General features: G+C 37.9%; 52 protein-coding genes, 1 pseudogene and 3 other annotated features. Of the genes and pseudogenes, 39 read left to right on the top strand and 14 right to left on the bottom strand.

What is annotated here, in order from left to right; all coding sequences use genetic code 11:
• Window positions 1-192 precede the first annotated feature (192 nt).
• Window positions 193-393, top strand: a binding site (T-box leader).
• Window positions 394-496: 103 nt separating this feature from the next.
• Genes AB8S09_RS13365 through AB8S09_RS13355 form a run of 3 tightly spaced genes read left to right on the top strand, consistent with a single transcriptional unit; the run spans window position 497 to window position 3,700 of the window.
• Window positions 497-1,297, top strand: coding sequence for an electron transfer flavoprotein subunit beta/FixA family protein (locus AB8S09_RS13365; protein WP_294184053.1), 801 nt, complete (start codon window positions 497-499; stop codon window positions 1,295-1,297).
• A 4-nt stretch (window positions 1,298-1,301) separates the two neighbouring features.
• On the top strand, window positions 1,302-2,288 hold the full coding sequence (locus tag AB8S09_RS13360) for an electron transfer flavoprotein subunit alpha/FixB family protein (RefSeq protein ID WP_369869300.1): 987 nt from the start codon (window positions 1,302-1,304) through the stop codon (window positions 2,286-2,288).
• Between the two features lie 26 nt (window positions 2,289-2,314).
• On the top strand, window positions 2,315-3,700 hold the full coding sequence (locus tag AB8S09_RS13355; protein WP_294184049.1) for an FAD-binding oxidoreductase: 1,386 nt from the start codon (window positions 2,315-2,317) through the stop codon (window positions 3,698-3,700).
• Window positions 3,701-3,746: 46 nt separating this feature from the next.
• On the opposite strand, the gene AB8S09_RS13350 is transcribed toward AB8S09_RS13355, so the two are convergent.
• Together AB8S09_RS13350 and AB8S09_RS13345 are read right to left on the bottom strand one after the other, a co-directional pair.
• Window positions 3,747-5,168, bottom strand: a complete 1,422-nt coding sequence (locus AB8S09_RS13350; protein WP_369869299.1) for a sodium:solute symporter family protein — start codon at window positions 5,166-5,168, stop codon at window positions 3,747-3,749.
• Between the two features lie 145 nt (window positions 5,169-5,313).
• Window positions 5,314-5,528: a binding site (T-box leader), on the bottom strand.
• Between the two features lie 160 nt (window positions 5,529-5,688).
• On the bottom strand, window positions 5,689-6,978 hold the full coding sequence (locus AB8S09_RS13345; protein WP_294184045.1) for a cell wall-binding repeat-containing protein: 1,290 nt from the start codon (window positions 6,976-6,978) through the stop codon (window positions 5,689-5,691).
• A 144-nt stretch (window positions 6,979-7,122) separates the two neighbouring features.
• On the opposite strand from AB8S09_RS13345, the gene AB8S09_RS13340 reads away from it, so the two are divergent.
• Genes AB8S09_RS13340 through AB8S09_RS13330 form a run of 3 tightly spaced genes read left to right on the top strand, consistent with a single transcriptional unit; the run spans window position 7,123 to window position 9,845 of the window.
• Window positions 7,123-7,620 carry a prolyl-tRNA synthetase associated domain-containing protein gene (locus tag AB8S09_RS13340; RefSeq protein WP_294184042.1) on the top strand — a complete coding sequence of 166 codons (498 nt, stop codon included), beginning with the start codon at window positions 7,123-7,125 and terminating at the stop codon, window positions 7,618-7,620.
• A gap of 19 nt (window positions 7,621-7,639) precedes the next feature.
• Entirely contained in the window at window positions 7,640-8,503 is an 864-nt protein-coding gene (locus tag AB8S09_RS13335; protein ID WP_369869298.1) for a DMT family transporter, read from the top strand.
• Between the two features lie 22 nt (window positions 8,504-8,525).
• Entirely contained in the window at window positions 8,526-9,845 is a 1,320-nt protein-coding gene (locus tag AB8S09_RS13330; protein WP_294184039.1) for a replication-associated recombination protein A, read from the top strand.
• 8 nt (window positions 9,846-9,853) lie between these two features.
• On the opposite strand, the gene AB8S09_RS13325 is transcribed toward AB8S09_RS13330, so the two are convergent.
• Window positions 9,854-10,498: a superoxide dismutase gene (locus AB8S09_RS13325; protein ID WP_294184036.1), complete on the bottom strand. Its 645-nt coding sequence runs from the start codon at window positions 10,496-10,498 to the stop codon at window positions 9,854-9,856.
• A gap of 132 nt (window positions 10,499-10,630) precedes the next feature.
• Between AB8S09_RS13325 and AB8S09_RS13320 the strand changes: the two genes are divergently transcribed.
• Both AB8S09_RS13320 and AB8S09_RS13315 read left to right on the top strand, forming a co-directional pair.
• Window positions 10,631-11,086 carry a flavodoxin family protein gene (locus AB8S09_RS13320; protein WP_294184035.1) on the top strand — a complete coding sequence of 152 codons (456 nt, stop codon included), beginning with the start codon at window positions 10,631-10,633 and terminating at the stop codon, window positions 11,084-11,086.
• 165 nt (window positions 11,087-11,251) lie between these two features.
• The gene (locus tag AB8S09_RS13315) at window positions 11,252-11,776 is read left to right on the top strand and encodes a DUF4489 domain-containing protein (RefSeq protein WP_369869297.1); all 525 of its coding nucleotides are present in this window, start codon (window positions 11,252-11,254) and stop codon (window positions 11,774-11,776) included.
• A gap of 59 nt (window positions 11,777-11,835) precedes the next feature.
• Here the strand turns inward: AB8S09_RS13315 and AB8S09_RS13310 are convergent, their stop codons facing one another.
• From AB8S09_RS13310 to AB8S09_RS13300, 3 genes are read right to left on the bottom strand one after another with little or no spacing between them, the layout of a single operon-like run.
• Window positions 11,836-14,076 carry an ABC transporter permease gene (locus AB8S09_RS13310; protein WP_369869296.1) on the bottom strand — a complete coding sequence of 747 codons (2,241 nt, stop codon included), beginning with the start codon at window positions 14,074-14,076 and terminating at the stop codon, window positions 11,836-11,838.
• On the bottom strand, window positions 14,076-14,774 hold the full coding sequence (locus AB8S09_RS13305; protein ID WP_294183557.1) for an ABC transporter ATP-binding protein: 699 nt from the start codon (window positions 14,772-14,774) through the stop codon (window positions 14,076-14,078). Before AB8S09_RS13305 ends, AB8S09_RS13310 begins: the two co-directional genes overlap by 1 nt.
• Entirely contained in the window at window positions 14,759-15,418 is a 660-nt protein-coding gene (locus AB8S09_RS13300) for a TetR/AcrR family transcriptional regulator (RefSeq protein ID WP_294183553.1), read from the bottom strand. Before AB8S09_RS13300 ends, AB8S09_RS13305 begins: the two co-directional genes overlap by 16 nt.
• Window positions 15,419-15,631: 213 nt before the next feature.
• Between AB8S09_RS13300 and AB8S09_RS13295 the strand changes: the two genes are divergently transcribed.
• Together AB8S09_RS13295 and AB8S09_RS13290 are read left to right on the top strand one after the other, a co-directional pair.
• A complete protein-coding gene (locus AB8S09_RS13295) occupies window positions 15,632-16,828 on the top strand; it encodes a DUF362 domain-containing protein (protein ID WP_294183551.1) in 1,197 nt (398 codons plus the stop codon).
• A gap of 31 nt (window positions 16,829-16,859) precedes the next feature.
• Window positions 16,860-17,660: a hypothetical protein gene (locus tag AB8S09_RS13290; protein ID WP_294183549.1), complete on the top strand. Its 801-nt coding sequence runs from the start codon at window positions 16,860-16,862 to the stop codon at window positions 17,658-17,660.
• Window positions 17,661-17,724: 64 nt separating this feature from the next.
• Here the strand turns inward: AB8S09_RS13290 and proB are convergent, their stop codons facing one another.
• Window positions 17,725-18,522: a glutamate 5-kinase gene (gene proB, locus AB8S09_RS13285; RefSeq protein ID WP_294183547.1), complete on the bottom strand. Its 798-nt coding sequence runs from the start codon at window positions 18,520-18,522 to the stop codon at window positions 17,725-17,727.
• A 134-nt stretch (window positions 18,523-18,656) separates the two neighbouring features.
• Window positions 18,657-18,895 (bottom strand) — a binding site (T-box leader).
• Window positions 18,896-19,063: 168 nt separating this feature from the next.
• On the opposite strand from proB, the gene AB8S09_RS13280 reads away from it, so the two are divergent.
• From AB8S09_RS13280 to AB8S09_RS13240, 9 genes are all read left to right on the top strand, one after another.
• A complete protein-coding gene (locus tag AB8S09_RS13280; protein WP_294183544.1) occupies window positions 19,064-19,750 on the top strand; it encodes an ABC transporter ATP-binding protein in 687 nt (228 codons plus the stop codon).
• 20 nt (window positions 19,751-19,770) lie between these two features.
• Window positions 19,771-22,323 carry an ABC transporter permease gene (locus AB8S09_RS13275; RefSeq protein WP_294183542.1) on the top strand — a complete coding sequence of 851 codons (2,553 nt, stop codon included), beginning with the start codon at window positions 19,771-19,773 and terminating at the stop codon, window positions 22,321-22,323.
• A gap of 163 nt (window positions 22,324-22,486) precedes the next feature.
• Entirely contained in the window at window positions 22,487-22,645 is a 159-nt protein-coding gene (locus tag AB8S09_RS13270; protein WP_294183540.1) for a VanZ family protein, read from the top strand.
• An 11-nt stretch (window positions 22,646-22,656) separates the two neighbouring features.
• On the top strand, window positions 22,657-23,181 hold the full coding sequence (locus AB8S09_RS13265) for an RNA polymerase sigma factor (RefSeq protein ID WP_294183538.1): 525 nt from the start codon (window positions 22,657-22,659) through the stop codon (window positions 23,179-23,181).
• On the top strand, window positions 23,174-23,953 hold the full coding sequence (locus AB8S09_RS13260; protein ID WP_369869295.1) for a hypothetical protein: 780 nt from the start codon (window positions 23,174-23,176) through the stop codon (window positions 23,951-23,953). Before AB8S09_RS13265 ends, AB8S09_RS13260 begins: the two co-directional genes overlap by 8 nt.
• 30 nt (window positions 23,954-23,983) lie before the next feature.
• Entirely contained in the window at window positions 23,984-24,871 is an 888-nt protein-coding gene (locus tag AB8S09_RS13255) for an ABC transporter ATP-binding protein (protein WP_294183533.1), read from the top strand.
• A 1-nt stretch (window position 24,872) separates the two neighbouring features.
• Entirely contained in the window at window positions 24,873-26,102 is a 1,230-nt protein-coding gene (locus AB8S09_RS13250) for an ABC transporter permease subunit (RefSeq protein WP_369869294.1), read from the top strand.
• Window positions 26,103-26,150: 48 nt separating this feature from the next.
• Window positions 26,151-26,846, top strand: a complete 696-nt coding sequence (locus tag AB8S09_RS13245) for a response regulator transcription factor (RefSeq protein WP_294183529.1) — start codon at window positions 26,151-26,153, stop codon at window positions 26,844-26,846.
• Between the two features lie 5 nt (window positions 26,847-26,851).
• On the top strand, window positions 26,852-28,093 hold the full coding sequence (locus tag AB8S09_RS13240; protein WP_294183526.1) for a HAMP domain-containing sensor histidine kinase: 1,242 nt from the start codon (window positions 26,852-26,854) through the stop codon (window positions 28,091-28,093).
• A 61-nt stretch (window positions 28,094-28,154) separates the two neighbouring features.
• Here the strand turns inward: AB8S09_RS13240 and AB8S09_RS13235 are convergent, their stop codons facing one another.
• Window positions 28,155-28,763, bottom strand: coding sequence for a TetR/AcrR family transcriptional regulator (locus AB8S09_RS13235; RefSeq protein ID WP_294183524.1), 609 nt, complete (start codon window positions 28,761-28,763; stop codon window positions 28,155-28,157).
• A gap of 325 nt (window positions 28,764-29,088) precedes the next feature.
• Between AB8S09_RS13235 and AB8S09_RS13230 the strand changes: the two genes are divergently transcribed.
• From AB8S09_RS13230 to AB8S09_RS13215, 4 genes are all read left to right on the top strand, one after another.
• The gene (locus AB8S09_RS13230) at window positions 29,089-29,253 is read left to right on the top strand and encodes a hypothetical protein (RefSeq protein WP_294183521.1); all 165 of its coding nucleotides are present in this window, start codon (window positions 29,089-29,091) and stop codon (window positions 29,251-29,253) included.
• A gap of 121 nt (window positions 29,254-29,374) precedes the next feature.
• Window positions 29,375-30,829: an MDR family MFS transporter gene (locus tag AB8S09_RS13225; RefSeq protein WP_294183519.1), complete on the top strand. Its 1,455-nt coding sequence runs from the start codon at window positions 29,375-29,377 to the stop codon at window positions 30,827-30,829.
• A 38-nt stretch (window positions 30,830-30,867) separates the two neighbouring features.
• Window positions 30,868-31,788: an ABC transporter ATP-binding protein gene (locus tag AB8S09_RS13220; RefSeq protein ID WP_369869293.1), complete on the top strand. Its 921-nt coding sequence runs from the start codon at window positions 30,868-30,870 to the stop codon at window positions 31,786-31,788.
• A complete protein-coding gene (locus AB8S09_RS13215; RefSeq protein WP_369869292.1) occupies window positions 31,785-32,609 on the top strand; it encodes an ABC transporter permease in 825 nt (274 codons plus the stop codon). Before AB8S09_RS13220 ends, AB8S09_RS13215 begins: the two co-directional genes overlap by 4 nt.
• Before the next feature lie 36 nt (window positions 32,610-32,645).
• Here AB8S09_RS13215 and AB8S09_RS13210 read toward each other — a convergent pair whose 3' ends face one another.
• Both AB8S09_RS13210 and AB8S09_RS13205 read right to left on the bottom strand, forming a co-directional pair.
• On the bottom strand, window positions 32,646-34,562 hold the full coding sequence (locus tag AB8S09_RS13210) for an ABC-F family ATP-binding cassette domain-containing protein (protein WP_369869291.1): 1,917 nt from the start codon (window positions 34,560-34,562) through the stop codon (window positions 32,646-32,648).
• Between the two features lie 51 nt (window positions 34,563-34,613).
• On the bottom strand, window positions 34,614-35,114 hold the full coding sequence (locus AB8S09_RS13205) for an amidase domain-containing protein (RefSeq protein ID WP_294183510.1): 501 nt from the start codon (window positions 35,112-35,114) through the stop codon (window positions 34,614-34,616).
• A gap of 62 nt (window positions 35,115-35,176) precedes the next feature.
• On the opposite strand from AB8S09_RS13205, the gene AB8S09_RS13200 reads away from it, so the two are divergent.
• The 4 genes from AB8S09_RS13200 to AB8S09_RS13185 all read left to right on the top strand — a co-directional run bounded on the left by AB8S09_RS13200 (window position 35,177) and on the right by AB8S09_RS13185 (window position 41,514).
• Window positions 35,177-38,422 carry a DEAD/DEAH box helicase gene (locus tag AB8S09_RS13200; protein WP_369869290.1) on the top strand — a complete coding sequence of 1,082 codons (3,246 nt, stop codon included), beginning with the start codon at window positions 35,177-35,179 and terminating at the stop codon, window positions 38,420-38,422.
• A 131-nt stretch (window positions 38,423-38,553) separates the two neighbouring features.
• Window positions 38,554-39,762: an S-methyl-5-thioribose kinase gene (gene mtnK, locus AB8S09_RS13195; RefSeq protein ID WP_369869289.1), complete on the top strand. Its 1,209-nt coding sequence runs from the start codon at window positions 38,554-38,556 to the stop codon at window positions 39,760-39,762.
• A 19-nt stretch (window positions 39,763-39,781) separates the two neighbouring features.
• A complete protein-coding gene (gene mtnA, locus AB8S09_RS13190; protein ID WP_294183500.1) occupies window positions 39,782-40,831 on the top strand; it encodes an S-methyl-5-thioribose-1-phosphate isomerase in 1,050 nt (349 codons plus the stop codon).
• A 32-nt stretch (window positions 40,832-40,863) separates the two neighbouring features.
• Window positions 40,864-41,514 (top strand): class II aldolase/adducin family protein, encoded by a 651-nt coding sequence (locus AB8S09_RS13185; RefSeq protein ID WP_294183498.1) that lies wholly within the window; start codon window positions 40,864-40,866, stop codon window positions 41,512-41,514.
• Window positions 41,515-41,635: 121 nt separating this feature from the next.
• On the opposite strand, the gene AB8S09_RS13180 is transcribed toward AB8S09_RS13185, so the two are convergent.
• The 4 genes from AB8S09_RS13180 to AB8S09_RS13165 all read right to left on the bottom strand — a co-directional run bounded on the left by AB8S09_RS13180 (window position 41,636) and on the right by AB8S09_RS13165 (window position 44,813).
• The gene (locus AB8S09_RS13180; RefSeq protein WP_369869288.1) at window positions 41,636-42,793 is read right to left on the bottom strand and encodes an aldo/keto reductase; all 1,158 of its coding nucleotides are present in this window, start codon (window positions 42,791-42,793) and stop codon (window positions 41,636-41,638) included.
• 132 nt (window positions 42,794-42,925) lie between these two features.
• A complete protein-coding gene (locus AB8S09_RS13175; RefSeq protein WP_294183492.1) occupies window positions 42,926-43,564 on the bottom strand; it encodes an ABC-2 transporter permease in 639 nt (212 codons plus the stop codon).
• On the bottom strand, window positions 43,564-44,424 hold the full coding sequence (locus AB8S09_RS13170; RefSeq protein WP_294183490.1) for an ABC transporter ATP-binding protein: 861 nt from the start codon (window positions 44,422-44,424) through the stop codon (window positions 43,564-43,566). Before AB8S09_RS13170 ends, AB8S09_RS13175 begins: the two co-directional genes overlap by 1 nt.
• A 14-nt stretch (window positions 44,425-44,438) precedes the next feature.
• A complete protein-coding gene (locus AB8S09_RS13165; RefSeq protein WP_294183488.1) occupies window positions 44,439-44,813 on the bottom strand; it encodes a GntR family transcriptional regulator in 375 nt (124 codons plus the stop codon).
• 255 nt (window positions 44,814-45,068) lie between these two features.
• On the opposite strand from AB8S09_RS13165, the gene AB8S09_RS13160 reads away from it, so the two are divergent.
• The 12 genes and pseudogenes from AB8S09_RS13160 (at window position 45,069) to AB8S09_RS13105 (ending at window position 55,077) form a co-directional block, all read left to right on the top strand.
• A complete protein-coding gene (locus AB8S09_RS13160; RefSeq protein ID WP_294183485.1) occupies window positions 45,069-45,545 on the top strand; it encodes a methylated-DNA--[protein]-cysteine S-methyltransferase in 477 nt (158 codons plus the stop codon).
• Between the two features lie 13 nt (window positions 45,546-45,558).
• A complete protein-coding gene (locus AB8S09_RS13155) occupies window positions 45,559-46,392 on the top strand; it encodes a deoxyribonuclease IV (RefSeq protein ID WP_294183483.1) in 834 nt (277 codons plus the stop codon).
• A gap of 127 nt (window positions 46,393-46,519) precedes the next feature.
• The gene (locus AB8S09_RS13150; RefSeq protein ID WP_294183481.1) at window positions 46,520-47,173 is read left to right on the top strand and encodes an HAD family hydrolase; all 654 of its coding nucleotides are present in this window, start codon (window positions 46,520-46,522) and stop codon (window positions 47,171-47,173) included.
• A gap of 17 nt (window positions 47,174-47,190) precedes the next feature.
• Complete coding sequence (locus tag AB8S09_RS13145) at window positions 47,191-47,769, top strand: class I SAM-dependent methyltransferase (protein WP_294183479.1); 579 nt, start codon at window positions 47,191-47,193, stop codon at window positions 47,767-47,769.
• Window positions 47,770-47,986: 217 nt separating this feature from the next.
• Window positions 47,987-48,673 carry a Crp/Fnr family transcriptional regulator gene (locus AB8S09_RS13140; protein ID WP_294183477.1) on the top strand — a complete coding sequence of 229 codons (687 nt, stop codon included), beginning with the start codon at window positions 47,987-47,989 and terminating at the stop codon, window positions 48,671-48,673.
• A 79-nt stretch (window positions 48,674-48,752) separates the two neighbouring features.
• Window positions 48,753-49,067, top strand: a complete 315-nt coding sequence (gene trxA, locus AB8S09_RS13135; RefSeq protein WP_294183568.1) for a thioredoxin — start codon at window positions 48,753-48,755, stop codon at window positions 49,065-49,067.
• A 363-nt stretch (window positions 49,068-49,430) separates the two neighbouring features.
• Window positions 49,431-50,779: pseudogene (locus tag AB8S09_RS13130) on the top strand (peptide MFS transporter).
• The gene (locus tag AB8S09_RS13125) at window positions 50,772-52,613 is read left to right on the top strand and encodes an aminopeptidase P family protein (RefSeq protein WP_369869287.1); all 1,842 of its coding nucleotides are present in this window, start codon (window positions 50,772-50,774) and stop codon (window positions 52,611-52,613) included. The pseudogene AB8S09_RS13130 and the gene AB8S09_RS13125 overlap by 8 nt, the downstream one beginning before the upstream one ends.
• 238 nt (window positions 52,614-52,851) lie before the next feature.
• Entirely contained in the window at window positions 52,852-53,028 is a 177-nt protein-coding gene (locus AB8S09_RS13120; protein ID WP_294183469.1) for a hypothetical protein, read from the top strand.
• 1 nt (window position 53,029) lies between these two features.
• Window positions 53,030-53,524 (top strand): siphovirus Gp157 family protein, encoded by a 495-nt coding sequence (locus tag AB8S09_RS13115; protein ID WP_294183466.1) that lies wholly within the window; start codon window positions 53,030-53,032, stop codon window positions 53,522-53,524.
• A gap of 15 nt (window positions 53,525-53,539) precedes the next feature.
• Window positions 53,540-54,331 carry an exodeoxyribonuclease X C-terminal domain-containing protein gene (locus tag AB8S09_RS13110; RefSeq protein WP_294183464.1) on the top strand — a complete coding sequence of 264 codons (792 nt, stop codon included), beginning with the start codon at window positions 53,540-53,542 and terminating at the stop codon, window positions 54,329-54,331.
• 119 nt (window positions 54,332-54,450) lie between these two features.
• Window positions 54,451-55,077, top strand: coding sequence for a FlxA-like family protein (locus AB8S09_RS13105; RefSeq protein ID WP_294183461.1), 627 nt, complete (start codon window positions 54,451-54,453; stop codon window positions 55,075-55,077).
• Window positions 55,078-55,211 lie beyond the last annotated feature (134 nt).

Here is a 55,211-nt window from a genome sequence, read left to right as displayed (position 1 = left end):
AGAGAGAGCGGGAGAAGGTGGAAGGACCGTAAATAATGCATGTTGAACTCGCCTTTGAGTTGCAGGCTGAAATAATAGTAGGCTGTGCCGGCAAATGCCGTTAGTGGATTGAGTACAAAATTGGGTGGTACCGCGAACAGATTTCTCGCCCCATAGAGAAATCTGTTTTTTTATATTAACTTATATAGATATTGACAAGCTGTGAAGGGAAGCAGTAGGTATAATTTCTATTTCAAAGAGAGCAGGGTTTTTGGTGAAAGCCTGTAAGTAGAGTTTGCTGAACTCGTCCTGGAGTTGGAAGCTGAAATTGCAAGTAGGCTTTACCGGTTAAAAGCCGTTATTTAGTTGAGTATAAAGTTGGGTGGTACCGCGAACAGACTTCTCGCCCCAAGGAGGAGCCTGTTTTTTTATATGCCAAATTTGAAAAATTTTCTAAATAATATACTGATAATGGTATAATACCATTATCAGTATAAAAAAGATGGAGGGTAATACATTGAACATAATAGTTTTAATTAAACAGGTACCGGATATGGAAAAAGTGAAATTCGACAGCGAAAGGGGAGTGGTGGATCGTAAATCTGCAGGTACAGAGATCAATCCTTTTGATTTAAACGCCCTGGAAGCGGCGGTACAGATTGGTGAAAAGGTTGATTCCACCACTATAACGGCTGTAAGTATGGGGCCGCCGAGTGCAAAAGATGCTTTAAGGGAATGTATCGCAAGGGGAGCTTCAAAAGGAGTGCTTGTAAGCGACATAAAATTTGGTGGATCGGATACCAGGGCGACATCCACTATATTGTCAGGTGCAATTAAAAAGATAGGGAAGTATGATCTTGTAATTGCCGGTGAAAAGACTGTGGACGGTGATACAGGACAAGTTGGACCTGAAATAGCGGAATTTTTAAATGTTCCTCATGGAAGTTATATAAGTAAAATTGAAGGGGTCGACGAAAATGAAATCAAAGTGCGTTCTGAAATATGGGCGGGGACTTATTTGAAAAGCATGAGACTGCCGGCCCTTATTACGGTGACAAAGGACATAAATGTTCCAAGACTTCCGTCTTTTAAAAACAAGATGAAAGCGAGAAAAGCTGAAATAGAAGTTATGACATTTAAGGATCTGGAGGGAAATCTTAGTGAAAACGAAATTGGTTTTAAAGGTTCTCCTACAAAGGTAAAAAAAATAGAAGTACCGCAGGCGGCAAAACGGGAAGGAAAAATTTACAGGGAAAATATTTCACAGGCAGTTGAGAGACTTGCTGGTATATTTAGAGAAAAAAAGGTGGTGGACTGATAATATGGAAAAGGAATATAACGGCGTACTGGTTTTTGCAGAACAGAAAAATGGAAATATACACAAGGTGAGCTATGAGCTCCTCGGAAAAGCCAGGGAGCTTGCAGATAAATTGGGTGTTCCGGTATACAGTGTACTTCTCGGCCCAAGGGGAATAAAAGCTGAGGAATTGATATACAGAGGTGCGGACAAGGTCTTTTACGTAGAAGATGATGTATTCGACGGACCTGAAGAATTAATATACAAGATGAATCTTGAGCAGGTCGTCAATAAAATTAAACCGGAGATCTTTCTTATAGGGGCTACCAGTCTTGGAAGATCACTGGCACCTAGACTGGCGGCAGCATTAAATACAGGTCTTACTGCAGATTGTACCGGACTTAAAATAGATGAAGACGAAAAACTGGTTCAGATAAGACCTGCCTTTAGTGAAAATATACTGGCCCATATAAAAACAGATACTTATCCACAGATGTCTACAGTCAGGTATAAAGAGTTTGACGAAGCAGAAAGAAATGAGCAAAATAGCGGAGAAATTGTGAAAATAAATGCGGTAAAGCTTCAAAAACCCAGGGTGAAAGTTATAGGTAAGTTGAAGGATCAGGAAGTCAATATCTCGGAGGCAAATGTGGTGGTGGCAGCAGGAAAGGGGTTGAAAAAGCCGGAGGATTTCAAAATGATTAAGGAGCTGGCGGATTTACTGGGAGGACTTGTTGGTGCAAGCAGAAGCGTTGTAGATGACGGATTTATTTCAAAGGACTTTCAAGTCGGGTACAGTGGCAACAGGGTGAAACCCAAATTGTATATAGCATGTGGAATTTCAGGTGCGCCGCAGCATCTGGCAGGGATGAAGGAATCGGAGTTCATAGTGGCAATAAATGAGGATCCCTCGGCTCCGATATTCAATGTGGCCGATTATGGCATAGTGGGGGACATGTATGAAATAATACCTAAATTGATAGATGAGATCAAAAATAAAACTGCAGTCTAATATTGATAGAAGGGGGTAAATGGATAATGAAAGATGAAATAATCAGAAATTTAAAACAAATTGTAGGGGAGAACTGGGTGCTGGATGATCTGTCCAAGATGCAAAGTTATCTCTATGATGAAACCGAACCACTTTTGAGACCCGAAGCGTCGGAGGATTCTGTAGTAGTTAAACCTGCTTCACCGGAAGAAATATCCCAAATATTGAAATATGCAAACAAAAACCTGATTCCGGTGACTACAAGAGGGGGCGGCACGGGAGTTGTAGGTGGTGCCATACCGATAAAACCAGGTATAGTTTTAACCCTTGAAAGGCTCAATAAGGTTGTCGAGCTGGATGAAAAAAATTTGATGATAACCGTTGAAGCTGGTGTGACTCTGGCAGATCTGCTGGAAGCACTGAAAAGTGAGGGCAAGTTATTTTTCCCCATACACCCGGGAGATGAGGGGGCACAGATAGGTGGTATGATTGCAACGAATGCGGGCGGGACGAAAGCTGTAAAGCATGGAATTATGAGAAACCACGTGAAAGCCGTGGAAGTGGTTTTACCGACGGGCGAAATAGTTACTCTTGGCGGAAAACTGATAAAGAACAATATGGGCTACGATCTGCTTCATATGATGATTGGGAGTGAAGGGACCCTGGGAATTATTACAAAGGCAACCTTGAAACTCTATGCAAAGAACAAATACACTGGAACTCTCATAGTTTCATTTAATACGAGGAGAGAAGCCTGTGATTCAGTTCCCAAAATACTGCAGGAAGGCATTACTCCTCTTGCTGTGGAGTACATGGATAGGGTTGTGGCAAAAAAATCTGCAGATCAGCTTGGCAGTAAATGGCCTGTAGACAACAGTGCCCCTGTGGATCTCATATTTATGCTTGATGAGCCGACTGAAGATGAACTGTATTCCAATAGTGAAAGAATCGTGGAGATTTGTGAAAAATATAATTCAGTGGACAGTGTTATAGCGGAAACTGCAAAAGAACAGAGAAACATCCTTGAAATAAGGAGCAATGCCTATGAACCTTATAAGGACAATATATCGGATGCACTTGATATAGCTGTTCCACCGTCCAGCGTGCCTGATTTCTTTGACGATATAACTGCATTGGCTGAGAAGTATAACAACAATATAGTATCTCTTGGACATATTGCAGATGGAAATATTCACAATTTTATCATGGGGGAAAACGGCAGACTGCCTTCATACTATGAGGAACTGAAAGAGAAGATGTACAAAACTGCCCTGAAATACGGAGGTACCATAACTGCCGAGCACGGTACCGGAAAGACAAGAAAAAAACATATGCCGCTTCAGTTTACTGAAAGGGAAATTGAAATTATGAACAATATAAAAAAGGCATTTGATCCAAATGGAATTCTGAATCCGGGAGATATAGTCGATTAGTTAAAACAATTAAAATTGCGGTAAATTTTACCGCAGTTTTAATATTTTATATGACATTTTTGATGGATTTGGAGATTTTAGTTGTGCTTATAGCTCTTTTGTCAATCAATGATATTAAAAAGAAAACACAGAGACAGGATAGCCATTCCATGTATATCACATGGGGAAAAATTCTGAAAGAAGGTATGAGCTCCCATAAAAATAACACTGTGATGCCTGTCAAAGTAGTATAGAAAGCAGAGCTTTTTCTACATAAATTCGGTGCAAATACGGTAAACATAAACACTATGGTGAAAGCCGTGCTTAAACTCAAACCTATCGATATAGCTTTTAATATACCTGATATCGACAAAGCTAGTATAAAAGTTAATATGCCTATTAAAATTACAAATGTCTTGTTCATGATAATGGAATTTTCCTCTTTCATCCCTGGATTTATAAATGATTTGTATATGTCCTGTGTAAAAAGTGTGGATGCCCCCAAAAGCAGGCTGCAGGCAGTGGATACATCTGCGGCCCAGAGAGCTGCAAGAGTCAGGCCTGCAGCTACGGGATTCAATGACAATATCATCTTGGGCAGGGCCAGAGTACCGCTCACATTGGGGAAGGCAGTTCTGGCTGCTATACCTATTATTGCGCATAAAAATCCTATCGGAATCATGAGAAAACCAGCTATTATAAAGGATTTTTTTGCAGCCTTTGAATCTTTGGCAGCGAAAGCCAATTGCACAGGTCCCTGCATGGACATAACCTGTGTGATCATTATGAGAAACCAGCTTAAAATTATCCATATGCTGGTGCCGTTTACGGGGCTGAAATAATCTATATTTTGAGGAAGCTTGAGTTTTATGTTTTCAAATCCTCCTCCAGAGGCCACTGCCAGAACGGTGCATAGTATTATTCCTGTATATTTTATAGGGACATTAAAGGTATTGCAGAGTCCTGCAGACCACATTCCACCTATGAAAGTTATTCCTATAAACACACAGGCACTTACCACCATGCCTGTTTTTAATGTGAATACTCCTGGAAGCAATGAAGACAAGATGGATCCGCCGGCAATGTACTGCAGTGACATGATTACCACAAGTATGATTATCTGGCATATGACACAGACGGTTTTTCCCTTTTTATCATAAAATTTTCCCAGTAATTCTGGAACGGTGGCTACATTGAATTTCCTGTATTTCCCTGCTACCAGGAGTCCCATCAAAATGGCGCCGGTACCCCATGCTACATTGTACCAGCCTGCGGATAATCCTATGCTGTAAGCCTGTTCGGCAACGCCTATGGTAGAAGCCCCGCCTATGGCGAGTCCTATCAATGAACAGGTTACAAGCGGGGTGGTGAGCTGCCTTCCTGCAAGGGTATAACTTTCGCCTCCCTTTATAGCTTTTTTTCGGGCAAAAAGGCTTATTATAAATAATGCAGATATATATAGAATTATGATTATCAATGATATATTCATTTTTTACAGATCTCCTTCATTTATTGTTGATTAAATAATAAAAAAACGTCCCTGGCCGAGGGACGAAAAAGTCGTGGTACCACCCTGATTAAACAAATGGCAAATTTTGAAATTTTTAAAGCGGGAATAAAAAAAGCACCTGCGATTAAGGGACGAAACTCAATCGTGGTACCACCCTACTTTGAAAACAAAACTTTGCTGTTTATCTCTTACTTTTAACGCAAGTTAAACGGCACGGCTTACTGAAGATTTCAGCCTGCAGTTCAAGAATGTATTTCATAAATTCTATCATACAGTTTGCACCCGCCACTGCTTCTCTTATTGATATAATTTATTACTTCTTTCTATCATAACTTCATATATTTACAAATTATTATAAAGTAAAACTGTTGTAAATACAATATATAAAATGTTGTCAATGGGATTTTTACCGTTAAATACATGAGAATATCTTTATATTTCACGCAATTTCTATTTAATTGGAAGATAAGCTGCTGCAGCAGGCAGGCAGCTTATTTAATCACCATTGCAATGCATTTATTAATTGCTGCAGTGTATCCAGATACTGGTGCAGTATATTATCGGCATCTATTCTGTTCTGAAGGTCATCTCTTTCTACTTCTGAGAGATTTTGTAAGATTTCATGTATTTTTTCCTTGTTTGATTTTATATCGGACACTATTGTGCTTACGTTATCCAGCTTATTTGAAATAAGGTCATTTAGATTATCCACTATCTGAAAAACCGCATCCTTTTCATCTGGATTGTCTGTAGAATCCTCTATAGTTTGGAGCCTGCTGTCAATGCCGTTAATAAGTACTATAAGTTCTATACGGGTAAGCAAATAATCCGAAACGGATATCTGACCTCCTACAGCTACAATATTTGCTGTGGCACTTATGTTGTTTTTTATAAAATCTTTCGTATTTTTATTTAAATTGTCCTCTACTAAAATAATAGGCGCGTTTTTCTTTGCCGCCAGTGCGGAAGCTGAGAGTGCATCTGCAAATTCATTCCCCGCAGGGCCTTCTCCCCTTGACAGATAGACATTATCAAGGTCGATGCTGGATTTGAATTTATTCAGCACATTCACATTGGTTTCGTATCTGTTGATGCCGGATATTCTTATTACATTTGGTATGGAGCCCAAAGTGCTGCCTGGTATCACGCCGTTTCCCCCTACAACATAAGTTTGCAGTATGTTGGATTTGTTGCTATCTATGTATTCCTCAACGGTTTCGGGTACGGCGTTCTTGTTTGTCAGAAGTATGGGCATGCCCTGTCTTGCAGCTATTGGTGCTATGGAAAGGGCGTCTGCGTAACCTTCTCCGGAAGCTACTGCCACTTTACTTGGTTTACCGAGAGCTTCAGCTGCGATTACGGAAGTTTCATACCTGTCAGCCCCTCCAAGACGCTGTACATTCAAACCCATGGATTTCAGCTGATTTTCCACATTGTATGAAATTGAATAGGGTCCGCCCATTTCTATTATCTGATCTGCCTTTAATCTTGTGATTTCTTCTTTTACATTTTCATCCAGGGAATTATTTGGAATCAACAGTATAGGTGCACCGTACTTATTTGCAATAGGAGCTGCACAGAGTGCATCTGCATAATCCTGTCCTGAAGCCAGAATTACATATTTTGAACTTGTCCATCCATTTTGGGATATATTTATGGAAGTTTCATATCTGTTCTGTCCGCCAATTCTTGAAGTATTTGCAGAAACTTTTTCAGATGGTATAAAATTTGATGCAAATACAAAGACAGTACACAATATAAAAGTTGAAATGGATTTTAATTTATTCATGTTTCATCCCTCCTTCTACCTATTATAATACATATGGTATTGTTTGATAAGGAAAATATATTTTGAAAATGAGCTTTTTAATGATATCATAATAAGTAATATTAAAATATATTTTAGCGGTAAAAGAAAGGAAAGTGAAAAAAGATGGTGGCCAGTGAAAGTGAAAAGAAGGTCTATGATGTTTTAAATGAAATAGGAATAAAATATGAAAAATATACTCATAAACCGGTTTATACCGTGGAGGATGTAAATAAATTGGATGTACATATCCCGGGCAATCATACAAAAAATCTTTTCCTTAGAAATAGAAAGGGAAATATTCACTATTTGGTGGTTATGAAGGATTCAAAACGGGCAGATTTAAAAAAACTTTCCAAACAGGTTGGAAGTACTCCGCTGTCTTTTGCTTCAGAAAAAAGACTGGAAAAATATTTGGGCCTGAAACCCGGTTCCGTAAGTCCCTTTGGTTTGGTCAATGACAGCGGCAAATGTGTAAAGGTGATAATTGACAGTGACATACTTAAAGGGGAAAAGATCGGATTTCATCCCAATGTGAATACTGCAACGCTGGTTATTTCAACTGGGGATTTCCAAAAATTCCTGAAGTGGACTGAAAATGATGTGTCTTACATGAAAATCTGAATATATGGGAAGATGCTTCATGAAAAGAGGATATCTATATGCTGCAGTATCTGCTGTGCTGTTTGGTTCTTCCGGTATTATAATAAAAATTGCCTTTTCAGAAGGCATGGATTCCATGAGTATAATGCTTTTACAGTACATGGTATCTATTCCTGTTATGTTTTTTGCCATGGCAATTATTGATAGGGATACTTTGAGGATAAATAAAAGAAACCTGTGTCATACGGCTGTCTTAGGAATAGTAGGCAATACACTCATGACGGTTTTTTACTATGGGGCATTTAATTATCTGGATGTTTCCGTGGTTACCATATTACTTTATACCTATCCCATAATGGTTTTTCTTTACTCCTGTATTATTGAAGGAAATAGAATTGGTTTCAGCAAGATTTTTGCTCTTGCCGCAGCTTTTACAGGATGCTTTTTAAGTTTGGGGCTTGCCGGCAGGAATATTGCCTTTTCTGCAAAAGGCTGTATATTTGGGCTTTTATCGGCACTTTTTTATGCTTTTATGAATATATATTCTGAAAAAAATATGAAAAGCTTAAATCCACTTACCATAAATTTTTACTCGATTATTTTTTCATTTTTGTTTTTGCTTGTTTTTGTTTCTCCAAAGACCGTACTTGAGAGGGAACTGAATGTTAAACTTGGTGTATGTATTGTGATTCTAGCTGTGTTTTGTGAGATAATACCGCTGACTCTGTTGTATGCGGCAATAAAGGATATAGGGGCTTTGAAGGTTTCGATAGTGGAAAATTTGGAGATACCTACTGCAATGCTGCTTTCCTTTTTTGTACTGGGAGAGTCTGTGACTTTAATCCAGGTTTTAGGGGCAGTTTTAGTCGTCTATTCCGTATGCAGCATTAGAAAAATAGATTAAATTTAGAATTAAGGTGTTTGATATGGATTATGTACAGGGGTCGATGTTTGATAAAAAGGTGTCTTCTCCTCTGGCAGATAGAATAAGGCCTAATAATTTGGAGGAATATATTGGCCAGAAACACATACTTGGAAAGGGGAAAATACTTAGAAATTTAATATATACGGATAATATAAGCTCGATGATATTCTGGGGCCCACCGGGAGTCGGAAAAACCACTTTGGCTAGGATAATTGCCTCCGCTACCAAAGCTAAATTTATAAATTTTAGCGCTACCACCTCCGGCGTTAAAGAGATAAAGGAAGTTATGGCAGCTGCAAAAAAGAACAGGAGAATGGGTATCAGGACAATTTTGTTCGTAGATGAAATTCATAGATTCAACAAGGCACAGCAGGATACTTTTCTTCCTGCTGTGGAAAATGGAGATGTAATACTTATAGGTGCTACTACGGAAAACCCCTCTTTTGAGATAAATTCTGCACTGTTGTCAAGATGCAGGGTTTTTGTACTTCATCCCCTTACTACAGGTGATATTGTTCAGTTATTAAAAAGGGCAATAGAGGATAAAAGGGGCTTTGGATATTTAAAAGTAAATATTACAGATGATATGCTGAAGACCATAGCCATATATTCAAACGGGGATGCCAGGCGCGCTTTGAATGTGCTGGAAATTGCCGTAATGAGCTGTATCGACAATGTAAGCACTTCAAATGTCACAGAAGAGGCGATAGAGCAGTGTATAGGCAAGAAAACACTGCTCTACGATAAAAATGGTGAGGAACATTACAATCTCATTTCGGCCCTCCACAAGTCTATGAGAAACAGTGACACGGATGCTTCAGTTTATTGGCTTGCCAGAATTTTGGAGTCGGGGGAGGATCCTCTTTATGTAGCAAGAAGGATAATACGTTTTTCCTCTGAAGATATAGGAATGGCGGATCCAAAAGCTATGGAAGTGGCAGTTTCCGCATATAATGCAGCCCATTTCATAGGTATGCCCGAGTGCAGTGTGAACCTTACGGAAGCTGTAGTTTACATGTCATCCGCTCCGAAGTCGAATTCTCTCTATAGGGCATATAATAGTGCAAAAAAAGATGCACTTGATACTATTTCCCAGGGAGTCCCACTTCATCTGAGAAATGCACCTACAAAACTGATGCATGATTTAGGGTATGGAAAGGGATACAAATATGCCCATAATTTTGCAGAAAAAACGACAGACATGCAATGTCTGCCAGATAATTTGAGAGATAGACAGTATTATTTTCCCTCTGATGAAGGTTTTGAAAAAAAAGTGAAGGAGAGATTGCTGAATATAAGAAAAATAAAGAGTAAACACTGAATTAATTTTTAAAAATACCTGAAGGGGCACTGCCTAAAGGGCTGTATATTCATGTATTGTATGGAGGAAATGTACTTTTTGAATCTGTTGTTTAAAACCTTCCAGTTTATATTTTGAATAAATGTGGAAATATATTTTTTCCTGTCCGTTCCAAAATCCATGAAATAAGCATGCTCGTAAACATCCATGACTAATATGGGACAGGAAAGCCACACTGCTCCATTGTCGTGGGAATCACTTCCTATTATATGGAGTTTATTGTCCAGAGAATCAATGGATAGTACTGCCCAGCCCCTGACTGATAATCCTACATCTGTAAGATATGATATAAAATTATCATAAGAAGAAAATTGGTTTTCTATAGCATTGAAGACAGGACCCTGTGGTGAGTTGCTGCCGCCGGTCATGTTTTCAAAATAAAGATTATGAAGTTTCACACCATCCAGGGCATATGTTTCGCCGCGTTTTAAGCTTCGCATTGCTGAATAAGTTGAATTGCTGTCTCTAAAGTTTGCGGCTGCATAAGGGGTGTTCCAAATTTTATTCAGTATGGTTACATATCCCAGATACAGTTTGTAATGTTCATCCAGCTGTTTTGCCGTGATACCTTTAACTGATTTGAAATCAAAAGTTTCGGGCCTTATATTGCTCATAAAATCACCTCTATAAAATATATTAGTATATAATATGTAATGAATCCTAAAAGTGTTAGGATATTACAGATTATCGACCGATTTTTTTAAATGTAGAAGTACATACTATAATTATGAAAGGATTGGTGTAAAGTGAATAGTTTGATAATTTACAAGTCTGTGGAACACAAGAACACGGAGAAGATTGCAAAGAAGATCAATCAGGTGCTGAAGGGCGATATAATGAGCGCAGAGGAAGTAAATACAAGCGAACTTGACAAATATGATTTGATAGGTTTTGGATCCGGGATATTTTACGGGAAATTCCACAAGAGCATATTGAATCTCGTGGATCAGTTTGAAAATGTTGAGAATAAAAAGGCCTTTGTTTTTTCCACCAGCGGACAGGGTAGTAAGGGCTTCAATGACTCACTTAAAAACAAACTTGAAAAGAAAGGCTTTGACGTAATTGGAAGTTTTGCCTGCAAGGGCTTTGATACATTTGGACCTTTTAAGGTTTTTGGAGGATTGGCCAAGGGAAGGCCAAATGAAGACGACGTGAAGGCGGCAGAAAATTTTGCAGCTGAATTGTTGAAGAAAAATGCATAGTTTATAAAAGAGCTGATGATTTCACATCGGCTCTTTTTATTTCTAAAATTTCAAAATAATTTTAACTGCCATCACCTTTTTCCAATCACATCATATATTATAGTAGAAGCTAATGACAATACTGTATATTATATTACCCAGAATATAAAAAGGAGGATTTCTTTTATGAATTCTATGTCAAGATATTATAGAGACAATTGTGATCCGTGCAATAAGAATGATAAGCAGAATGATTACTACGATTGTCGTGAAAATGATAAAAAAATATGTGAAACTATTATAAAGTGTGGGTGCCCTAGATCTACTACACTGCCGCTTGTTACAGTTTCAAGCGATTTTACAGTTGCTAGTGTTACTTTAGATACATCAAAATTGCGTAATCCATGTGTAAAACTGGAATTTGCAAGTAATTTGGTTACTGTGGCAGCTATTACCGGTACTTTGAGCTTTCAAGTGTATAAACAATGTGAAAATCAACTTAATCCTATACCAATCGGACCATCATGGATTTACGAGCCTGTAGCTGTAGGTTCTGACACATTTTCATTTTTTACCTGTGATTGTGATTGCAGTTGTGATAAAGGATGCTGCACTTACAGCGTAGTTGTTACTACTACAGTTACTGCAGGGACTATTTCTGTCAACAATGCGACGCTAGGAGCAATAGCTACATGTGGATGCTCATGTTAGTGACATGATTGTATTAAGGGCGGCGGCACAATTGAGTTCGTGTAGCCGCCCGGTTATTTCTATTCGGATTCCGATTTTAAAGAGTCGGTCATGGAAATGCCATTGACCTTTCTCTTACTTAGAACTTTGGACAGCTCGTAGGTAAAGTATATTATAACAAATCCCAGAAGGATATAGAAGTAATTTACAGTCATGGGAAAGAATATAGTCATGTCTTTGGTTACGGAATTGAGCAGTGAACTTAAAAACATATGGATAAGCGGTACTCCCAGGGTGTAACCTGTTATTACTATAAGTGACGAACTGTTTAACACAAGCGAGTAAATTTCTTTTTTCCTATAGCCGAGTATTCTCATGATGCCTATGTTTTTTTTGTTTTCTTCTATAATGAGTGAAGTTACCACATATATGACTATAAGACCTATTATAAAAGATATAACGGATATGGTTCCTATGGAAATTTGCAGCGGCTGTATCATTGAGTCTACTGCCCCCTTCACGTCATCGGTTGTAACAGTGGTCAGAAGCTTGTTTTCCGGAATTTGCAGCTTATTACTGCTCCACAGGCCCATGTAGCTTTTGGGCTGATATCCGAACATCTGGTTGAATTCTTCTATGGGCATATATACATACTGTCCCAGGTAGCTTTCTGCAATTTCATCTATTTTTATGCTGTATTCCTTGGAATCCAGCTTGTTTATTACGTGCAGCGTGCCGTTGGGTTTTAATCCAAGCTTGTCGGCAAGCGGTTTTGTAATGATAATCCTGTTTTTGTCCAAACTGTTTCCAGATTTATTTTTTAATGAAATGTATCTTGAATCCGGATTTATTCCATATGCTGTAAGGCTCATTTTGCTGTTGGATTTCAAACTCAGGGGAATTTCACAGAAAGCCTCGCCTGATTCAGGTTTTCCATTTTGAATGGAATTGAAAATATAGGTGTAATTGTATTTAAAAGCTTCATTGAATGAATTTTTCATAAGGTAGTCCATGGAACTTTTGGCAGTAAACCCGAAAAGCAAAAACATGGTTGCAAGTGTAACTCCCAGCAGGAGAAATACACTTCTTGGAATGTTTCTAAGCTGCTCCCTGATCTTGAATTTCGTTGGAAATTTCAATCTGTCGAGCTTTAAATTTGCTTCCATAAAATTCACCTCATTTTTTCCACAGCTGTTTCTCATAAGTTGTACCGGAGAATACTTTAGGCTGTTTCTTATTACAAAATAACTGCAGATGCCTAAAAATACTATAGGTAAAAGAATACTTGCTGTGATGTATTTTGCAGTGAAGTTCATGGAATTCATTGGCATGTTGAAATAGTCAAGCATAAGTGAAACCATTGGTTTTGAAGCAAGGGCTCCAAGTGCAGTTCCTATGATTCCTCCAGCTGCTGCAATGGACAGCGGGTACAGCAGATAATGCCCTGTAATTTCCAATTTGGTATAGCCGAGAGCATAGAGGGTCCCTATAATTGTAGATTCTTTCTTGAGCATTCTCCAGAGGACGATTCCTATGAGCATGCAGGTTATGAGCAATATGGCCATTGGTGTAGAAGAAGACATCTTGTTTATACTGCTCAGTTTTGCATCCATGTAAGTTACTCTCGGATTTTCATCGATATTTGTCCAATTCAGTATTATCGCATGGCTGTTCTTTAAATATTTCTTGAGATCCGACATCTTGGAGTTCAAATTACTGCTGCTCTTGTTGAATTTTACAGCGTAAAAACTGCTGCCTTTAAGTTTTCTGAAATCATTTTTGCTTATCACTGCAATTCCAAAATTGTTTGGATTGTTAACTATGTCAGTTTCCGATTTGAGAGGGTATATATAATTTGGCAGGGACATAAACCCTGATATTTTAAAGGATTTACCGTAGATGTTCATATGATTGCCTATATTGAGTTTGTTTGCTTTAGCATAGGCAGGATCGATCAGGATGTCGCCTCCTTTTAAATTATTTCCTTTTATAATTGCAGGGATGTCTATTTTTATATTTTCACTGAATATTCTCAGAGTTTTTTGAGCTGATACCGGGTAATCCAATGTCTTTGTTTCTTCCATATTCATGTTGAACTTTGTTTCCAGGGCAGATACATTGTCTATTTTTTTATTTACCATGAAATTTGCGTCTTCCTGGTTGTAGTTTTTTTCAAAGGAGGAGGATATGTGAGACATATTATAGGAAAGTAAATTGAACATGGTAAAAAGAAGACAGCTCAAAACAATGAGCAGGAAAGAACCTAGGTATTGAGATCTATTTTCCAGCATAGTTCTTTTGACTTTTTTATTGATTACCATTACCATTCAATCCTTTCTGCAGGAACAATATTTTCATTTATTTTGTCCTCGATGATTTTCCCGTTTCTTACCTTATAGATTCTGTTGGACATGGAACCTATGGCTTCGTTGTGAGTTATCATAAGTATAGTGGTGTTGAAGTTTCTGTTGATTTTCTGAAGCAGTTTCAATATTTCCCTTGAAGTTGAAAAGTCCAGTGCACCTGTGGGCTCATCACATAAAAGAAGAGTTGGATTCTTAACTAATGCCCTTGCAATTGCGACCCTCTGCTGTTCTCCACCGCTCAGTTCATTTGGGAATCTATACTTTTTATCAAGCATTCCCACATCCTTTAAGATTTCGTCTATGGACAGAGGGGTTTTGCTTATATTGGAAACAACTTCAATGTTTTCACCTGCGGTGAGCTGTGGTATCAGATTGTAGAATTGAAATATGAATCCTATTTTGTTTCTTCTGTAGTCCGTGAGATCTTTGTCGGAAAGTTTGGTAACCTCGTTATTGTCTATTATAACGGATCCGGAGTCGCAGTGATCAAGTCCGCCTATTATATTTAGAAGTGTGGATTTTCCGGAGCCGGACGGGCCGAGGATTGTTCCGATTTTTCCTCTGTCGAGAGACAAATTTATTCCATTTAATACGTGGGTAGTTACAGTACCTGTTTTGTAGCTCTTTTTCAAATTATTTACCTGAATAAACATCTATTTTCCCCCATTCCATTTTTTAAAAGTTCAATCATGGATTTGATTTCCCTTTCATTTTCTTCAAAACCTTCGTCGACTATATCCTTTCCCTGCGTTCTTGCGCTGTTCATCATGTGTTCTTTAAATTTGAGAGACACCCCCGTGATAAAAATTAGAAGAAGATTGTCGTCTATGTCTTTTCTTATAGATCCGTTTCTTTTGCCGTTTTGAATCATATTGAGTGTGTTTTTGTTTACCATATCCATTATATAGGACATTGATTTGTCCGTTAAATTTTTGTATTTTCCAAGGAGCACATCCTGGATAAATATGACCATATCTCTTTCTTCCATCATCTGAGACCATATGATTTTAGCATCTTTGTAAAATAAATCAAAAATATTCATATCCTTTTTTAAATTAAGGTATCTTCCATATCTTTTATAAAATAAGTCTATTGACCATTTTACCGAAAAGAGAAATAATTCTTCCTTATTGTCGAAATACTGATACATGCTGCCTTTTGACACATTTGCATTTTTAGCTATTGTATCCATCTTCGCCCTTTCAAAACCATATTTTGTGAATTCGCTTATGGCGGATCTTATTATTTTATCCTGTTTTTTTTCTTCCAGATTGAAAAAAGTTTTTTTAGGCACCATGTCACCTCCTGATTTTGTGACTTGAAAGTCATATGACTTTCAAGTCACAAGTATAACTTCAAAGTACAAATAAGTCAATACTTTTTTGCTCAAAGTATATTGACAATCAAATTTTCTGCAAAAATAATGTTATAATTACAGTGTGTATTATGATATGGAAAACAACAGAGAAATTGATTTTAAAAGTAGAAGATTTTATTATGAGGTGTAAGAATGAAAAATTGTAATTTGGGAAAAAGCAGGGTTGCACTGCTTCAATGTACTGATTATGACGAGGACAAAGTGTATAAAACTGTCAGAGAAGGGCTGGATCTTCTGGGTGGGATAGAAAAATTTGTGGGGAAAGAAGAAAAAATTCTTTTAAAACCCAATCTCTTGAAGAGGGCAGCACCGGATCAGGCTATAACAACTCATCCATCTGTATTCAGGTCGGTGGCAAGGATTTTGAGGGAAGACGGGTACAATAAAATTTTTTATGGAGATTCACCTGGAAATGGGAATCCCCTAAAGGCATCCAAAGCTTCCGGAATTGCTGCGGCAGCGAAAGAATTTGAAATTGAGCAGGCTGATTTTAATCAGGGAGAAAAAGTAAGCTTCCCACAGGGGAAAGTTGCAAAGGAATTTATAATGAGCAGGGGAGTCATGGAAGCTGATGCAATTATAAATGTATGTAAGATGAAAACTCATGCACTGCAGCGCATTACTGGTGCGGTAAAAAATATGTTTGGCTGTGTATATGGTTTTAACAAGGGATTGAGCCATGCAAGATATCCAAGCGCGGATAGATTTGCAAAAATGCTCTGTGATCTTCATGTCATGATAAAACCAAGACTCCATATTATGGATGGAATTGTTGCCATGGAGGGTAACGGGCCTTCATCTGGAAGCCCTGTTAAAATGAATGTAATTTTAATATCCCAGGATCCGGTGGCTCTTGACAGTGTTTTCTGCAGGCTCATTCACCTGAATCCGGAGTCGGTTCCGACCAATGTAAATGGGGAAGCCTGGGGACTTGGAAATTGTCATGATGACAATATAGAAATTATAACTCCCGAAGGTGAGAAATCAATAGAGGAGATTGTGAAACAATATGGAAAACCGGATTTTGATGTCTACCGTGGAGATATTAAAAAGGCGGGATTTCATAGAGTTGAATGGCTTATGAAACTCATAAGGCAAAGGCCTTATGTAGTGGAGAAAAAATGCATCCGCTGCGGCATATGCGTGAAAAGCTGTCCTGTGGAGGGAAAGGCCATAAAACTTGATAAAGAAAAAGGAACCCCTCCTAAGTATGACTATGATAAATGTATCAGATGCTACTGCTGTCAGGAAATGTGTCCTAAGAAGGCAATTGAAGTAAAGACTCCGTTTCTGAGAAAAATTTTGGATAAGCTGGCGGGTTCCCATTGATATATGAAAACAGAAAGAAAGATGATGAAATTTGAAACTTTTGATACAGCTGTTTGTTAAGACCTGTGTGGAGACTGTCAATTTGACAGGTATGGTGATATTGGTTGGCTTTCTTTTGGGTATGCTCAGAAATTGTTCGCTGATAAATTTTCAAAGGGGACTTGGAAGTGGAGCGGTGATGGTAACTGGTTTTATAGGAGTGCCTGTACATGAATTAAGCCATGGAATAGCTGCACTGCTGTTCGGACATAGGATTACTGCCATTAAATTGCTTCAAAAACCGGATGCCAATGGCGTCATGGGGTATGTGGAGCACAGCTATAATCAAAGCAGCATTTATCAGCAGGTTGGAAATTTTTTTATAGGGATAGCTCCGATATTTGGGGGTATTGCCTGTATGATCGCACTTATGCATGTAATTATTCCCCAGACCTATAGTAATTTTATAAATATTTTGATGGGGAACATTCATCTGGAAACTATAAATAAATCCACAGTGACAGGAATGCTGTATTCCTATATTGGACTTGTAAAGAGTATTTTTTCAGCTGAAAATTTTCAAAATCCCTATTTTTATATATTCCTATTTATATCTATATGTATATCTTCTCATATATCGTTGAGTCTGGCCGATATAAAAGGTGCGTCAATTGGACTTACAGCTATATTTTTCATACTGCTTATATTGAATATTTTTGGATTGTCAAAATATATACAGGAAATTAATCTTATAAAGTACAATATGGTAATAACAAGTTTTTTAGTTATAGCAGTGATATTTTCCATGATAACTTTTCTGGTAAGTCTATTTTTTGCAGCTTTGAAAAGCTGATATACAATGTGAGGCAGCTGCAGTATATACGGCGTATATACTGCAGCTGTTATGTCATTTAAGATCATTTTCTTCTAATAAATAGAGTTCCTATTGGTTTGTCTTCAACAATATCGTATAGATCTTTTAATCTCTGACCGTTAGTTATAATCATGTCTATGCCGTGTGAGGTTGCAATTTGAGCTGCGTCGAGTTTTGTGATCATTCCACCGGTACCGCGGTTTGAACCGGAGCCCTTTGCAAGTTTACGGATATTTTCATCGATGCCGTTTACTTCTGGAATAAGCCTTGCATCGGGATTTTCCCTCGGATCGCTTTCATAAAGTCCATTTATATCTGACATGAGAACCAATTTTTTTGCCCTGCAGAGCACGGCCACTACTGCAGAAAGTGTATCGTTGTCACCGAATATTTTCTGACTTGATTCAATTTCTCTATAGCTTACAGAGTCATTTTCATTTACTATGGGAATAATATCTCTTTCCAAAAGAGAGTAAAATGTATTTATAAGATTGGACTTTTTTCCTTCATCTTCCACATCTTCTTCGCTGAGAAGTATTTGGGCAACAATTTTGCCGTATTCACTGAAAAATTTATCATAGATATGCATGAGTTCACATTGACCTACAGCTGCTGCTGCCTGTTTTATCCTAAGCTTTTTCGGACGCCCGGCCAGTCTCATTTTATTTGTTCCCACGGCAATAGCACCTGATGAAACAAGAACTATTTCATATCCTAAATTCTGCAGACCTGATAGAACCTGTGCCAATTTGTCAATACGCCGTAAATTTATTTTACCATTTTCATTTGTCAGTGTGGATGTACCTACTTTGACTACTATGCGATTTTTAATAAGATCCATTATGTGTCAAATCCTTTCTGTATTCTTGCTGTAATTTTTAAAATTCTTGGCATTTCTTGTTTCCTAGAAGTAAAATAAGGGCGAACGTGAGAATCACTTTATGATAATAAAAAGCCCCAAGTTGATTTAAATCAACTTAGGGCGAATGATTTCCGTGTTACCACCTAAATTCAGTGTGAACTGCGCTTGCTCAGTACAAAGATAATTCTTGATACTGTTTCCCATATAACGGGGGAATTCCAATGAAGTCTACTTAATATATGTTCGATTCACAGCTCCAAGACTGGTTCAACATTTCTTCATTAAAGTTTCACACCTGCCAACTTCTCTCTTGAAATCCAAAATACCTACTATTTCTTTTCACAGCATTTAAAAATATTTATTTTTTAAAATTATATCACTGATTAAAGAAAATTGTCAATAACTTATGCAGATTTTTAAAAATTACAAAACTGTAAGATAGAATTTTACTTTGTAAGACAGCAGACATGGAGTCTTAAATGAAATCTGTCTATAATTTAAATAGAGGAGGGAGTGTAAAATGGAAATACTCAAGGTAGAAAATTTATTTAAGACGTATGGAAAAGGAGAAAATAAGGTAGAAGCTCTTAAAAATATAAATTTATCCGTAAATAAGGGAGAATTTGTAGCAATTGTAGGTGCTTCAGGTTCAGGTAAAAGTACTCTTTTACACCTTTTGGGTGGACTTGATAGGCCTACTTCAGGGAAAGTTATGATTGATGGAGAGAATATCTACAATTACAAAGAAAACAGGCTTGCTGTATTCAGACGGAGAAAGATAGGATTTGTGTTTCAATTTTTTAATTTAATACCTGTTCTGGATGTGGAAGAAAATATATCGCTTCCGGCACTTCTGGACAATGACAAGGTAGATGAAGTATATCTGAATGAAATTATAAAAATGCTTGGACTTGAAGACAGGAGAAGACATCTTCCTTCTGAACTGTCAGGAGGACAGCAACAGAGGGTGTCAATTGGCAGGGCTCTTTTAAACAAGCCATCTATAATACTTGCAGATGAACCTACAGGAAATCTTGACAGCAAGAATTCTAAGGAAGTTGTTGAACTTTTAAAATACACGGCTAAAAAGTATAATCAAACTCTTGTACTTATTACCCATGATATAAACATAGCGTCTACGGCAGATAGAATAGTTACCATTCAGGATGGACAGATAATTTCAGACAAGTACCTGCAGGAGAACTAGGGGGAGGGGCGTCGATTGATATGATTACGAGTTATAAAAAGCTTACGGGAAAATACATTAGATTCAATAAAAAGAGAAGTATCCTCACTATCATAGGAATAGTGCTGTCTGCTGCACTTATATGCACTATAGGTTTTTTTATTATAAGTATGCAGAATGCCGAAATTGAAAATGTAAAAAATAAGTACGGCTCCTGGCACGTTATGTATAAAGCTCCGGATAAAGATGTTGTTTCCAAAGTGGCCGGCAATCCCAAAATTTCGCGCAGCGGTCTTTGCATGCAGGAAAAGGATGTAAAAATAAATAAAGATGTAAGTGTAAGTCCTATTTCAGCTTCGGACAGCGCATTGGAACTTCTTCACTATAAAATAAAATCAGGAAGATTTCCACGGAATTCAAAAGAGGCAGCTGTGGAGAACTGGGTACTCAGGTACATTGATGGGGATGCAAAATTAGGCGATGAGATAAAGCTTGACGGCCGGGAATTTACATTGGTGGGAATACTTCAGGACAATGTAGGAAGTCAAGTCCAAAAAAGAGGCGGATTTTTATACAAGGACAAAAATATTGACAGGCAAAAATCAGTGCTGCTTGTGGAAATAAGCTCCAAGACAAATTTGAAAAAGGCGGTTTCAGAACTGGACGGTCTGCCGAAAAGCAAGACAATGGAGTTCAACGGCAGGGCAACTGCCTCTGTTGTGAACAATTCCCCGCTCATAGATGTAGAAGGAGGAGGAAGTGGAAAGTCAGGAATTTCACAGATGTATTCCACAGTGGCAATTGTAATAGGTATAGTGCTTGTTGCAGCAATTGCAGTGATATACAATTCTTTTCAGATAAGCGTAGTGGAGAGAATGAGGCAGTTCGGACTCTTGAGGGCAATAGGTGCCACTCCTGCGCAGATTAGGAAAATAGTACTCAGGGAGGCGTCGATACTTTCAGTCATAGGTGTTCCACTGGGCCTTATATGCGGTATTATAGCCATTTTCACCATAAATTTTGTTTTTAGGGTAATTGGCGGGGACATGGTTTCCATAATGAAAGTATCCATATCACCTGTGGTCATGCTTATAAGTGCTGCGGTTTCAATAGCGGCCATATATATATCCGCACTGCTGCCTGCACTGTTTGCCGGGAAAATTTCTCCACTGTCCGCCATAAGCGGGAGGACAGCTATTGTAAAGGAAAAGATAAAGAGGAGAAAAAATGTAATTGTCGGAAAGCTCTTCAAGTTTGAGGGCGAGATGGCTTACAAGAATATAAAGAGAAACAGAAAAAGGTACAGAATAACCGTATTTTCCATAGCTATAAGTGTGGTGCTTTTTGTAACTTTCAAGTCCTTTATGGATATGGCTTTTAATATGACGGATAATGTAAATGAGTCCAAGAACATACATTTTTCTGTTGAGTCAGATAGAAGGGACGGTTTTGTAGAAGATCAAATTGTAGAGGATCTGAGCAGGCTAAATTTGGTGAGTGAGATGTACAAAAAGTACAATGAATATAATTTTGCTGAATTCATAGACAAAAGCAGGGAGGTAGAAGCAGTAAAATCTATAAACGGGGTGTATGGCAAAGCTGTAGATGTGGAAGGCGGGAAAAAAATTCCGGTAAATGGGACTGTCACTGTATATGACCAAAATGCACTGGATGCTTCAAAAAAATATTTGCAGTCCGGCAGTATAGATTCAAATAAATTAAATGAGGAAAATGGTGTTATTCTAGTAGGTAAAAACTTGGTTTATGATAGAAAAGAAAAGGAAACCTATGTTGGACCGGTGGCAAACATAAAAACTGGAGATGAAGTAGTACTGAAATACAGCGGAAAAACGAGCACTACGTCGGCGGACAATGGTAATATTACGAACAGTTACAGGGAATCGGCTAAAAACAGCGGCAGTATCAAAAAAGTGAAAGTGCTGGCGGTTCTCAAAGATGAGCCATTTGATTTATATGGACAAAATGGGCCAAAATTGATAACAACGAGGGAAGTGGCGGAGAAACTTACCGGGATAGGTGACATAAAACCGGTGGGAGTTGATATCAGCATTAAGGATATAAAAAATGAGGATGCCGCAAAAAGCCAGATAGAAAATATTATAAAATCTGATCCTTCACTGAATTTGATAAACAACCTTGATCAAAACAGGAATCAGAAATCTGTCATTTTAATGATCGAGATACTTATATATGGATTTGTGGTAGTTGTGTCACTCATAGGAAGTGTAAATATCATAAACACCCTTACTACCAATGTGATACTAAGAAGAAGAGAATTTGCCATCTTGAAGGCCATAGGTCTCACTAAGAAGGGGCTTAAGAAGATGATAGTTCTGGAAGGCTTTTTATATGCGATTATTGGAACCATATACGGCTCGATAATATCCTGCGGTCTTTCCTATATGATGTATAGGGGAACGGTCAAGGTGAGAGAGTTCAGCTGGCAGGTTCCCTGGAGCGGAATAGCAATTGCGGCCGCTGCAGCTATAATCATAGGATATCTTTCCGTGCTTTCACCTCTTTCGAGGATAAACAGGGGAAATCTCATCGATACGATAAGAGAAGACTATTAACAATTTACAATTGACAGTTTACAATGCACAATTAGATTTACAATTTTCAGTTGGCAGTGTACAATTCCCGGTGGATTGTACACTGTTTGCAATTTTGCTGAAGTGTTTGATGTTTCAAAATCGTTATATATGATAAGGATATGTCAGGAACAGTTGCTCAGCCTTGAAAGTTACGTACACGGGGCTGCTTTTTTCACCGGCAATCGAATTGAGTCAGCTTTTAAATATGCGTGCTACTGATATAGATGATTTGATAACTTTTAAATCATTTTGGTATTTTAAAACGTTATATATTATAGAGATGGTTTTGCAGGTAGTTTAGGAGGATACAGGATGATTCACAAGGGCAGGGTACTGCAGAAAATTAAAAATGAGGACATGGCTTGTCTAAATGAGTTAATTGAACTTTATTATCCGGATATATTCAGGTACTGCCTCTGGCATACGTCAAACCGTCAGACAGCAGAGGATGCCACTCAGGAAACCTTTCTAAAAGCAGTGCGTTATTTTGGGAAATATATTCACAGCGGAAAGTTCAAATCCTATATCTATAAAATAGCTTCCAATGTATGTATAGATATCTGGCGGAAAAAGAAAGCGGATTCCCTTTCCGGGGATCTTCCCTACGTGGAAAAGGGATTTTCCGAGGCGGAATCTTATGCGGATCTGAAAGAACTGGTATGGAAATTACCTAAAAAATATAGGGAAATTGTACTGCTGCGCTTTGCCCAGGACTTATCCCTGAGGGAAATTGCGGAAATGGAAAACATTCATCTGCGGACTGTACAATCCCGCCTGAGATCGGCACTGAAACAGATTAGGAAAAGTATGAAGAAGGGAGAAGAAAATCATGAATAGGAAATTGAAGCTGTATTTGAAAAATGCACTTGATAAACCTCCTGTATGCCGCAGAGAACAAGTTGAAAAAACTGCCATTCTGGCAGAAAAAGAGTATCAAAAACACAGTTCAAGAAAGCAAATTGGATATCTGGAATTTTTACTTCGTCAAGTTTCGTTTATGGGTAAAAAAATATGGATCTTTCAAGGTATAGTGCTTATTTTAATCTGGCTGTTTCTCACTGCGATTTTTAAAGATGATTTTAAATATATCATAAGCCGTCATACTCCGGATCTGCTCTGCCTGTGTGCAATTTTTATAACTATGACCGGCCTGCCATTTTTGTACAGGTCATATAAATACAAGATGCATGAAGTAGAAGCAGCTACACTTATGTCAACTTCCAGGGCATTGTCAAGCAAACTTATCATAATCTCCTTGGGTGATGGTATTTTCTTGCTTTTTACTGCTCTAACCGTACTGGATAAGGCAGGGATTTCCGGTACTTTTATAGTATTTTATCTGCTGGCGCCGTTTTTGATATCCTTCTGCGGATGTATCTTCATTTTTGGACACAGCCGCGGGCAGTACAAAGTGTTTACCTGTGAAGTTTTCTGCCTCCTTATGCTGCCTCTGCAGTACCTGTTTCACAATATGGTGCCCCAGATCTACTACCGTACATCCTTAAAGGGATGGATCGCACTGAGTGCTTTTTTTGCGGCAGTTGTTGTTTTTCAGATATGCAAGTTAATAAGGGGATCCGGTGAGACAGCTGCCTATTTTCCCGTTTAATCAATTTATTTTCATATTGGAGTGATATAGATGAATCTTGAAATCTGTAATTTGACAAAGCAATATAAAGACAAAATTGCCGTTGACAGTGTGAGTTTAAATATATCTCCCGGTGTATGGGGGCTTCTCGGCGCAAACGGTGCCGGAAAGACCACATTGATAAAAATGGCAGTGGGTATTGCACCGCCGACTTCCGGAAAAATATTATATGACGGAATTGAAATTGGTGCACTTGGAGAAGCCTACCGTGATATTTTGGGTTATTTGCCCCAGGATTTCGGCTTTTATCCGGAATTCACGGTATTGGATTATCTGGAGTATATTTCAGCTTTAAAAGGTCTCAGTAAAAACCGTACAAAATCAAAAATAGATGAATTGCTCCGGGTACTCAATCTAACAGATGTTAGAAAAAAGAAAATCTTCAAACTTTCAGGAGGAATGAAAAGACGTGTAGGTATTGCACAGGCTTTTTTGAATGATCCGGAAATACTGATTTTGGATGAACCCACCAGCGGACTTGATCCTGGAGAGCGTGTTAAGTTCCGCAAGTTTATTTCCGAGTTTGCACAAAACCGTATTGTACTGATTTCCACACACATTGTATCCGATGTAGAATACATTGCCACCTGCAACGCTGTCATGAAAGATGGAAAAATCATCTCGACAGGATCTACCGGAGAGCTTGTAAAAGCTGTTGAAGGTAGGGTATGGGAAAGCATAATATCTCCGGATCAGCTTGACCGCTGTGAAAGAAATACCCGTATTGTAAATGTATTAAATGAAAAAGACGGAAATCTTTCCATAAGGTATTTGTCGGCCAGCCCGGACATACCCAATTCAAAACCTGCCGTCCCCAGACTCGAAGATCTGTATCTGTGGCTTTTTCCCCAGGACAAATCGGAGAAGGAGGAGATTTGATATGAATATTCTCCGTTTGGAATTAAAAAGAGTGTTGAAGACCCGTTCCACCTGGATTTTACTTCTAGCTGCCATTTTGATCTCGGGGATCATGGCCTATTTTCCCATATCTTTTGTCCATTATAGTTATGTAGACAAGAATGGAGAAAGTGTCACGGCTTCAGGAATAAAGGCAGTACGGATTATGAAGAAAAATACAGTTCAGGGAGACATCACACAGGACAAAATACAGAAGCCAGTTAAAAATTACCAGGAAATTTCGAAACAGTACGGAAGCATTTATGAAGACAGTATTCCCCAGGATATCCTTGATAAAAAGATACTTCCATTTCGACATATAATAGACAGACTTGAGAGTGTCTATGCAGATCCACAGACAAAAACACCTGCTGATTTAAGCAAAATCTCTCCAGGAGAAGCTGCAGAAAATTTTTATAAAAAATACACCTGGCAGATAAAAAGCAGGGTCACTCAGCCTTCGGCCCAAAAACAGGCTCTTGCACTTTATGAAAAGGTGAATAAGCCCTTTAAATTCATATATGGTTTTGGAAGCAGCGCGGCAGCGGATTACCTTATCATATTAATTTTCCTTCTGGTATTTCTGTGTACGTTTATCACTGCACCCGTATTTTCTGCAGAATACCAGACTGGGGCGGACAATATACTCAGATGTACCAAATACGGCAGGAAAAAGCTTGCCGTGTCCAAAATAATTTCTGCTGTTTTGATCTGCGGTATAACATTTGCGGTGTGTATATCCATTTTTCTTTTCATTGAAAACAGTGCATTTGGGTGGGAAAGTTTGAAAACTTCAATTCAAAGTGTGACGGCCATCTGCCTTCCTTCTATAGATGTAGGTCAATTTGAGGTGATCACTGCAGCAGCAGGTATGCTTACACTTCTTGCCACTGTCAGCTTTACGCTGTTTCTGTCCGCAAGATGCAGGAATACAGTGAATTCCATGATAATAGCCGTTGTATTCTGCCTGATGCCTCTCATACTTTCCTCCATTTCAGGGAGCAATGTAGTGAACTGGATTAGGATGATTCTGCCATCCGGAGGAGCAGGTATTGGAAACAGTTTCGGCGTTAACCTCGTGGAACTTAATTTTCTCAGGATGGGCTCTTATAGTTTCTGGTCGCCATATGTAATGATTATTTCATCGGCTGCCGCCGTTCCGCTGTTTTTAATTCTTGCAGCTTTATCCTATTGCAAGTATGAATCCGTCTGATATGTTATACTTGTGTTGTATAAAATATTGATAAAGAGGTAGAAATCAATGTATAAATTGTTATTGGTGGAGGATGACAGTGCTCTTGCAGCGGGAATAGAGTTTGCTTTAAAGGACGAGGGTTATGAAGTCTTTACGGTATCAACAGTTAAAGATACAGAGGAAATTATGGAAAATAAAAAATTTCACCTTGTGATTCTGGATATAAATCTGCCCGATGGAAGCGGATATGATCTATGCAGGCACATAAGAAGCAAAAGTGACGTACCAATCGTATTTTTAACTGCCCTTGACGATGAGGTAAATATTGTGCTTGGGCTGGAAATAGGAGGGGATGACTATATAACCAAACCATTTGGAGTGAGGGAATTTTTATCCAGGATAAAGGCCATAATAAGAAGAAATTATAAGAGTGAATCTTCGGGGAGCAGATTCCAAAGCGGGGACATAACTGTGGATACTGCCAGTGCCCAGGTGAGAAAAAATGGAAAAAAAGTCACGCTTACGGCTCAGGAATATAAACTGCTGCTGATATTTTTAAACAGCCCCAGAACTTCCATGAAAAGGAATGAAATATTGAACAGACTCATTGAAGGTGAAAGATCTTTTTTTGATGAAAACACGCTGTCGGTTTATATAAAAAGAATGCGGGAAAAGATAGAGGATAATCCTCAGGATCCCAAATACATAGTTACACAGAGGGGACTGGGCTATATGTGGGATAAAGAGGTCATCAAGGAGTAATGAATATGAGAAGATATTTTGTAAATCCGGAAATCAGAAAGAGCACTGCAGTTCTCTTGATTTTGGATGTATTGTTTATGACAGCGGTGCTTCTAAATTTAAAGATATATCATTATAATCTTAAAAGGGATTATGTGCGGACTTTTGGAGCTGTAACCTACAGGGTGTACAGATATAATCCTGAAATTGCCAGGGAAATAATACCTGCCATTACAGCCGGGACAGATGAAAGTGAAGCCAAAAAGGGAGAGCATATTTTGGCCCAGTATGGGTTGAATGAAGAATTGGAAAATGAACTTTTTCCGTACATAGATAAATCTGCATGGAAGGAGAATCTGAGTGTAATTTTTATATTTGCCGGTATTGGGGTTTTATTTTTCCTGCTGAATTATATTCAATATGGCTATCTTTATGATAAGATAAGAATGCTTAATATGGGTGCGAAGAAAATAATAGAAGGGGATTATGATTTATCGATAAGAGAGGACAGAGAGGGGGATTTTTCAAAACTCTCGGCTTCTTTCAATTCCATGAGGGAAATTATAAAAAATAATATGGATAAACTTAAAAAGGAAAAACAATTTTTAGTTGAACTTCTGTCCGATATATCCCACCAGCTCAAGACACCTCTTTCTTCCATGATAGTTTACAATGACATTTTATTAAACAGGGATCTTTCCAGAGAACAGTCTAAGACTTTCCTTATAAACAGCAGAAACCAGCTCCTTAGAATGAACTGGTTGATTAAGAGTATGCTGAAACTTGCAAGGCTTGACGCCAGGGCAATAGAATTTCACAGGAAAAATCAGAGTTTGAATGAGACTATAAAATGTTCTGTAGAAGCTCTTGAGGAAAAGATAGAGTCAGCCGGTGTACGTGTAAACTTCCACGAAGAGGGAGAAATAACCTTTTCGCATGACAGGCAGTGGCTCTGTGAAGCTCTGATAAATATAATTAAAAATTGCATCGAGCATACTCAAAGGGGAGGCAGGGTGGATATACGCTCTGCAGAGAACCCGATTTACAAGAGAATTACCATATCGGATAATGGAGAAGGAATAGATGAAAAGGATCTTCCCAATATATTCAAAAGATTTTATAAGGCTAAAACTTCAAAAAACAGTGATGCCATAGGCATAGGTCTGGCACTTTCAAAATCAATATTGGAAGCTCACGATGGAATTATAGATGTAAAAAGCAAGCTTGGAGACGGAACCACTTTTACAATTACATTTTTATCTTCCTGAGAGCAAAAACTGAATACAACACAATTTATTGGATAGGCAGCTATAAACATGTTTATAGCTGCTATTTTTGTGCTGCACGTACAAGCGGTATGAAAATGTCGTCTACAATCTCGGCTATGGCTTTATCAGATATGGGTTCCAACTTTGTGATAAGCTCGTACTGCAGCAGGTCAAGCGGCAGTGAAATAATCCGGGGTGACAGTTTTTTAAGGCAGATTTCACCGCGAAGTTCTGCGTTTTTCAAAATCGCCGTTATAGCTGCTGTTAGCTTGTTTTTTGATCTCCGCTCAATTATTTGTGGAATGGATGCAATTATCTTGTGCCACACCACCGGTTCCATCACAAGTCCCCTGATTGTCTCAGCGCCGAGTGTTTTCGACGGTTCAGCACGTGTATGCAAATAGGTATATACATCATTGCGCAGGCTCCCGGTATTTGGAATTTCATTTGTGATTCTCGGTAGATATTTACGCAGGGCGGCCATCACAAGCTCGGATTTATTTGCCCAACGGCGGTAGAGTACTGATTTGTTTGTCCCAGCCCGTGCTGAAATGCCCTCCATCGTCATATGCGTATAGCCGGTTTTAGAGAGCTCCTCCCATGCGGCATGCAGGATTGCCTCTTCCAGAACTTCTCCGCGGCGGCGTGTACCTTTTTTCCTTTTATCCATATTTTATTTCCCTCCGAACATCAATAAGAAATCTACCTCTGTCGTAGAAACATTCATAAAAAACTCAAAGTTTTCTATTGACAAAGATCTATATTTATTATATCATAGCCTTAAAAGAAACTCAATGTTTCTTATTATGACTATGGAAGAGGTGTTATCTAATGGATAAGCTGAACAGCCGAACTCGTTCTGCATTATTTTCTTAAGTTTACGGCAGCATCTCTGTTCATTATGTTTGTCAGCACAGTAAGTTCATTTATGGCTAATGTTACGAAAGGATATCTGGCACCAATCGGTATAATTTTTCTCATTGTACTACTTATCAATGTTGTCAATAAGCTTGATTGGCTTTCCGCTTCCATGGACTATACCGAGCCTGCTCATATCCAATGGAGCTCTTGACCCCATAAGCATTACCATACTTGTTATTACGGGAATAACAGGATTTGTCGGAACAGTCGCATGGTGGAGATTTGCAGAACAACAATAGATATTTACTGTATGAGAATAAAAAACTCAAAGTTTTTTATTGACAAAATTCTATATATGCTATATTATAATTTCAGAAGAAACTAATCGTTTCTTACTATGACTATGAAAGGAATTTTCTCATGAATATAAAAAATGTAAAACCTAAAAAAGAAAAACTCGATCCTGTCGTAATGAGGGTTGCAATTATTCTGGTTGTCGGTGCACTTGCACCGCTGTTCGATTCAACAATGGTCAATGTATCCATTCATGCCATTGCAATCGAAATGAAAGCAAGCATTTCTGTTGTGCAGTGGGTCACGACGGGATTTGTTCTGGCTATGGGACTCACTGTGCCGATTTCAGGGTGGGCCACTAAACGATTTGGATGCAAACGCTCCTACATCTTTTCATTGGCACTTTTTTTATTCGGTTCCATATTCTCAATGCTTTCATGGAATATCGATAACCTGATTGCTTTCCGGGTTGTCCAGGGCGTCGGTGCCGGGCTGCTGATGCCTGTACTGCAAACGGAGCTTGTACAAATTTCCGGAGGCCGCAATCTCGGGCGAATCATGTCCATTATTAGTATTCCCGCTCTGCTCGGGCCGATTCTTGGACCGGTGCTGGGGGGAATTATCGTCAATAGCTTAAGCTGGCGTGCCATTTTTTGGATCAATATTCCTATCTGTATTGTGGCAATCCCATTAGCCGTGTGGGGAATACCGGCCGACAAGCTTTCAAAAAAGAAAGCATCCCTTGATGTGATCGGTTTGTTTTTACTCTCACCTGCATTTGCCCTTCTTATCTATGGCATTGCCCAGGTTGCTACACATGGTGGCTTAAATAACAGTGCAGTCTACATTCCGTTGCTTGTAGGCATCGTTTTGATGATGTCATATGTTGTCTATGCACTGAATACGAAACGGGAACCGGTTCTGAACGTGCGGCTTTTTAAATCTGCCAATTTTTCCGCCTCCAATATCCTGCTGGTTTTATGCGGGATCATCACGAACGGGCCTTTGTTTATTCTTCCACTCTATTATCAGGAAGTTCGCGGGGCAAGTGTGCTGTATGCCGGGCTGTGGTTGCTTCCACAGGGAATCGGGATGCTGTTTACCAGAAGCTGGGCCGGTAAGGTGGCCGATCGTAGTGGATCGCGTAATATCGTGCTGATGAGCCTTGCCGGTATTGTGATCGGCACACTGCCGTTTGCTTTTGCTGGTGTAAATACGAATTACATCCTTTTGTCTGCCGCCTTGCTGATTAGAGGGGCGGGGCTCGGCGGCTTGCTGATTGCAATCATGGTGTCCGCTTATATCGGGCTTCCGAAAGAGCAAGTCCCCCATGCGAGCATTGCCACGAGGATATTTCAGACCATCGGCGGGGCTTTCGGGTCTGCTATTCTGGCGACTGCCGCCGAGCATCAGATGGCAGGTCATGCCGTCTATGATCTTCATGCCCTTGCCCATTCTTTCGACATCTCGTTCTGGTGGGCGATTGGATTTGCAGTGATAGCAGTGATTCCCACGCTGTTCTTGGCAGTGCGTAAAAAATCGAAGCCAGAAGCGGCCCCGCAGACGGATGGACAACTATAAGGACAGTATATAATACAATAAGGAAGGAGGTTTGTATTATGAGCGAAAACATCATTGAAGTAAAACACTTTACAAAAAAATACGGCGGTTTTACGGCTGTGGACAATATTTCCTTCCACGTGAAAAAGGGTTCAATTTTTTCTTTCCTGGGACCGAACGGGGCGGGAAAAAGCACGACTATAAATACCTTGTGTACGATCCTCGACAAAACGGACGGCATGCTGTGGATTGGTGGGCATGACGTTTCAAAGCAAAGGAACATGGTTCGCAAAGATATCGGTATTGTGTTTCAGGAATCGACACTTGATTTGAAGCTCACCGTAGAGGAAAATCTAAAATTTCACTGCGATTTTTACGGTGTGCCCAGCAGCGAAACTGATAGCCGAATTGATTTTGTCCTCGATCTGGTCGATTTGAAAGACCGTAAAAAAGACATGTCAGGAAGTCTTTCCGGAGGCATGAGGCGGCGCGTGGAAATTGCTCGCACCCTTACACATTATCCGAAAGCACTGTTTCTTGATGAGCCGACGGCAGGACTTGATCCGCAGACGAGAGCGAAGGTCTGGGACTATGTTCGCCGTCTTCAGCAGCAGCAAGACATTACGATTTTTTTGACCACCCATTATATGGACGAGGCGGAGGTAAGCTCTGATGTTGTCATTATCGATCACGGAAGGATCGCCGCATCGGGCACGCCAGATGAACTGAAAGCGCAGTTTACCAAGACGATCCTTAGACTAAATGCCAGGACCCCTGATAAAATGGCTGTATTTCTCGACCACTCCAGAATTCCATTTGACCGGGATGGATGTCATTACAAAATCTCGCTTAAAGATACAGAATCGACAATTGATTTCCTTTCTGAAGTAAAAGATGGTATTCTTGATTTTGAAGTAACGAAAGGCTCGTTGAACGACGTGTTTCTGGCGGTAACGGGAAAGGAGATGAGGAATCGATGAAAAAAACGGCTGCAATTTTATGGCGCAACCTGCTAAATTTTTCACGTGACAAAATACGTATAATTGCAAGTTTTGCCATGTCCTTTTTCTTTCTTTTTGTTTTTTCGTTTGTGATGAAGTCGTCTGCCGTAGGTAAAATCTCACAGCCTATGAATTATTTGATATGTGGTATCATCATCATGACGGTTTTTCAGCAGGCACTCAACAATTCCACTGCCGTATTAGATGATATTTCCAGCGGATTTATGAAAGAAATATTGGTTGCCCCGATATCCCGCTGTGAAATTTCAATTGGGGAGATACTTTCTTCTTCCGTTATTGCAATCCTGCAGGGACTTATTGTTCTCATTGCAGGGATGTTCATGGGTCTGCATATTGATGTTCTGCATTTTATAGAAACAGTTGGCATTATGGTCATTGCGGGCATTACTTTCGGTTCCATCGGACTTTTCATAGCGACTGTGGCCAAGGGCTCCTCCTCTTTTCAGATTCTTTCCGCCATACTTGTAATGCCGCTTTCATTTTTATCCGGGGCCTATATCCCGACGACAATTATGCCGCATTTCCTGTTGCCTGTTGTATATATGAATCCACTCACTTACATTACGTCGATATTCCGTTTCATCACCATGCACATGGATAACTTTTCTGCCGCACAGCTTGTACAAGAAGGAGTGGCTTATAATATTGACGGTTTCATCCTGATGCCGCAGACTGGATTTTTGATTATCATTGCAATCGGCATATGCTTTTTTGTCCTGTGTGTACACAAATTTGACCGGGCGGATTTCTCCACTGTAAAGACCTATCGCCACCACTGAGAAAATGTTTTCCGGAAAAATGGAACCTTAAGGGCTTCATTTATTATTTTGTTGAATTTTCTCATTGAGCTCATTTAAATAAGTCCACCTGTTGATTTCTTTATCCAGCTTTTTATCCAGCTCATTTTTTTCAGCTGTAAGTTTTTCAAGAAGTATATAGTCCGAAGAGGCCTCTTCTATTTCATGTTCCTTTTTGGATATGACATTTTCCAGGTTCTCAATTATGTCGTCTATTTTACTAAATTCCAGCTGTTCCTTATATGTGAATTTTAACTTTTTTTCCCGCCCCTGTAGGTGAACTTTTTTTACGGGAGCTTTTCTATCGCCTGTTTTTGAAAGCTTGCTCTGCTTTTCCTTCTGCATCTGCCTGAAATATGAATAATTGCTGGTGTACTGTGATATTTTACCGCCGCCTTCAAAGGCAAATATCTTATTTACTATTTTGTCAAGAAAATATCTGTCGTGGGATACTGCGACAACTGCCCCTGTAAAATTCTGAAGGTAGTCTTCCAGTATGGTCAAAGTTTCTATGTCGAGATCATTTGTAGGTTCATCTAAAAGAAGGAGATTGGGATATCCCATCAGGACTTTTAAAAGGTAAAGCCTTCTTCTCTCTCCACCTGAAAGTTTTTCAAGTGGGGTCCACTGAACCGAGGGATCAAATAAAAAATTTTCCAGTATTGCCGAGGCATTTATTTTTTCACCGCTTTCGGTATTGATGTACCCTGATGTGTCCTTTATATACTCTATAACTCTCTGGTTTAAGTTCATGCTGGGTGTTTCCTGGCGATAATATCCTATCCTGACTGTCTCACCCATGTCCACACTTCCGCTGTCCGGCTGGATTTTTCCACTTAAAATATTCATAAGTGTGGATTTGCCGCATCCATTTGGACCTATTACACCTATTCTGTCATTATTTAATATATTGTAGGAAAAATTCCTGATGATAATTTTGTTTTCAAAATTCTTGCTTATATTGTTGATGTTTATAACTTTTTTTCCTATTCTCGAGCTCTTGATGTCTATGTTTAATTTTGGATCTTCAGTGATATGTTTTTTGCTTTTTAGATCTTCAAATCTTTCTATTCTTGCCTTTTGCTTTGTACCCCTTGCTTTCACACCTCTTTTTATCCAGGCAAGTTCCTTTTTTATGAGGCTTTTCCTCTTTCTTTCATCTGCATTTTCCCTTTCAAGCCTTTCGGCTTTCTTTTCAAGAAAAGAGCTGTAATTTCCAGTATAGCTGTATAATTTCCCATCGTGAAGTTCAAATATTCTATTTGTGATATTGTCCAGAAAAAACCTGTCATGAGTTACCATGACAAGTGCACCGTTGAACTTGTTTAAGAATTCTTCGAGCCATTCTATGGTTTCATCATCAAGGTGGTTTGTAGGCTCATCCAGTATCAGGACATTTGAAGGGGTTATAAGGGCAGAAGCCAATGATACCCTCTTTTTTTGCCCCCCTGAAAGTGTGGATACTTTTGCGTCGAAATTATCTATGCCCAGTTTTATGAGTATGACTTTAGCTTGATTTTCAACTTCCCAGGCATTTTCTGCTTCCATTTTGGAGTTCAGCTCTAAGATCTCATTTTGAATTTCCCTATTTTCAGGATCTTTTTTAATGGCTCCAAGGGCAGTCCTGTATTTTCTCAAAAGTTTCATTACCGGAGAATTTCCCCTGAAAATCTGTTCCAGAACTGTCATATTTTCACCGCTGTTGAAATCGGAGTTCTGCGGCAGATAGCCCATGGAACATTTATTTGCCGTTGTAATTTTTCCGCCGTCGGGTACTTCAAATCCGGTGAGAATTTTTAAAAGGGTGGATTTCCCCGTACCGTTTATACCTATTATCCCTATTTTGTCACCTTCATTTATTCCGAGGGATATATTGTCAAGTAATATCTTTTCACCATAATTTTTACTTATGTTTTCTGCAGTTAATAAATTCATCTTTACACGTCCTTTGCTTTACTATTATAACATGTTTATCCGTACCGGTATTTATAAATATATTTTTATGAAATATATTCTGTCGGCCCAGCTCTTTTCATAGGGTATGTCTAGAAGATCCGGGGTGTGCTGGGATATGAGCGGATAATTGCCGTTAAATGAAGTTATTATTGCCGAGTGCTGTATTCTGCCTTTTCTGTTTTTGTAAAATATTAAATCTCCAAGTTCCAGCTTTGATGTGGAATTCACCTGCATGCCCTTGACACCGTATAATTTTTCAGCAGAATTGATTTTCAAATACCAGTAGAGAGAACTGGCCACGGCCCAGGAAACCGACCAGCTTTGGCCCGTGTACCACCATCTGGTTTTTCCCGAGAATACCATTGGTGAACCTCCTGCTCTTAGACACTGGGATATAAAGTTTGTACAGTCACCTCCGTTGTCGCCCTGCACAGGAAAATACCTGTAGGCTGTGTTGGGTGATCCGGCATAAGTTCTGGCGTAGTTTACGGCATTAATTCTAGAATAAGATAGCTTGTTCCTATAATTCATAATTACTCCTGTAAATTATTCATGATATAATTTATGTAAATACTTACATCAAGGTGATAAAAATGAACAGGGAGAAATTACTACAATTATTTAATGAACAGGTAAGCAGTAAAAATCACGCCGGGGGAATGAGAATTATTGACAATGACCTGGTGTCCTCTATAGAAATTTCCAGCGAGAAAACCATCGTGTATATAAAAGGAAAAGTTATTTCGGAAAGTCTCATAAGTGAATACAATACTGAAATAAAGCTGGATGCTGAGGATAAGAGCATAGTATTGACTTACTGCAGCTGCCCGGATTATGAAAAAAATAGAAACAGAAAGGACAATTATTGCTGCAGGCATTTGGCTGCCACTTTTTACAAGGCAGTGGATAAATTGGTAAATTATCCTGCTTTAATGGAATCTGAAAATATTCTTAAACCCAGATACAGTGGATGTGATGATTTGGATCCACTGTCACTTCTTCTGGGAGATGAAAAGAATAAAAGAGAAATAAAGATTGAAGTTTATGTAAATAGGAGCCAGTGGGAAAACAGGATCTCCGCCCAGTTTAAAATAGGATTTGCTTCCATGAGTTCCAGCAGCCTTTACGTGTTAAAGGATATAGATCGGTTTTTACTTGCGGTTTACAGCAATATATCCGTGGCTTATGGGAAAAATTTTACACTTGACATGAAAGAAGATAGGCTGAATGCAGGGGATAAATGTCTTGTGAATTTTATTAAAATGTTGAAGAACATAGATGGGAGTTCCACATACCGGGGAAGAATGAAAAGGACCAATGTAGACGGCAAGTACATATACATACCGGATTACCTTGTAAGGGAGTTTTTTAATGTGATAAAAACACACAGGGTATACTTGAATGATGGCTTTTTATATAGGTGTGTTGAAACTGAAATACTTGAAAGTGTCCCGCCATTGAAGTTCAATTTGGGAATGTCGGATAAAGATTATGCGCTGGAAGTGAAAGATGGAATGCCTGTGGCTTTAGATTCCAGGTATGATGTATTTTTCTATGGTTCGACTATATATCTTCCAGATAGGGATTACTGTTTTGGGATAAAACCTTTTTTTACCGTATTCAGCGGAAAAAATTCAGTTGTGCTTAAGGGATCCGAGGAAGATACCATACTCAGAAGATTGATTCCCAAGCTTAATTTACTATCTGACAATGTTGTGCTGTCCAAGGCTATAAGGGAAAAAGTGGTAGATGAAAAATGCGAGCCCAAATTTTATTTTGACAAGAAAGGAAGTGAAATCATACTTGTCGTCGAGGTCAGATATGGCTCTTTTGAATTTAACATATGGGGGGACTGCAGCGAAAAAATTGTATACAGGGATTCCAGAAAGGAAAAAATGGTTTTGAAAATGGTAAATTCTCTTGGATTTGAAAAGGCGGGGAATAAATTTTATTTTAAGCGGGGGGATGACTATGCCTTTAGATTTTTCAAAAATGAGATAGCAAGGCTTCAGAAAATAGGTGAGGTCTTTTACTCTGAAAATTTCAGGGGGATAAAATCTATAAAAAATAAAGATATAAGAGTTGATATCAAATCGGGGAAATATAATTATTTTGAGATGAAATTCAAAATAGGAGACATACCTCCTGAAGAAACGGCTTCAATACTGAGAGCTTTTAGGGACAATCTTAAGTATTACAGGCTGAAAACCGGAGAGTATCTGGATTTGGAGGAGCTGGAGCTTAAAAAGTTCTTGAAATTGCTGGATATGGTTTCACGACAGGATATAGTTGATAATTATGTTGAAATAGATAAAAACAAAAGTGCCTTTATAAACTCCTATGTTGAAAAAAACCATATAAGGTACATAAAGGGAATGGATGAAATTAAAAAAATAGTAGATAAATTTAAAAACATAAAAGAGCACAAATTCAAGGAGCCTGAAAATCTAAATGGAACTTTGAGAAAATATCAGAAGACAGGCTTTAACTGGCTTAAAACACTGGATTATTTGGGATTTGGAGGTATACTGGGAGATGAGATGGGTCTTGGTAAAACCATTCAAGCCATTGCTTTTTTGCTTTCAAATAAAAACAGCAGATCGCTGATTGTGGTACCAACTTCACTGGTTTACAACTGGATCCATGAATTTAAAAAGTTTGCCCCGGATATGAAGGCACTGGCAGTAAATGGATCAAAAAGCTGCAGGGAGAACCAGATAAATAATGTGGATAAATATGATGTTATTATAACCACGTATAATCTTTTAAAAAGAGACATCGGGATGTATGAAAATGTGAGTTTTGACTACTGCCTGTTGGATGAAGCCCAGTATATAAAGAATCCACATTCTCAAAATGCTGAAAGTGTAAAGAGAATAAATGCAAGGACAAGATTTGCCATAACTGGTACTCCTGTGGAAAATTCCGTTATGGAACTTTGGTCCATATTTGATTTTATAATGCCTGGATATCTATATGATGAAAAGAGATTTAGTGTGAGGTATTATAAAAAACTCAAGGAAGAGCCTGTGGTAATTGAAGATCTCAAAAGGCTTGTAAAGCCATTTATTTTGAGAAGGAGGAAAAAAGATGTCATGGAGGAGCTGCCGGATAAGATAGAGAGAACTCTGATGGTGACTATGGGAGATGAGCAGAGAAAAGCTTATGGAGTTTACGCAGAGCATGCTGTTGAGCTCATTGAGAAAAAGGTAAAGCAAGACGAATTTAAAAACAGCAAAATTGAAATATTGGCTTATATTACAAAGTTAAGGCAGCTGTGCCTTGATCCGTCCATAGTAATGGAAGATTACAACGGGGGAAGTGCAAAAATGGAAGCACTGGTGGAACTCTTAACTCAAAGTATCAGTGAAGGACATAAAGTACTGGTATTTTCGCAGTTTACTTCCGTACTTAAAAATATTGGAAACAGGTTAGAATTGGAAGGCGTCGATTACAGCTATCTGGATGGTTCGGTACCTTCAAAGGACAGGATAAACCTGGTGGATGAATTTAATTCTGGCAGCAGTCCTGTATTTTTGATAAGTTTAAAAGCGGGCGGAACAGGTTTGAATTTAACTTCTGCAGATATAGTGATTCACTTTGATCCCTGGTGGAATCCTGCAGTTGAACAGCAGGCCACAGACAGGGCCCATAGAATAGGCCAGAGAAATGTGGTGGAAGTTATAAAGCTCATAACAAGAGGTACTATTGAAGAAAAAATACTTCAGCTTCAAAGTGAAAAGGAAAAACTCATAGACAGCCTGCTTGATGACGGACTTTCCGGAACCTGCGGCATTGCTTCATTGACAGAAAAACAGGTTCTGGAATTGTTCACATGAAAAAGTTTGTTTATGTTATACTATTTTTAAGAAGATAATTATAATTTGTCAGACTAAATATAAATCAGACTAAATATAAATGAGAAAGAAGAGGTGAAAGAACCTGACTGATGGGAGATCAGGTTTAAATAATGAGCGGTTACAGAAAAATGACAAAAGACATTGTAGGTGACTATTTAAAAAGTATAGGGATATTTCCCAAAGATCATAAAACTGAAGGCAGGGAAATAGGAGACGGAAATTTAAATTATGTTTTCAGGGTGGTGGATTTGGACAGTAATAAGAAGGTCGTTGTAAAGCAGGCGCTTCCCTATCTGAAAATTGCAGGAGAAGGGTGGAAATTGACCTTGGACAGGAACAGGATAGAAGCTGAAACGCTTAGATTACAGGACAAAGTCTGTCCGGGCAGTGTCCCCAAAGTATACTATCACAGTAATGAATGCGCGCTGACTGTGATGGAGGATCTGGGTGATATGGAGATCCTGCGGAAAGCTATGATGGAGATGAAAACCTTTAGGAATTTTCCGAGACAAATAGGAAAGTTTATGGCGAGAAATTTATTTCTGACATCGGATATGGGAATGAGTCCCATAGAAAAAAAGAAAATTGTAGGAAAATTTATAAATCCTGAGTTATGTGACATAACTGAAAGACTTGTTTTAAATGATCCCTATATGAATGCGGAGTCCAATGACATAAACAAGTACATAGCGGAATATGTCAGAGAGAATATCTGGAAAGATAAAAATGTATGTCTTGAAGTCTCCAAATTGAAAAATATATTTATGACCAAGGCCGAATCGTTGCTTCATGGAGATCTGCATACGGGTTCCATATTTATAAATGATGAGAAGACCGTTGTATTTGATTGTGAATTTGCATTTTACGGACCTTATGGATATGATATAGGACTGCTGTTTGCCAATTTTATCTTGAATTATGTTTCCTGGGAAGGAAGAACAGATAAGACTAAAGTGGACATAAACAGGTATAGAATCTATCTGCTTGATTCCATGGAAGATATATGGAGAGAATTTTTAGATGAATTCAATTATCTCTGGGAAAATGAGTCAAGGGATATAATAACAAAGACGGCTGGTTACAGGGAATACTATATAAAAAATCTGCTCCATGAAACCATTGGTTTTTGTGCCTGTGAAATCATGAGAAGGATTATTGGAATGGCCCATGTGCCGGATATGGATGCAGTGGAAGATCCTAAAAAAAGAGCCGGAGCCCAGATAATGGGGTTGAAAGTTGGACAGGCTATTCTCATAAATAGAAACAACATTGATTCTGTTGGAGAATTTGTGAAGCTGGTTAAAGATTCTGCAAAATAAAATTCAAGGAGGTAATAAAATGTCTGAATTATATGCTATTCAGTGGAGGGATGGAGAAGAGGAGCTCGTACTTTTAGATCAGACAAAACTTCCAAATTCAATAGAGTATAAAACCTATAATACGGTAAAGGGAGTTTATGATGCTATAAAGACGATGGTTGTAAGAGGTGCTCCTGCCATAGGTGTAGCAGCAGGTTACGGGCTGTATTTTGGAATTAAAGTTGCTCCTGAAGATTCTTTTGAAAAATTTTACAGTACTGTAGAGGGAAAGGCGAGATACTTGAATTCGAGCAGACCCACTGCTGTCAACCTCTCGTGGGCATTGAACAGGATGCTTAAAAAGATCAGAGAGGAGAAAGGCAAACCTGTTCCGGAAATAAAGAAGATACTTAAAGATGAAGCCAGAAGTATTCACAGTGAAGATGTTGAAATATGCAAGAGTATAGGAGAAAATTTGATCACACTTCTCAGGGACAATATGGGAATACTGACCCACTGTAATGCAGGGCAGCTGGCCACATCAAAATATGGGACGGCTACGGCACCCATGTACCTTGCCAAGGAGAGGGGATGGCACCTTAAAGTGTATTCTGATGAAACAAGACCGAGGCTTCAGGGTTCCACCCTTACTGCACTGGAACTTTACATGGCGGGGATAGACGTGACAACTATAACGGATAATATGGCAGCTGTAGTTATGTCTCAGCACAAGATTGACGCCGTTATAGTGGGATGCGACAGAATAGCTGCCAATGGTGATACGGCAAATAAGATAGGTACCTTTGGGGTTTCCATTTTGGCGAAGTACTTTAATATACCCATGTATATAGCGGCACCTACACCAAGTATAGATTTAAATACTAAGTCAGGAAAAGATATACCCATAGAGGAGAGGGATCCTGTGGAAGTTACCTGCAGATTTGGCGTCAGGACCGTACCTGAAGGAGTGAAGGTATACAATCCATCTTTTGATGTAACACCCCATGAGAATATAACTGCCATAGTTACAGAAAAGGGTATAGTCTATCCGCCTTTTGAAGAGAATTTAAAGAAAATGATAAAAGCCTGAAATTGTAAGACAGAAAGGAGAATACTGACATTATGCTTGAAGATGAAAAAGAAAAATTGGCTGTGGTGGCAAGAGAGGCGGAAGAAGAGGGACTTTGCAAACATAAATCGGGAAATTTTAGTATTAAAGACAAAAATACCGGCTGCGTGCTGATAACTCCGTCGGGAGTGGATAGGAAAAATTTATCCGGAGATGATATATGTGTGCTTGATTTGGATTTAAATGTAATAGAAAGCAAAAAGGGATATAAACCAAGCAGTGAAGTGCTTATGCACATTTATGCATATAATTCAAGAAAAGATATTTCTGCCGTGGTACATACTCACTCGCATTTTGCAACATCCTTTGCAGTTTTGAAAAAAGAAATCCCGCCTGTTGTTTATGAATCTGTTTACTATGGGGGAACTGTGCATGTGGCACCTTATGGAAGACCCGGGACAAGGGAGCTGGCACAGTCGGTAGTTGAACCACTTAAAAGATCGGATGCGTGTTTACTGGAAAGCCATGGAGTTGTAACCGTAGGTGAAAATATAGAAAGTGCCTATCTTAAAGCAAGATATGTAGAGGAAATAGCGGAAATATACTATAGGGCTTTATTGTTGAATGGAAATAGGGAGCCCGATGTTTTACCTGAAGAGGAATTAAAAAAGTGGGAATATCCTTCCTATGTGAAATTTAAATAAATTATGAAAAAATTTTTTGGACAATGGCGGGAGAAGGCACAAAAAAGCAGAAACTCTCAATTGAAAGAGATTTGTGCCGCTGCCTGTCAATGTCTGTAATGTTAAGCTTGTATAAATAAAATTAGAGTGCGGGTACTTTTTCAAAGAGATCTCTCACATTTTTCAATTCCCTGCGGATTGTAATACCCTGCGGGCATAGAGATTCGCATCTGCCGCATTCCTTGCATTTTGACGCCCTGTTTTCGGATGAAATAGAGTTATAGGTATCATCATCTTTTCCAAAAATACTGTAATTGTTATAGGCGCTGAAACACCCTGGAATATTTACACCAGATGGACATGGCATACAGTATTCGCAGCCTGTACAATTGACTTTTATCTTTGCATTGAATACATCTTTGACTTTGTCTATTAATTTAAGTTCCTTTTCTGTCAGTGAATTTGCCCTGGCTTTGTCTGCTGTTTTTATGTTCTCCTTAACTTGTTCCATGGAATTCATTCCACTTAAAACAACCTTTACTTCAGGATGGTTCCATACCCATCTCAATCCCCATTCGGCCGGTGTCCTTTTAAAGTTCGATCTGTCAAAGGTATCCATTGCCTCTTTAGGCAGGCTGTTTACAAGTTTTCCCCCTCTTAAAGGCTCCATAATTGTAATTCCAAGACCTTTTTGGGCTGCATATTTTAATCCTCTTGTCCCTGCCTGAAAGTTTTCATCTGAGTAGTTGTACTGCATTTGACAGAATGACCAGTTGTAATAATCTACTATTTCTTTGAAGAGATCCAATTTGTCGTGGAAAGAAAATCCTGCATATCTTATTCTTCCGTCTTTTATGGCAGAATCCAGAAATTCATCCACACCGTTTTCCTTTACCTTTTTCCAATTTTCACGGTTAAGTGAGTGTATAAGATAAAAATCTATGTGATCTGTTTGCAGACGTTCCAATTGTTCATTTAAATATTTATCCATGTCACTTCTCTTGGTTATCAACCAGCTGGGAAGTTTTGTGGCCAGATTGACTTTTTCCCTGTAGCCGTTTTTCAATGCCTCTGCTACGAGAGGTTCGCCTGCGCCTCCCTTTGTTGAACTGTTTCCATGATAAGTATATGCCGTGTCTACATAATTTACACCCCTGTCAATTGCATATCGGATTATCTTTATGGCTTTTTCCTTGTCAATTTTAGTGGAATCACCTCCAGAAAGTAATGGAAGCCTCATACATCCAAAACCTAAGATTGAAACCTTTTCCCCTGTTTTACCGAAATTTCGGTACAACATTTGTATTCCTCCTTTTATCAACATTTTAGTCAAGTGATTGTACAAATATCATAATGTATACTAAAATATTATGTATACAACTATTATTGTATACAACAGCGGTGAATTTTGCAATTATTTTTTGTACCTAAATCAGAGGTCCTTGTTTTTATAGACCTTGTATGACAGGGCAAATGACAGTGAAAATATTATTAAGCATACTGCTGTTATGGCAAATTTCATTGTAGTATCGGGAATACTGTCCAAGTAAATGAAAATATGCTGAGCTCTTTCACCGAATATTTTTGCAAGTGCTATAAAAATAAAGAATATTCCTAGAAACAATATCAGCATTACATATCGTGTTTTTAAATATCCATATTTGAAATACAAGGGGAAAAGTGCACAGCTTAGGAAAAGAGCCCCTATTAATCCTCCTGTTATATCTTCAACATTTATTATCCTTGGTAATTGTACCATACCTGTATATTTTGCGAAAATAAAAAGTAAAAATGAAATCGCTATGCTTATAAGTGCAAATATGAATACAGCTAAGTATTTTGCCGCAACTATGTTTATTCTGTTTATTGGCAGGCTGTTCAATATTTTTTCAGCTCTTTCATCTTGATAGAAGCTGTTTGTTAAAAATGCATAAGTGGTAAAAGGGACAAGAAATGAGTAAAATGCACTGATATTGTTTTTAAAGCCGGTAACCAGCAGCATTGAGGCTATTATAATTATGATGAAAGTTCTTTTTTGTATAAGTATGTCTTTTAAAACCAAATTCCACATTATATATTCCCCCTTACGGTGTATACCATGATATCGTCCAGCGTGGCTTTCTCAATTATAACCTTGTCTTTGAACAGCTTTTTTATTTCAGAGCTGTTATTGGTCAAACCTTCGAATCCAAAGGAATTTTCCCTTACGCCTATGAATTTTTTCCTGATGTCGGGCTGCAGCAGATTTTTATCACCTTTTACAATGCCGTAACTCTTTAAAATACTGTCTTTTGTATCTGAAAAAACTATCTTGCCGGAATTTAAAAAAGTGATGTAATCCGCTATTTTTTCAAGATCTGTGGTGATATGGGTGGAAAACAGTATGGATTTGTTTTCGTCCTGAATTATTGAGCACAGTATATCCAGCATTTCACTTCTGAAGACCGGGTCCAGGCCTGATGTAGGTTCGTCCATTATAATGAATTCGGCATTGTGGGAAAGGGCGATGGCAAGAGAGTACTTCATCTTCATTCCTTTGGACAGCTGCTTTATTTTTTTATTTCCGGGTAGATTGAATTCATCCATATATCTGCTGAAAGTTTCGTCATCCCAGTCTTTGTAAAAACGGCATATGATATTTTTCATAGCAGTTGTAGTCAGATCATCGTAAAAATAATTTGCGTCGTATACAAAGCCTATTTTCTGTTTTATCTGTCTTTCATATTTTAAATTGTCCAGGTCAAAAACATTTATAGTTCCTGAATCTTTTTTCACAAGATTCATTATGAGTTTTATAGTGGTACTTTTACCTGCACCGTTTGGACCAATGAGTCCCATGATATATCCCCTCGGAAGATTGAAGCTTATGTTATCCAGCATGAAGCCTTTGTAGATTTTGCTTAGATTTTTAATTTCGAGAATATTGTCCATGATTTTTCCTCCATTTATATACTTTCATATAGAACATCTAATATTTCCTTCAATTCTTTTTTGGTAAGACCTATGATCTTACTTTCTTCTATAGCTTCCATCAATTTGTCTTCAATTGATTTGATCTTTTTTTCCTTTAAAAGCTCTTTATTCTGTGATGATACATAAGAACCTTTTCCGGGGACTGTTTCGATAAAACCTTCTCGCTCCAATTCCTCATAGGATCTTTTAGTTGTTATTACGCTTATTTTTAGTTCCTTGGCAAGATTTCTGATTGAAGGCAGGGGATCTCCTTCAGAAATATTGCCCTTTATTATATTGTCCTTTATCTGTTTTGCAATCTGTTCATAAATAGGATCCTTTGACAGGTTGGAAATAATTATGTTCATAAATAGTACTCCTTCTGAGAATAATATATACTGTATATATTCGAATATATACAGTATATACAATATTCATATTTCTGTCAACGGAGAATTTCAGGAAAAGGCAGTTTGAAAAAGCAAAGCTGTTTACATAATGAGGAGACATATTACTGGCAAATCGTTAAATTTATGAAAAGATATGTATTTGTGATATACTGTGTTTAGAAAAAACGTGAATTTAATGGGACATATAAAAATTGGTTGAAATGGGGAGAAAATATGAATAGAATAGTTTATTACAATACTGTCATAGGCAGAATATGTATTGTGGAAAATGAAAAATCCATTACAAATCTGTATTTTGAGAATAGTTTCCACAAGGTGAGATATGATATTGTAGAGGAAACACCTCTGTTAAAAAAGGCAAATCTGGAACTTGAAGAATATTTTAATGGAAGCAGAAAATTGTTTGATTTGCCTCTTGCCCCCGAAGGTACAGAATTTCAGAAAAAAGTGTGGAGTGCACTTGGAAAAATTCCATATGGAGAAACCCGCAGTTATAAGGAAATAGCCATGGCTGTGGGAAACCCAAAAGCTTTTAGGGCAGTGGGAATGGCAAACAATAGAAACCCTATTCCGATTTTTATTCCTTGCCACCGTGTTATAGGTTCCAATGGAGATTTAGTAGGATACGGCGGTGGATTGAATTTAAAGGAGAAACTTTTGAAAATAGAAAAAACAAATGCAGCACTTTAATGGAGGTATTAATATGTTGAATATAGGTTGTCATTTATCGGCTGCAAAGGGGTATGAAGCCATGGGAAAAGCAGCAGTTAAGATAGAAGCCAGCACATTTCAGTTTTTTAGCCGTAATCCCAGGGGAGGGAAAGCTAAAAAAATTGATCCAAAAGATGTAGAGGGACTTTTAAAAATCATGAAAGAGAATAAATTTCCCATTATTATGGCCCATGCGCCATATACTTTGAATGCCTGTTCTGCAAGTGAAAAGACCAGAAAATTTGCTTTTGAGATCATGAAGGATGATTTGAATAGAATGGAATATCTACCCCATAATCTATATAATTTTCACCCGGGAAGTCATGTAAAACAAGGTGTTGATATTGGTATAAAATATATTGTAGATATGCTCAATTCCATATTGAAACCAGAACAGACCACCACTGTCCTTCTTGAAACAATGGCTGGAAAGGGAACGGAGATTGGAAGAAGTTTTGAAGAGCTGAAGCGTATCATGGATGGGGTCGCACTTTCTGATAAGATGGGGGTATGTCTTGATACCTGCCATGTCTATGATGCAGGCTATGATATTGTAAATGATCTAGATGGTGTCTTGAATAAATTCGACAGAATAATTGGCTTGGACAGGCTTAAGGCAATACATTTAAATGACAGCAAGAATCCATTTTCAAGCCACAGGGACCGCCACGAAAAAATCGGCCGGGGTTTTATTGGTAAGGAAGCTATTGTTAGAGTTGTAAATCACCCTAAATTGTGTCATCTTCCATTTTTTCTGGAAACTCCGAATGAACTGTCGGGTTATGCCGGGGAAATCAAGATGTTGAGGGAGTCTTACATGTGGTAATGTTCAAACTGTTTGCGGCAGCATTGTCCAATCTCTCCAGAGATCATGGACAAGTTGGGGTGTCAACCCGGTGGTCAAGCTACCCCCAGGAGCTGTAAATAAATTGTAAACAAAAGGAGAACTAACTATGAATTATAATGGAGCTATCTTTGATCTTGACGGTACACTGCTGAATACAATCGATGATATGGCCAATTCAATGAATGCCGTGTTGAAAAAACATGGATTTCCCGTGTATGATACGGGAAAATACAGATATTTTGTTGGAAATGGTATAGGAAAATTGGTCTGGAGAGCTCTGCCGGAAGAGGAGACGAATGAAAAGATGGCAAGTTTGTGTCTATCTGAATTTGTAGATGAATACAATATGAGATGGCATGAATTTACAAAGCCCTATAACGGAATAGGCGAACTATTGAATAAGCTCCGCAATATGGGAATCTGTCTGTCTGTGCTCTCAAATAAGCCCGATAATTTTACAAAGGCGATAATTGACAGATTTTTTGGATTAAAAAAATTTGATTATGTTTTTGGCTCAAGAAAAGATGTTCCCAAAAAACCAAATCCAACTTCAGCTCTGGAGATATCGGAGCTTTCAAAAATTTCACCTTCAAAATACATTTACCTGGGAGATTCGGGTGTGGATATGAAGACGGCTAACAGGGCCGGAATGTATGCAGTAGGCGTTACATGGGGATTTAGAAAAGCTGACGAACTTCTAAAAAATGGCGCCAAACTCCTTATTGACAAGCCTCTTGAACTTATTGATTTTATTAAATGAAAGGAGATAAATTGACAATGCCGCATAAATTTAATTACAAAGGCAAATGTAAGCTTGATAATGAAGAAAGAAGAAAAATATTGCCGCCGGAGAAAATTCTTGCTGAATTTGGACTGGGGGAAAAAGATGTAATGGCCGATATAGGCTGTGGCATTGGCTATTTTACCTTATCCGCCTCTAAAATTGTGGGAAATGGCGGCAGGGTATTTGCAATGGATATTGTGCCTCAAATGATTCAAGAAGTTAAAGTGAAAATAGAGGAGAACAATATTTCCAATGTGGAAACGGTCTTGACGGAAGAAAATGATTTGAAATTGGAAAGCGGCAAAGTGACATTTGCATTTATGTGTGCCATGCTGCATGAAGTAGAAAATAAAGAAAAGTTCTTAAATGAAGTAAAAAGAATAATGGTATCTAACGGGAGAATTGCTGTTGTTGAGTGGAAAAAAAGCTCTGATAAGATGGGTCCGCCTGTGGAGGATAGGCTGGAGGAAGCGGATTTAACAAAAAAATTGGATGAACTTGGATTTTCAGATATACTGTCCATAGATATGGGCAGGGACTTTTATGGAATAACATCGCAAAAAAGCAGCTGAGTCCTATTTTTGAGCCCTGTAGTAATTATGTGTGTATATTTATTTAAATTTTATCAAAATAGTTTTATGATGATAGGTAGTATTGTCATAAAACTATTTTTTATTGCTGGATAATAAATGTTAATGTGACTAAGTCACTTAAATATTCAAATAAATGATTTATAATAAAATTCATAAGAGACAAGTTAATTGATTCAAAATTATTATGGAGGGAAAAATGGTTAACCATGATAAAAATTTAAGTAGCAGGTTAAAAGATATAGAATCTTTATATAAGGCATATCCGGTGTTGAAAAAAATTAGCATGGATAATGGTGGAATAATAGAAAGAGAAGCAGTTTTTAAGACCATTTATTTTGATGAGTATCTAAAATTAACGTTGGAAACATGCAGGGGAGTTTTATTTGTCATAAAAGGTACAGTAAAAATACAAAAAATTAATGAAGAGGGAGATGAAACCAACCTTTATAATATAAAAAAGGGGGAGTTTTGTCATGAGACTTTAAGCTGTTTATCAAAGCTGGAATCTTTAAAAATAGTGGGTAGGGCCATTCAAGATTCTGAAATATGTGTAATTCCAGTTAAAATAGTTGAAAAGTATTTTATAAAGGACAAAGAATTTTTATCATGTGTATATAAAGATCTATATAATAAATTTAATGCCGTTATAGAGAATAAAGAGAGAATAATTCATGAGTCTTTAGAATCAAGGCTTGTCAGGGTACTTCTCAATAAGAACAGCAGGGTGATTTATACAACCCATGCTCAATTGGCTTTTGAGGTTGATTCAGCCAGAGAAGTTGTTAGCAGAAGGCTAAAAAGCATTGAAAAAAATGGATATATAAAGTTACAGAGAGGCAGGATAGTAATACTTAAAGATCTGAATGAATTGTTAAAAGATTGAATTTATATTTTAAAACTCAAGGCCAGGTATTTTCATTACATTTTGTGCCTTGAGCGAAGCGAAAGGAATGGATATAAAAATGGAAAAAATAAATGATATGGTATTTAACGAAGAAGTTATTGCAAATGACATGCCGGTAGTTGTGGATTTTTGGGCTCCATGGTGTGGACCTTGTAAAATGGTTGGCCCTGTTATGGAAGAATTGGATGAAAAATATTCTGGAAAAATAAAATTTGTTAAAGTAAATGTGGACGAAAATCCAATAACTTCGCAGAAATTCAGGATATCAAGCATACCGACTATAATGGTATTTAAAAATGGAAAGGCCGTAGAAAATATGGTTGGATTTAGGCCTAAATCAGATTTTGAACAGGTATTGAACAGATACATTTAACGTACTCCCAAGAGATACTCTGTCAGGAGATATTCTTGGTAGAAATAAGAACCTCTGCCGGTATTATCTTTCCGGAGGGGTTTTATTTATGTTGAAATAGCTGGCTGTGATCCTGTAAATCAGAGAGGAGCTTAATCTTAGACTGTGGAGAAAATAAAAATTATTATATTAATACTGTAAAATTATATAAAAAAGTTTAGTAATAGTGTATAATAAAAAAGTACACTGATTTTTTAGAATACTCTGCTTTTTGTTAAGTTAGATAAAAAAACAAATTTTCAGAAAAATGTTATTTAAAAGCTATTGTGTATCTTCAAATGAAGGTACTTTAGATATATATTTAATTTTTATAGGGGGGATAAAATGGAAAGCGTGCAAAGAAGACCATTTGGCTTTTATGTATGTTCATTTGCCTTTACATTGGAAAGGTTTTCATTTTACTCGGCAAAATGGTTACTTACAATATTTGTAGCTACTGCTGTAGTCAGCGGAGGACTTGGTCTTACTACTGCTGATGCGGCGAAAATGTCTGCAAATCTAGTTGCTTTTACTTATCTTGCACCATTGATTGGAGGTATTATTTCCGATCGTATTGTAGGTGCCAGATATCTTGTTCCAATTGGAATGATTTTAATGGGAGTGGGTTATCTGGTAGGATGGAAAGCTTCAAGTGCTGCTATGATCAATCTGATGATTGTTTTGGTTTCTGTTGGAACAGGTTTATTTAAATGTCAGAATAATGCTATTACGGGAAGACTTTTTAAGGATCCAAAACAACTGGATTCTGCGTTTTCTGTTCAATATTCTTTTGTCAACATCGGTTCTTTTATTGGTACGACGATCATAGGTGTGCTTGCAGGAACTAAGGGATATTCTTTTTGCTTCCTAATTTGTGCCATAGTTATGTTTCTCGATGCTGTTTGGTTTGTCTTCGGGTGGAAATTTCTCGGAGAAGCAGGTAGGAAACCATTTAAAGTTGATGAGCGTAAAAGATCGAAAGAAAAAAACCGGCAGAAGAAAAGAGACCTCTTACAACAACAGAAAAGAAAAGAGTGGCCGCTATTATTTTAGTATCTTTTTTTTCTGTAATATTCTGGGTGTTTTGGTACTTGGCATATATGCCTGTATATTTCTATTGGGGTGGAGATCATGCAGCTGCAAATTGGATGATAGGCAGCTTCAAGGTTCCGACAGCTTGGTTTGATTCATTAAATGGATTGATGTGTATTACATTGGGACCAATTCTGGGCAAATTATGGACAAGATTGGCCAATAGGCCCCAAGGTGATTTGAGCATGTTCAAGAAAACTTCTTTGGGGATGCTGTTACTAGGTCTGTCGTATATAATATTTGCAATGGCAGATGTTGTAAGAGGAGGACAACTTGCATCACTTGGATGGATTATAGCATTTGGTGTAGTATTGTCCTGCGGCGAAATGGTATTCTCACCGCTGGGGAATTCTTTCATAAGTAAATTTTCCCCGCCTAGGTTGTTGTCAACAATGATGAGTGTCTGGGTGCTTGCCGTTTTCGTTGCTGGAAAATCCTATGGATGGGTGTATGAATTTACATTGAAATTCAAATTTTCAACTGTATATTTTGTAGTCGCGGCTATTGCTATTACAGCTGGTATTATTCTTTGGTCATTAGATAAAAAATTGAACAGTTTGGTTATAAAAGATGATGAAATAAACAATCAGGTTAATGTTTGATAAGTTAGATTATAAATTGAAAGAAGGAATAAATGTGAGTCAAAACAAAAGGGAAATAATTTCAAAACTGAGAGTGCTTATGGGTGAAAATGGATTAGATGCTTGTATTATTCCATCTTCAGATTATCATCAAAGTGAATATGTGGGGGAATTTTTTAAGGCAAGAGCTTATGTATCAGGATTTACAGGTGATGCCGGGACAGTTGTCATTACGAAAGACGAAGCAGGGCTCTGGACTGACGGTAGATTTTTTTTGCAAGCCGGGTATCAGCTTGAAGGCAGCGGAATCAAGCTTTTTAAAATGGGCAATCCAGGTGTACCTACTGTACCTGAATATTTGGAAGCTAAAATACCCAATAATGGAAAATTGGGTTTTGATGGACGTCTTGTTACCTTACAAGAGGGAAAAGATTTGGTCGATAGGCTTGCCAGCAAAAATGTAATGGTTGAGTATAACCATGATCTTGTCAGTAAAGTATGGAAAAATCGTCCTGAACTGGCAGATGAACCTGTTTTCATACTTGAAGAAAAATATTCTGGTGAAAATACAGCATCCAAATTGTCAAGGGTAAGAGAAGTTATGAAAAAAGTGGTTGCAAATTACCATGTGATTTCAACCTTGGATGATATTGCATGGCTGCTTAATATACGCGGAAGCGATATTATGTATTCACCGCTGGTTCTCTGTTATGCAATCCTTTCGATGAAAAAAGTATATTTATTTATTGAAGAAAACAGGCTTGATGACAAGGTTAAGGATGTTCTAGCCAAAGATAACGTAGTGCTGAGACCCTATAATGACATTTATGGATATGTTAAGGGTTTTAAGAATGATGATACCGTGCTTATAGATCCGGATCGCACCAATTATGCGTTGTATAAGAATATTCCAGATTATACTAGAATAATAAAAATGGAAAATCCGACTGTCCTGTTTAAAGCCGTTAAAAATTCTGTAGAACTTGCCAATATTGAAAAAGCTCATATAAAGGATGGAATTGCTATTACAAAATTTATGTATTGGCTGAAAACCAATATTGGGAAAACAAAAATTACAGAAGTCAGTGCTTCTGAAAAATTAGAAGAGTTCAGAAAAATGCAGGACAATTACTTATGGCAAAGTTTTGAACCAATTTGTGCTTTCAAAGAGCATGCGGCCATGATGCACTATACTTCCACGTCTGAAACGGATGTAGAACTTACAGAAGGCAGTTTTTTCTTGACGGATACCGGTGGTAACTATCTTGAGGGTTCAACTGACATTACTAGAACAATTGCTCTTGGAAAAGTAAATGGGGAACTTAAGCACCATTTTACATCTGTAGCAAGAGGTATGATGAATTTGGCACGTGCCAAGTTTTTATATGGATGTAGAGGTTATAATCTGGATGTTTTGGCTAGAGAGCCAATATGGAATCTTAACATAGATTATAAGTGTGGAACTGGACATGGTGTTGGTTATTTGTTGAATATTCATGAAGCACCCAGCGGTTTTAGATGGTATGTTGTACCATCCAAACATGAAACCCATGTATTGGAGGAAGGCATGATTATAACTGATGAGCCCGGTATTTATATAGATGGATCCCATGGTATCCGTTTAGAAAATGAACTTGTTGTTAGAAAAGGAGTTGAAAATGAATTTGGACAATTTATGTACTTTGATCCTGCAACATATGCTCCAATTGATTTGGATGCCATAGATCCAGAATATCTTAATCGTGACGAAAAGCTGTATTTAAATGCTTATCATAAACTTGTATATAAGAAGTTGGCTCCTCATCTAACTGATAAAGAGCAGGATTGGCTGAAGTTATATACGAGGGAAATTTAGAAGCCAAGTTTAGTATTTAATGAGCATAGATAATTACCACATTGGTGGTAAATATCTATGCTCATTTTTGATGATAAGTTCCAGTTTCCAAAAATAAATAAAAATTTATAACATTTGTGGAAATATAATAAATTTATTAGATAAAGATTCAATTATGGAAGAAATAAATGAGTATAGACATATAAAAAATATTTAAAATAAAATTGAAGGGCGGATGATTTTTAAAGGAGGAAATAAAATGTTACCGGAATGTTGTTATGAATATAGATACTGTAATCCGGCAGCCAAAGTATTTACAACCTGTGATGTATGCGGCAAAAATATTTTTTTTGGAGATAGCTACTACAGTATTGAAAATTTATCTATATGCAATGAATGTATAGATACCTTCAAAGTGCTGGCGGAGGAGGAGTGATATGGCAAAATTATATGAGATATCCGAAAGATATAAGAATCTGGACGAATTGTTAGATGATCCGGATTTGGAAAATGTAAAGGGAGCCATAGAACAATCCCTGAATAAAATAGATGAGGAATTCGATGTCAAGGCGGAAAATATTGCAAAGCTTACAAAAGCTAAGGAAGTTGATTCCAAAGGGTTAGATGAAGAAATAAAGAGGCTGTATGCCAGAAAAAAAACTGTGGATAATCAGATATATGATTTAAGGAATTATTTGTTCGAACACATGGAAATGTTAGGAAAACAGAAGATAAAAGGTAGTTTGTTTACACTTTCAATCAGGAAAAATGCACCTACTGTTATCGTAACTGATGAAGAAGCTGTTCCGGAAAGATATAAAATACCTCAACCATATAAATTGGACAAAATAACCATGTTGAAAGATTTGAAGAAAAATTTGAAAATAAATGGAGCTGAGATTAAACGGACTGTGAGTTTAAGTATTAGATAGAAAGGGGACATTGCTATGGAAAATACAATTATGGTGGATCGGAACGGGACACTGAATTTACTGGACAGTATGGAAATAGGGGAAGTGAGGAATACGCTGGGAAAGATATCCCAGTTTCAGTCAATTATACAGAAAACATTGAAAAATGGGCATGATTACGGAGAAATAGGAGGAGTTACAAAACCTACGCTGCTTAAGCCAGGTGCGGAAAAAATACTCATGCTTATGGGTCTTACCAGTGAATATGATATTATTGAAAAAATTGAGGATTACAATAAGGGAATATTTGCATATACCATAAAATGTATATTGAGAAAGAACGGACAAAAGATAACTGAAGGTGTTGGCAGCTGCAACTCAAAGGAAGATAAATACCGCTGGAGGTGGGTTAGAGAAGAAGATCTGCCTGCAGGGGTGGATAAAAATATGATAAAGAGCAAAACGGATGGTTACGGCCGCATAAAATACAGAATTGAAAATGACGACATATGCAGTCAGACAAATACGATACTCAAAATGGCAAAAAAGAGGGCACAGGTGGATGCAACGCTTACTGTGGCGAGTTTATCGGAAATATTCACCCAGGATATTGAAGATATGGCACAATTTCATGAATCGGAAAATTTTGAGGATATGGAATCTGGTGAACCAGTGAATATTGTAGTTGGCTTTGGAAAATACAAGGGTAAAACTTTGGGACAGATTATGGACTCCGATAAAAGATATATTCAGTGGTTGTCACAAAATGCAAAGGACATTTCAATGAGGAAGGCATGCCTGATAGTTTTAAATGAAAGTGAAAATTAAGGCGGGGATGTCAGTGCATGCCTGACATCCCGCTTTATAAAGTACTTAATCAAGTATTTAGAAAAAACTGCGATAATAAAATTGAAACTTAAAGTATTTTGTAGGAGGGATATAGGTCCATGATAAATTCAATTTCTGACTTGGGAAAGTATAATTCTGTAAGTACCAGAAAAAATGATTCCAGTGAAGATCAGATAAAGGTGCTTCGCAGCCAGGAAGCGTCAATTCAGAAACAGATAGATAGTATAAAGAATGGGAGTATGGATGTCAAGACAAAGCAGCAGCTTGTAGAGCCGCTTCAGGAACAGATCCAGAGTATAGAGGCTCAGATTCAGCAGATCCAGATATCTCAGGTAAATGATGATGGGAGTTCCAAAGTGAAAAATAAAAAACAGTCAATTTCAGATGCGTCAGTATCTGATGGAGAAGATAGGGGTAAACTTGTGAGAGATGCATTGTTTTTAAATGTTTCCAGCGTCTATGATCAGCTGAAGAATATAAGTTCTATAAGAAAAGAATTAATGGGTAAATCAGATATATTGAAGTCAGATGCTCATCTTGATGATATGACGGAAAATTATGCTATGGCAAAAAGAGAAAGAGCTGAATCGGCATCTACTTTAGGTAAAGCCAATGGTATACAGGCTAAAATTGGAAAATTAAATCATGATGTAAGTGCCAAAAGCAAATCCTTAAAAGATGATTCCCCAGATAATGAGACAAAAAAACTGGATGAATTTGCCTGATGAAACATATAAACTTTAATACTGCATTTTAAGAAGCGTTAGTATACAGCTAGATATACAGATGTCATAAATTTAATTTAAAAAAATTGTGTCAACTAATTTTGAAAATGTCCCAAAAAGTTTTAATTATTAGC

It is taken from the genome of Clostridium lapidicellarium, from assembly GCF_041224415.1.
Lineage (GTDB): Bacteria > Bacillota > Clostridia > Clostridiales > Clostridiaceae > Clostridium_B > Clostridium_B lapidicellarium.
Note: the sequence above shows the minus strand (reverse complement) of the source record. Positions and strands in the feature narration are given on the sequence as shown.

Bases quoted from the DNA above. Each gene is read 5' to 3' on its own strand.
- AB8S09_RS13360 (WP_369869300.1), top strand. From the start codon at position 1,302: ATGGAAAAGGAATATAACGGCGTACTGGTTTTTGCAGAACAGAAAAAT.
- AB8S09_RS13355 (WP_294184049.1), top strand. From the start codon at position 2,315: ATGAAAGATGAAATAATCAGAAATTTAAAACAAATTGTAGGGGAGAAC.
- AB8S09_RS13350 (WP_369869299.1), bottom strand. From the start codon at position 5,168: ATGAATATATCATTGATAATCATAATTCTATATATATCTGCATTATTT.
- AB8S09_RS13345 (WP_294184045.1), bottom strand. From the start codon at position 6,978: ATGAATAAATTAAAATCCATTTCAACTTTTATATTGTGTACTGTCTTT.
- AB8S09_RS13340 (WP_294184042.1), top strand. From the start codon at position 7,123: ATGGTGGCCAGTGAAAGTGAAAAGAAGGTCTATGATGTTTTAAATGAA.
- AB8S09_RS13335 (WP_369869298.1), top strand. From the start codon at position 7,640: ATGAAAAGAGGATATCTATATGCTGCAGTATCTGCTGTGCTGTTTGGT.
- AB8S09_RS13330 (WP_294184039.1), top strand. From the start codon at position 8,526: ATGGATTATGTACAGGGGTCGATGTTTGATAAAAAGGTGTCTTCTCCT.
- AB8S09_RS13325 (WP_294184036.1), bottom strand. From the start codon at position 10,498: ATGAGCAATATAAGGCCCGAAACTTTTGATTTCAAATCAGTTAAAGGT.
- AB8S09_RS13315 (WP_369869297.1), top strand. From the start codon at position 11,252: ATGAATTCTATGTCAAGATATTATAGAGACAATTGTGATCCGTGCAAT.
- AB8S09_RS13310 (WP_369869296.1), bottom strand. From the start codon at position 14,076: ATGGTAATCAATAAAAAAGTCAAAAGAACTATGCTGGAAAATAGATCT.
- AB8S09_RS13305 (WP_294183557.1), bottom strand. From the start codon at position 14,774: ATGTTTATTCAGGTAAATAATTTGAAAAAGAGCTACAAAACAGGTACT.
- AB8S09_RS13300 (WP_294183553.1), bottom strand. From the start codon at position 15,418: ATGGTGCCTAAAAAAACTTTTTTCAATCTGGAAGAAAAAAAACAGGAT.
- AB8S09_RS13295 (WP_294183551.1), top strand. From the start codon at position 15,632: ATGAAAAATTGTAATTTGGGAAAAAGCAGGGTTGCACTGCTTCAATGT.
- proB (WP_294183547.1), bottom strand. From the start codon at position 18,522: ATGGATCTTATTAAAAATCGCATAGTAGTCAAAGTAGGTACATCCACA.
- AB8S09_RS13280 (WP_294183544.1), top strand. From the start codon at position 19,064: ATGGAAATACTCAAGGTAGAAAATTTATTTAAGACGTATGGAAAAGGA.
- AB8S09_RS13275 (WP_294183542.1), top strand. From the start codon at position 19,771: ATGATTACGAGTTATAAAAAGCTTACGGGAAAATACATTAGATTCAAT.
- AB8S09_RS13265 (WP_294183538.1), top strand. From the start codon at position 22,657: ATGATTCACAAGGGCAGGGTACTGCAGAAAATTAAAAATGAGGACATG.
- AB8S09_RS13260 (WP_369869295.1), top strand. From the start codon at position 23,174: ATGAATAGGAAATTGAAGCTGTATTTGAAAAATGCACTTGATAAACCT.
- AB8S09_RS13255 (WP_294183533.1), top strand. From the start codon at position 23,984: ATGAATCTTGAAATCTGTAATTTGACAAAGCAATATAAAGACAAAATT.
- AB8S09_RS13250 (WP_369869294.1), top strand. From the start codon at position 24,873: ATGAATATTCTCCGTTTGGAATTAAAAAGAGTGTTGAAGACCCGTTCC.
- AB8S09_RS13245 (WP_294183529.1), top strand. From the start codon at position 26,151: ATGTATAAATTGTTATTGGTGGAGGATGACAGTGCTCTTGCAGCGGGA.
- AB8S09_RS13240 (WP_294183526.1), top strand. From the start codon at position 26,852: ATGAGAAGATATTTTGTAAATCCGGAAATCAGAAAGAGCACTGCAGTT.
- AB8S09_RS13235 (WP_294183524.1), bottom strand. From the start codon at position 28,763: ATGGATAAAAGGAAAAAAGGTACACGCCGCCGCGGAGAAGTTCTGGAA.
- AB8S09_RS13230 (WP_294183521.1), top strand. From the start codon at position 29,089: ATGTTGTCAATAAGCTTGATTGGCTTTCCGCTTCCATGGACTATACCG.
- AB8S09_RS13225 (WP_294183519.1), top strand. From the start codon at position 29,375: ATGAATATAAAAAATGTAAAACCTAAAAAAGAAAAACTCGATCCTGTC.
- AB8S09_RS13220 (WP_369869293.1), top strand. From the start codon at position 30,868: ATGAGCGAAAACATCATTGAAGTAAAACACTTTACAAAAAAATACGGC.
- AB8S09_RS13215 (WP_369869292.1), top strand. From the start codon at position 31,785: ATGAAAAAAACGGCTGCAATTTTATGGCGCAACCTGCTAAATTTTTCA.
- AB8S09_RS13210 (WP_369869291.1), bottom strand. From the start codon at position 34,562: ATGAATTTATTAACTGCAGAAAACATAAGTAAAAATTATGGTGAAAAG.
- AB8S09_RS13205 (WP_294183510.1), bottom strand. From the start codon at position 35,114: ATGAATTATAGGAACAAGCTATCTTATTCTAGAATTAATGCCGTAAAC.
- AB8S09_RS13200 (WP_369869290.1), top strand. From the start codon at position 35,177: ATGAACAGGGAGAAATTACTACAATTATTTAATGAACAGGTAAGCAGT.
- mtnK (WP_369869289.1), top strand. From the start codon at position 38,554: ATGAGCGGTTACAGAAAAATGACAAAAGACATTGTAGGTGACTATTTA.
- mtnA (WP_294183500.1), top strand. From the start codon at position 39,782: ATGTCTGAATTATATGCTATTCAGTGGAGGGATGGAGAAGAGGAGCTC.
- AB8S09_RS13185 (WP_294183498.1), top strand. From the start codon at position 40,864: ATGCTTGAAGATGAAAAAGAAAAATTGGCTGTGGTGGCAAGAGAGGCG.
- AB8S09_RS13180 (WP_369869288.1), bottom strand. From the start codon at position 42,793: ATGTTGTACCGAAATTTCGGTAAAACAGGGGAAAAGGTTTCAATCTTA.
- AB8S09_RS13175 (WP_294183492.1), bottom strand. From the start codon at position 43,564: ATGTGGAATTTGGTTTTAAAAGACATACTTATACAAAAAAGAACTTTC.
- AB8S09_RS13170 (WP_294183490.1), bottom strand. From the start codon at position 44,424: ATGGACAATATTCTCGAAATTAAAAATCTAAGCAAAATCTACAAAGGC.
- AB8S09_RS13165 (WP_294183488.1), bottom strand. From the start codon at position 44,813: ATGAACATAATTATTTCCAACCTGTCAAAGGATCCTATTTATGAACAG.
- AB8S09_RS13160 (WP_294183485.1), top strand. From the start codon at position 45,069: ATGAATAGAATAGTTTATTACAATACTGTCATAGGCAGAATATGTATT.
- AB8S09_RS13155 (WP_294183483.1), top strand. From the start codon at position 45,559: ATGTTGAATATAGGTTGTCATTTATCGGCTGCAAAGGGGTATGAAGCC.
- AB8S09_RS13150 (WP_294183481.1), top strand. From the start codon at position 46,520: ATGAATTATAATGGAGCTATCTTTGATCTTGACGGTACACTGCTGAAT.
- AB8S09_RS13145 (WP_294183479.1), top strand. From the start codon at position 47,191: ATGCCGCATAAATTTAATTACAAAGGCAAATGTAAGCTTGATAATGAA.
- AB8S09_RS13140 (WP_294183477.1), top strand. From the start codon at position 47,987: ATGGTTAACCATGATAAAAATTTAAGTAGCAGGTTAAAAGATATAGAA.
- trxA (WP_294183568.1), top strand. From the start codon at position 48,753: ATGGAAAAAATAAATGATATGGTATTTAACGAAGAAGTTATTGCAAAT.
- AB8S09_RS13125 (WP_369869287.1), top strand. From the start codon at position 50,772: ATGTTTGATAAGTTAGATTATAAATTGAAAGAAGGAATAAATGTGAGT.
- AB8S09_RS13120 (WP_294183469.1), top strand. From the start codon at position 52,852: ATGTTACCGGAATGTTGTTATGAATATAGATACTGTAATCCGGCAGCC.
- AB8S09_RS13115 (WP_294183466.1), top strand. From the start codon at position 53,030: ATGGCAAAATTATATGAGATATCCGAAAGATATAAGAATCTGGACGAA.
- AB8S09_RS13110 (WP_294183464.1), top strand. From the start codon at position 53,540: ATGGAAAATACAATTATGGTGGATCGGAACGGGACACTGAATTTACTG.
- AB8S09_RS13105 (WP_294183461.1), top strand. From the start codon at position 54,451: ATGATAAATTCAATTTCTGACTTGGGAAAGTATAATTCTGTAAGTACC.